54 protein-coding genes and 1 pseudogene (2 of these 55 running past the window's edge) are annotated in these 56,286 nt (G+C 63.2%); 30 read left to right on the top strand and 25 right to left on the bottom strand.

Features of this window, described 5'->3' with window-relative positions; all coding sequences use genetic code 11:
- Positions 1-751: the 3' portion of an NAD(P)-dependent oxidoreductase gene (locus MST27_RS06335; RefSeq protein WP_420864224.1), read on the top strand. 416 nt of this gene lie to the left of the window's left edge; 751 of the gene's 1,167 nt are visible here — the last part of the coding sequence; the start codon falls outside the window, past its left edge; the stop codon is at positions 749-751.
- Positions 752-1,133: 382 nt separating this feature from the next.
- Here the strand turns inward: MST27_RS06335 and MST27_RS06340 are convergent, their stop codons facing one another.
- The 3 genes from MST27_RS06340 to MST27_RS22405 all read right to left on the bottom strand — a co-directional run bounded on the left by MST27_RS06340 (position 1,134) and on the right by MST27_RS22405 (position 2,140).
- Positions 1,134-1,328 carry a hypothetical protein gene (locus MST27_RS06340; RefSeq protein WP_243605160.1) on the bottom strand — a complete coding sequence of 65 codons (195 nt, stop codon included), beginning with the start codon at positions 1,326-1,328 and terminating at the stop codon, positions 1,134-1,136.
- 259 nt (positions 1,329-1,587) lie between these two features.
- Positions 1,588-1,950 carry a YgaP family membrane protein gene (locus MST27_RS06345; RefSeq protein ID WP_243605161.1) on the bottom strand — a complete coding sequence of 121 codons (363 nt, stop codon included), beginning with the start codon at positions 1,948-1,950 and terminating at the stop codon, positions 1,588-1,590.
- A gap of 58 nt (positions 1,951-2,008) precedes the next feature.
- Positions 2,009-2,140 carry a hypothetical protein gene (locus MST27_RS22405; RefSeq protein WP_275973102.1) on the bottom strand — a complete coding sequence of 44 codons (132 nt, stop codon included), beginning with the start codon at positions 2,138-2,140 and terminating at the stop codon, positions 2,009-2,011.
- A gap of 201 nt (positions 2,141-2,341) precedes the next feature.
- On the opposite strand from MST27_RS22405, the gene maiA reads away from it, so the two are divergent.
- Together maiA and hppD are read left to right on the top strand one after the other, a co-directional pair.
- Positions 2,342-2,974 carry a maleylacetoacetate isomerase gene (maiA, locus tag MST27_RS06350; RefSeq protein ID WP_243605162.1) on the top strand — a complete coding sequence of 211 codons (633 nt, stop codon included), beginning with the start codon at positions 2,342-2,344 and terminating at the stop codon, positions 2,972-2,974.
- 144 nt (positions 2,975-3,118) lie between these two features.
- Entirely contained in the window at positions 3,119-4,198 is a 1,080-nt protein-coding gene (gene hppD / locus MST27_RS06355; protein WP_243605163.1) for a 4-hydroxyphenylpyruvate dioxygenase, read from the top strand.
- Between the two features lie 73 nt (positions 4,199-4,271).
- On the opposite strand, the gene MST27_RS06360 is transcribed toward hppD, so the two are convergent.
- Positions 4,272-5,582: an arsenic transporter gene (locus tag MST27_RS06360; protein WP_243605164.1), complete on the bottom strand. Its 1,311-nt coding sequence runs from the start codon at positions 5,580-5,582 to the stop codon at positions 4,272-4,274.
- A 306-nt stretch (positions 5,583-5,888) separates the two neighbouring features.
- Here MST27_RS06360 and MST27_RS06365 point away from each other — a divergent pair, with 306 nt between their 5' ends.
- Complete coding sequence (locus MST27_RS06365) at positions 5,889-7,493, top strand: histidine kinase famiy protein (protein ID WP_243605165.1); 1,605 nt, start codon at positions 5,889-5,891, stop codon at positions 7,491-7,493.
- A 5-nt stretch (positions 7,494-7,498) separates the two neighbouring features.
- Here the strand turns inward: MST27_RS06365 and MST27_RS06370 are convergent, their stop codons facing one another.
- Positions 7,499-7,900 (bottom strand): GFA family protein, encoded by a 402-nt coding sequence (locus MST27_RS06370; protein WP_243605166.1) that lies wholly within the window; start codon positions 7,898-7,900, stop codon positions 7,499-7,501.
- Between the two features lie 86 nt (positions 7,901-7,986).
- Positions 7,987-8,841, bottom strand: coding sequence for a LysR substrate-binding domain-containing protein (locus MST27_RS06375; protein ID WP_243605167.1), 855 nt, complete (start codon positions 8,839-8,841; stop codon positions 7,987-7,989).
- 74 nt (positions 8,842-8,915) lie between these two features.
- Between MST27_RS06375 and MST27_RS06380 the strand changes: the two genes are divergently transcribed.
- A complete protein-coding gene (locus MST27_RS06380; RefSeq protein WP_243605168.1) occupies positions 8,916-9,845 on the top strand; it encodes a DMT family transporter in 930 nt (309 codons plus the stop codon).
- A 56-nt stretch (positions 9,846-9,901) separates the two neighbouring features.
- On the opposite strand, the gene MST27_RS06385 is transcribed toward MST27_RS06380, so the two are convergent.
- A complete protein-coding gene (locus MST27_RS06385) occupies positions 9,902-10,528 on the bottom strand; it encodes a LysE family translocator (protein ID WP_243605169.1) in 627 nt (208 codons plus the stop codon).
- A gap of 430 nt (positions 10,529-10,958) precedes the next feature.
- Between MST27_RS06385 and MST27_RS06390 the strand changes: the two genes are divergently transcribed.
- From MST27_RS06390 to MST27_RS06420, 7 genes are all read left to right on the top strand, one after another.
- Entirely contained in the window at positions 10,959-11,531 is a 573-nt protein-coding gene (locus tag MST27_RS06390) for a hypothetical protein (protein ID WP_243605170.1), read from the top strand.
- Between the two features lie 276 nt (positions 11,532-11,807).
- On the top strand, positions 11,808-12,197 hold the full coding sequence (locus tag MST27_RS06395; protein ID WP_243605171.1) for a hypothetical protein: 390 nt from the start codon (positions 11,808-11,810) through the stop codon (positions 12,195-12,197).
- Between the two features lie 80 nt (positions 12,198-12,277).
- A complete protein-coding gene (locus MST27_RS06400) occupies positions 12,278-12,670 on the top strand; it encodes a DUF6228 family protein (protein WP_243605172.1) in 393 nt (130 codons plus the stop codon).
- An 83-nt stretch (positions 12,671-12,753) separates the two neighbouring features.
- Positions 12,754-13,176, top strand: coding sequence for a hypothetical protein (locus tag MST27_RS06405; protein ID WP_243605173.1), 423 nt, complete (start codon positions 12,754-12,756; stop codon positions 13,174-13,176).
- Between the two features lie 76 nt (positions 13,177-13,252).
- Positions 13,253-13,645, top strand: a complete 393-nt coding sequence (locus MST27_RS06410; RefSeq protein WP_243605174.1) for a hypothetical protein — start codon at positions 13,253-13,255, stop codon at positions 13,643-13,645.
- Positions 13,646-13,732: 87 nt separating this feature from the next.
- Complete coding sequence (locus MST27_RS06415) at positions 13,733-14,074, top strand: hypothetical protein (RefSeq protein WP_243605175.1); 342 nt, start codon at positions 13,733-13,735, stop codon at positions 14,072-14,074.
- A gap of 90 nt (positions 14,075-14,164) precedes the next feature.
- Positions 14,165-14,617 (top strand): hypothetical protein, encoded by a 453-nt coding sequence (locus MST27_RS06420; RefSeq protein WP_243605176.1) that lies wholly within the window; start codon positions 14,165-14,167, stop codon positions 14,615-14,617.
- Between the two features lie 114 nt (positions 14,618-14,731).
- On the opposite strand, the gene MST27_RS06425 is transcribed toward MST27_RS06420, so the two are convergent.
- Together MST27_RS06425 and MST27_RS06430 are read right to left on the bottom strand one after the other, a co-directional pair.
- The gene (locus tag MST27_RS06425; RefSeq protein ID WP_243605177.1) at positions 14,732-15,520 is read right to left on the bottom strand and encodes an alpha/beta fold hydrolase; all 789 of its coding nucleotides are present in this window, start codon (positions 15,518-15,520) and stop codon (positions 14,732-14,734) included.
- Positions 15,521-15,595: 75 nt separating this feature from the next.
- Positions 15,596-17,227, bottom strand: a complete 1,632-nt coding sequence (locus MST27_RS06430; RefSeq protein WP_243605178.1) for an AMP-binding protein — start codon at positions 17,225-17,227, stop codon at positions 15,596-15,598.
- A gap of 211 nt (positions 17,228-17,438) precedes the next feature.
- On the opposite strand from MST27_RS06430, the gene MST27_RS06435 reads away from it, so the two are divergent.
- Entirely contained in the window at positions 17,439-17,615 is a 177-nt protein-coding gene (locus MST27_RS06435) for a hypothetical protein (RefSeq protein WP_243605179.1), read from the top strand.
- Positions 17,616-17,624: 9 nt separating this feature from the next.
- Here MST27_RS06435 and MST27_RS06440 read toward each other — a convergent pair whose 3' ends face one another.
- The gene (locus MST27_RS06440) at positions 17,625-18,494 is read right to left on the bottom strand and encodes an AraC family transcriptional regulator (RefSeq protein ID WP_243605388.1); all 870 of its coding nucleotides are present in this window, start codon (positions 18,492-18,494) and stop codon (positions 17,625-17,627) included.
- A 261-nt stretch (positions 18,495-18,755) separates the two neighbouring features.
- Between MST27_RS06440 and MST27_RS06445 the strand changes: the two genes are divergently transcribed.
- The 4 genes from MST27_RS06445 (at position 18,756) to MST27_RS06460 (ending at position 21,498) form a co-directional block, all read left to right on the top strand.
- Entirely contained in the window at positions 18,756-19,520 is a 765-nt protein-coding gene (locus tag MST27_RS06445) for an SDR family NAD(P)-dependent oxidoreductase (protein ID WP_243605180.1), read from the top strand.
- 190 nt (positions 19,521-19,710) lie between these two features.
- Positions 19,711-19,923 (top strand): hypothetical protein, encoded by a 213-nt coding sequence (locus tag MST27_RS06450; RefSeq protein WP_243605181.1) that lies wholly within the window; start codon positions 19,711-19,713, stop codon positions 19,921-19,923.
- A gap of 25 nt (positions 19,924-19,948) precedes the next feature.
- Entirely contained in the window at positions 19,949-20,200 is a 252-nt protein-coding gene (locus MST27_RS06455; protein ID WP_243605182.1) for an Atu4866 domain-containing protein, read from the top strand.
- Positions 20,201-20,586: 386 nt separating this feature from the next.
- Positions 20,587-21,498 carry an AraC family transcriptional regulator gene (locus MST27_RS06460; RefSeq protein ID WP_243605183.1) on the top strand — a complete coding sequence of 304 codons (912 nt, stop codon included), beginning with the start codon at positions 20,587-20,589 and terminating at the stop codon, positions 21,496-21,498.
- A gap of 70 nt (positions 21,499-21,568) precedes the next feature.
- On the opposite strand, the gene dctM is transcribed toward MST27_RS06460, so the two are convergent.
- Positions 21,569-22,849, bottom strand: coding sequence for a C4-dicarboxylate TRAP transporter large permease protein DctM (gene dctM / locus MST27_RS06465; RefSeq protein WP_243605184.1), 1,281 nt, complete (start codon positions 22,847-22,849; stop codon positions 21,569-21,571).
- Positions 22,849-23,475 carry a TRAP transporter small permease gene (locus MST27_RS06470; protein WP_243605185.1) on the bottom strand — a complete coding sequence of 209 codons (627 nt, stop codon included), beginning with the start codon at positions 23,473-23,475 and terminating at the stop codon, positions 22,849-22,851. Before MST27_RS06470 ends, dctM begins: the two co-directional genes overlap by 1 nt.
- 663 nt (positions 23,476-24,138) lie before the next feature.
- On the opposite strand from MST27_RS06470, the gene MST27_RS06475 reads away from it, so the two are divergent.
- Positions 24,139-24,918 (top strand): TerC family protein, encoded by a 780-nt coding sequence (locus tag MST27_RS06475; protein WP_243605186.1) that lies wholly within the window; start codon positions 24,139-24,141, stop codon positions 24,916-24,918.
- Positions 24,919-25,042: 124 nt separating this feature from the next.
- On the opposite strand, the gene MST27_RS06480 is transcribed toward MST27_RS06475, so the two are convergent.
- The gene (locus MST27_RS06480; protein WP_243605187.1) at positions 25,043-25,816 is read right to left on the bottom strand and encodes an IclR family transcriptional regulator; all 774 of its coding nucleotides are present in this window, start codon (positions 25,814-25,816) and stop codon (positions 25,043-25,045) included.
- A gap of 116 nt (positions 25,817-25,932) precedes the next feature.
- Between MST27_RS06480 and hmgA the strand changes: the two genes are divergently transcribed.
- Together hmgA and fahA are read left to right on the top strand one after the other, a co-directional pair.
- A complete protein-coding gene (gene hmgA / locus MST27_RS06485) occupies positions 25,933-27,237 on the top strand; it encodes a homogentisate 1,2-dioxygenase (RefSeq protein ID WP_243605188.1) in 1,305 nt (434 codons plus the stop codon).
- Between the two features lies 1 nt (position 27,238).
- Positions 27,239-28,558 carry a fumarylacetoacetase gene (gene fahA, locus MST27_RS06490; protein ID WP_243605189.1) on the top strand — a complete coding sequence of 440 codons (1,320 nt, stop codon included), beginning with the start codon at positions 27,239-27,241 and terminating at the stop codon, positions 28,556-28,558.
- Between the two features lie 313 nt (positions 28,559-28,871).
- Here the strand turns inward: fahA and MST27_RS06495 are convergent, their stop codons facing one another.
- The 4 genes from MST27_RS06495 to MST27_RS06510 are packed head-to-tail and all read right to left on the bottom strand — an operon-like array spanning position 28,872 to position 33,649.
- Positions 28,872-29,924: a hypothetical protein gene (locus MST27_RS06495; RefSeq protein ID WP_243605190.1), complete on the bottom strand. Its 1,053-nt coding sequence runs from the start codon at positions 29,922-29,924 to the stop codon at positions 28,872-28,874.
- Between the two features lie 3 nt (positions 29,925-29,927).
- Positions 29,928-30,176 (bottom strand): acyl carrier protein, encoded by a 249-nt coding sequence (locus tag MST27_RS06500; protein WP_243605191.1) that lies wholly within the window; start codon positions 30,174-30,176, stop codon positions 29,928-29,930.
- Entirely contained in the window at positions 30,173-32,092 is a 1,920-nt protein-coding gene (locus MST27_RS06505) for an HAD-IIIC family phosphatase (RefSeq protein ID WP_243605192.1), read from the bottom strand. Before MST27_RS06505 ends, MST27_RS06500 begins: the two co-directional genes overlap by 4 nt.
- A gap of 18 nt (positions 32,093-32,110) precedes the next feature.
- Positions 32,111-33,649, bottom strand: coding sequence for an MBOAT family O-acyltransferase (locus MST27_RS06510; RefSeq protein WP_243605193.1), 1,539 nt, complete (start codon positions 33,647-33,649; stop codon positions 32,111-32,113).
- Between the two features lie 483 nt (positions 33,650-34,132).
- Between MST27_RS06510 and MST27_RS06515 the strand changes: the two genes are divergently transcribed.
- Both MST27_RS06515 and MST27_RS22740 read left to right on the top strand, forming a co-directional pair.
- The gene (locus MST27_RS06515) at positions 34,133-35,815 is read left to right on the top strand and encodes a methyl-accepting chemotaxis protein (RefSeq protein ID WP_243605194.1); all 1,683 of its coding nucleotides are present in this window, start codon (positions 34,133-34,135) and stop codon (positions 35,813-35,815) included.
- Positions 35,816-36,042: 227 nt separating this feature from the next.
- Positions 36,043-38,004 (top strand): HAMP domain-containing methyl-accepting chemotaxis protein, encoded by a 1,962-nt coding sequence (locus tag MST27_RS22740; RefSeq protein ID WP_243605195.1) that lies wholly within the window; start codon positions 36,043-36,045, stop codon positions 38,002-38,004.
- 113 nt (positions 38,005-38,117) lie between these two features.
- Here the strand turns inward: MST27_RS22740 and MST27_RS06525 are convergent, their stop codons facing one another.
- The 4 genes from MST27_RS06525 to MST27_RS06540 form a co-directional block, all read right to left on the bottom strand.
- A complete protein-coding gene (locus tag MST27_RS06525; RefSeq protein WP_243605196.1) occupies positions 38,118-39,458 on the bottom strand; it encodes a short-chain fatty acid transporter in 1,341 nt (446 codons plus the stop codon).
- 207 nt (positions 39,459-39,665) lie between these two features.
- A complete protein-coding gene (locus MST27_RS06530) occupies positions 39,666-40,847 on the bottom strand; it encodes an acetyl-CoA C-acetyltransferase (RefSeq protein WP_243605197.1) in 1,182 nt (393 codons plus the stop codon).
- A 147-nt stretch (positions 40,848-40,994) separates the two neighbouring features.
- Positions 40,995-41,651 (bottom strand): CoA transferase subunit B, encoded by a 657-nt coding sequence (locus MST27_RS06535; protein ID WP_243605198.1) that lies wholly within the window; start codon positions 41,649-41,651, stop codon positions 40,995-40,997.
- Positions 41,652-41,675: 24 nt separating this feature from the next.
- Positions 41,676-42,374, bottom strand: coding sequence for a CoA transferase subunit A (locus MST27_RS06540; protein ID WP_243605199.1), 699 nt, complete (start codon positions 42,372-42,374; stop codon positions 41,676-41,678).
- Between the two features lie 134 nt (positions 42,375-42,508).
- On the opposite strand from MST27_RS06540, the gene MST27_RS06545 reads away from it, so the two are divergent.
- From MST27_RS06545 to pcaD, 5 genes and pseudogenes are all read left to right on the top strand, one after another.
- Positions 42,509-43,423: a LysR family transcriptional regulator gene (locus MST27_RS06545; RefSeq protein ID WP_243605200.1), complete on the top strand. Its 915-nt coding sequence runs from the start codon at positions 42,509-42,511 to the stop codon at positions 43,421-43,423.
- A gap of 140 nt (positions 43,424-43,563) precedes the next feature.
- Complete coding sequence (locus MST27_RS06550) at positions 43,564-45,189, top strand: methyl-accepting chemotaxis protein (protein WP_243605201.1); 1,626 nt, start codon at positions 43,564-43,566, stop codon at positions 45,187-45,189.
- 191 nt (positions 45,190-45,380) lie between these two features.
- Positions 45,381-45,704, top strand: a pseudogene (locus MST27_RS06555) (CoA-transferase subunit beta); the annotation flags it as partial.
- Positions 45,701-46,906: a 3-oxoadipyl-CoA thiolase gene (pcaF, locus tag MST27_RS06560; RefSeq protein WP_243605202.1), complete on the top strand. Its 1,206-nt coding sequence runs from the start codon at positions 45,701-45,703 to the stop codon at positions 46,904-46,906. The pseudogene MST27_RS06555 and the gene pcaF, both read left to right, overlap by 4 nt.
- Before the next feature lie 110 nt (positions 46,907-47,016).
- On the top strand, positions 47,017-47,805 hold the full coding sequence (gene pcaD, locus MST27_RS06565) for a 3-oxoadipate enol-lactonase (protein ID WP_243605203.1): 789 nt from the start codon (positions 47,017-47,019) through the stop codon (positions 47,803-47,805).
- A 43-nt stretch (positions 47,806-47,848) separates the two neighbouring features.
- On the opposite strand, the gene MST27_RS06570 is transcribed toward pcaD, so the two are convergent.
- Complete coding sequence (locus MST27_RS06570) at positions 47,849-49,561, bottom strand: tannase/feruloyl esterase family alpha/beta hydrolase (RefSeq protein WP_243605204.1); 1,713 nt, start codon at positions 49,559-49,561, stop codon at positions 47,849-47,851.
- Between the two features lie 463 nt (positions 49,562-50,024).
- On the opposite strand from MST27_RS06570, the gene MST27_RS06575 reads away from it, so the two are divergent.
- The gene (locus tag MST27_RS06575) at positions 50,025-51,671 is read left to right on the top strand and encodes a Na+/H+ antiporter (RefSeq protein ID WP_243605205.1); all 1,647 of its coding nucleotides are present in this window, start codon (positions 50,025-50,027) and stop codon (positions 51,669-51,671) included.
- A 150-nt stretch (positions 51,672-51,821) separates the two neighbouring features.
- On the opposite strand, the gene MST27_RS06580 is transcribed toward MST27_RS06575, so the two are convergent.
- From MST27_RS06580 to MST27_RS06590, 3 genes are all read right to left on the bottom strand, one after another.
- On the bottom strand, positions 51,822-52,238 hold the full coding sequence (locus tag MST27_RS06580) for a hypothetical protein (protein ID WP_243605206.1): 417 nt from the start codon (positions 52,236-52,238) through the stop codon (positions 51,822-51,824).
- A gap of 148 nt (positions 52,239-52,386) precedes the next feature.
- Positions 52,387-53,322, bottom strand: a complete 936-nt coding sequence (locus tag MST27_RS06585; protein WP_243605207.1) for a DMT family transporter — start codon at positions 53,320-53,322, stop codon at positions 52,387-52,389.
- A gap of 179 nt (positions 53,323-53,501) precedes the next feature.
- Positions 53,502-53,927 (bottom strand): VOC family protein, encoded by a 426-nt coding sequence (locus MST27_RS06590; RefSeq protein ID WP_243605208.1) that lies wholly within the window; start codon positions 53,925-53,927, stop codon positions 53,502-53,504.
- 113 nt (positions 53,928-54,040) lie between these two features.
- Here MST27_RS06590 and MST27_RS06595 point away from each other — a divergent pair, with 113 nt between their 5' ends.
- Positions 54,041-54,916: a LysR family transcriptional regulator gene (locus MST27_RS06595; RefSeq protein WP_243605209.1), complete on the top strand. Its 876-nt coding sequence runs from the start codon at positions 54,041-54,043 to the stop codon at positions 54,914-54,916.
- Between the two features lie 84 nt (positions 54,917-55,000).
- On the top strand, positions 55,001-56,286 hold the beginning of the coding sequence (locus MST27_RS06600; RefSeq protein WP_243605210.1) for an EAL domain-containing protein. The gene runs 1,300 nt beyond the window's last position; 1,286 of the gene's 2,586 nt are visible here — the first part of the coding sequence; its start codon is at positions 55,001-55,003; the stop codon falls past the right edge of the window.

Consider the following 56,286-nt stretch of genomic DNA (forward strand, 5'->3'; position numbering starts at 1 on the left):
CCGAGAGGACATGGCGTACTGGTCGGCCAAACAGGGCACCAGCATTACCCAAACCACGTCATTTACGGACGGCACCAAGGTGCAGATCGAGCAGGTCGTGGTCGGCAATGGCTTCGGCGCGACCATTTCGCGGCCTGGGCTGGAAGGGTTGGCCTCGACCAACCTGGACGTGAGCGCCAACGTGCTCGGGTTGATCGCGGACGGGCTGGGCCAGCCGATCGTCGATTACGTGATCCCGAGTGGCTATTCGGCGGGCGGTGTCTTTCTCGTCTGCCGTCATGACGAGAACCAGGCACCGGCGATCGAATACTTCAAGCTTGGACGCGGCCCGTATTACGTGCTGACCCGGCCGTTCCACCTCTGCTCGCTGGAGGTTGGCAAAACCGTACGCCGCGTGCTGGCCGGAGGCGGCGTCCTGCTCAACAACTCCGTCGCACCTACGCTGGGTGTCGCCGCGATTGCCAAGCGCGAGATGAAGCCGGGCGATGTCATCGAGCGCGGCATCGGTGGGTTCGACGTGCGCGGTGAGGCGATTCGCCTGGCAGACGAGACGGATCACGTGCCGATCGGCCTGTTGCGCCATACAGCGCTAAGGCGCGCGGTCGAACCCGGCCAGATGATCACCTTCGATGACGTCGACCTGCTGCCGAGTCGTGCGCTGGACATCGTTGTCCAGCAACGCGACAAGCTGAAAGCCAAACAGGAAGCGGCGCCCGTTATCCTGCCCAACCTGCGGCAGGTCGCACAGTGAGGCGGGCCGGCGGCGAGTCAGAGATCTGGGCCGATGGCTACAGTTATCTGGAGCTTCGTCATGACGTGCTGGGGCTTGTCCCGTATCACCACGAAACGCGGCCGGCGGCTTGTACGCGACAACCGCTGGAGCCTGTGTTGCGCAAGCCCTTGAACCTTGCCAAGTCCACTCAAGCGGATTACCCGTTCACGGCTTGAGGCGAGGTGGAATAACGCGTCGTTGAGGTCCGGTGCTACCGCGCGACATGCGCGGTCGCCGGACCTCCGGCTTCGACGCATGCTGGCGCCTGGCGCGGTTTTGAACGCCGTGACCTACCGGGGATTCGCCCTCGAAGACTACGTGCCGCATTTGGATCAGAAGCGCTGTCGCAGCGGCTTGCCCGCTATTCGCCAGCGACCACGCCCGGCTCGCACAGCGCTGACCACAGGTTGCGAGCGAGCCGCACCACCGCACCTCCAAACAGAGCAGCCTCGTTCTGAGCGTCCTGCTCGGTGTCGAACATCGCCAACACGCTACCGTAGGAATAGACGACGCCCCACTGCACGACGTCCTGCCCCTCTACCGATGAAATATCCATTTGCTGACTGCCCTAAAAGATGTTGCGACGGAATCACGGCGCATTGATAGCATTCCGTCAATATCTCGGCAATTGCCGTCCGGCGGATGCCCCGCGCTGAGTGCTCTCCAAGGCCGCTGCGCCCGCATAGGGCGCCAGGAGCCTAATCAAAGAATGCCGCTCGCGCTGCATCGTGTGGATCGCGAGCGGCATGACATCACGGCCCATTGACTACTGGAAGGCTGCTGCTGGCGGCTCGTTCATATCCTTCCCTGGCCCGTCACGAGCGGGCAGGATGCGTTTCATGGCCCATTGGCGTCGCGTCGGGCAGGGTGACTCGAGGCGTTTCGAAGTCCGGGCTGTGCACTTCCGAGTCCAGCGGCATGTGGGCATATCGTTGCTTGTCCGCTGCGCCCTCGGGCGCGCGGGGGGCGTCATCGTGCTCGGTCAGGATGCGTTTCGCCTCGCAGCGGCCACTGACGCCGCGGGCGAGGGCCATGCCGCCCATGGCCAGTTGAACGATCCCGCCGAGTCCGCCGCGGCGAAGGCCTTTGCCCATCAGCATCAAACCGCCCGCGACGGACGCCGCGCGCTCCCAGCCATGGACATTCTGCGCTGCGCTCTTGCTGAACATGCGATTCATTGAGACCTCCGGTCGCTATCGAAAATGGATGATTCGGCTCGCGTTGCACTGTCGAGGATCAGCCCAGCGGGCTCTCGTCCCGGTCTTCCCGCTCGTCCGTATCTGTGGTGTCTATGGAGTCAGGTACATCGCCGTACTCGTCGAAGTCCGGCGGTGTCTGGCTGTCATCGGAGTGGGGCTTGTCGTTCATCTGGTTCACCTCGCCTTGTACCGATTGGGCAGCGTGGCGCGGCCAAACGTTCTAAGCGGCGGATGAATGGAGAGGCGCGGGACCGGTCTTACATCGTGCAGGCTTGACAGCCCCAGCACCGGTCCCTCAAATTCCACTAAACGTAATTTGATTACGCAAAACAATAACGACGCGCATCCGCGCTCAAGCCTGGCGCCCACCATGGACCTATACACCTATTACCGCTCCACATCGTCCTATCGGGTTCGCATCGCGCTGGCCCTGAAAGGCCTGGACTACCGAGCGGTGCCGGTCAACCTGATCCGCGACGGGGGCGAGCATCGGCAGGCGTCTTATCTGGCGCTGAACCCGCAGGGCCGCGTGCCGACACTGACCACGGACGAAGGCGAGCAGATCATCCAGTCCCCGGCGATTCTCGAATACATCGAGGAGCGTTACCCCGACGTGCCGCTGCTGCCCACCGATCCGCTGGCACGCGCCCGCCATCGCAGCGTTGCGGCGCTGATCGGCTGCGATATCCATCCGCTGCATAATGTCGCCGTCCTCAACCGGCTGCGCTCGCTGGATGTCGGCGAGGAGCAGGTAATGGCCTGGATCGCGCACTGGGTTGGCGAAGGGCTCAAGGCGGTCGAGGCGCTGATCGGGGACGAGGGCTACTGCTTCGGCGAGCCGGGCATGGCCGACGTCTACCTGTTGCCGCAACTCTATGCAGCGCGGCGTTTCAACGTGCCGCTGGATAGCTATTCGCGAATCCTGCGCGTCGAGCGCCTGGCTTTGGCGCATCCTGCATTCCATACCGCGCATCCCGATGCCCAGCCGGACAAACCCGAGTGAGCCCGCAGCCATGAAAACCCTGGGCTTTCGACTCATCCTTGGTGACCACCTCGGCCGTAGCGTTCGAGGCATTTCCTGTGCACCGCCAGGCTGACGACCACCCGTTTCGTCATCCCTCAAGCACAGACCGTCAAGGAGCCAATCATGGCCGATCTTTTTGAAAACCCCATGGGCCTCATGGGCTTCGAGTTCATCGAATTTGCATCACCCACCGCGAACGTCATCGAACCTGTGCTGGAAAGCATGGGCTTCTCGCATGTTGCCAATCACCGTTCGAAAGATGTGGCGCTGTATCGCCAGGGCGAGATCAACGCCATCGTCAACCGCGAGCCGAAGAGCCACGCCGCCTACTTTGCCGCCGAGCACGGCCCGTCGGTGTGCGGCATGGCCTTTCGTGTGAAGGACTCGCACCAGGCCTACGCCAAGGCGTTGGAGCTCGGCGCGCAGGCCGTCGACATGCCCACCGGGCCGATGGAGCTGCGCCTGCCGGCAATCAAGGGCATCGGCGGCGCACCGCTGTATCTGATCGACCGCTTCGGCGAAGGCAGCTCGATCTACGACATCGATTTCGTTTTCCTCGAGGGCGTCGACCGTCACCCGGCGGGCGCTGGGCTGAAACTCATCGACCACCTGACCCACAACGTCTACCGCGGCCGCATGGCCTACTGGGCGGACTTCTACGAGAAGCTGTTCAACTTCCGCGAGATCCGCTACTTCGACATCAAGGGCGAATACACGGGCCTGACGTCCAAGGCCATGACCGCGCCGGACGGCATGATCCGCATCCCGTTGAACGAGGAATCGAGCAAGGGCGCCGGGCAGATCGAAGAATTCCTCATGCAGTTCAACGGCGAGGGCATCCAGCACGTGGCCTTCCTCACCGACGACCTGATCAAGACCTGGGACGCGCTCAAGGCCCGCGGCACGAAATTCATGACCGCGCCGCCGGATACCTACTACGAGATGCTCGAAGGGCGTGTGCCGAACCACGGCGAGCCGGTGGATGAGCTGAAGTCGCGCGGCATTCTGCTCGACGGCACCTCCGAAGGCGGTGAACGTCGGCTGTTGCTGCAGATTTTCTCGGCGACGCTGCTTGGCCCGGTGTTCTTCGAGTTCATCCAGCGAAAGGGCGACAGCGGGTTCGGCGAAGGCAACTTCAAGGCGCTGTTCGAATCCATCGAGCGCGACCAGATCCAACGCGGCGTGCTCAGCACCGCGGAGTGACCCTCGCCACGGCGGCCGCTCTGGCTGCCGTGCATTCGAGCCGGGCGCGCAGGGAGCGCGCCTGGCTTGTGCGCTACGGCGCCGAAACCACCGGCAACCACAAGGCCAGGGCAATCAGCGTCGCCAGCAGCACCGGCGGGGTAATGATCAGCCCCACCTTCATGTATTGACCCCAGCTGATGCGGTAGCCCTTGCCGGCCAGCACGTGCAGCCAGAGCAGCGTCGCCAGGCTGCCGATCGGGGTGAATTTCGGCCCCAGGTCATTGCCGACGACGTTCGCGAGGACCATCAGCTCACGCACCAGCGGGGCGACCTGCACCTGGTCGACCGCCAGCGCGCCGATCAGCGTGGCGGGCAAGTTGTTCATGACTGATGCCAGGATCGCCACGGCAAAGCCGGTGCCGATGGTCGCGACGAGCTCACCTCGCGCCGCCAGCCAGGCCAGCACCTCGGCGGCCCAGGCCGTCAGCCAGGCATTGCCCAGCCCGTAGACCACCAGATACATCCCTACCGAAAACAGCACGATCTGCCAGGGTGCATTGCCGAGTACGGTGCGCATGGAGATGACATGCCCCTTGCCTGACGACAGCCAACGGCCCGCGATGGCCATCAGCACCAGGGCGGCGCTGCCCATGATCAGGGCGATGGGAATCTCCCAGCGGGCAGTCACGAAGAGTGCTACCAGCAGCAGTGTCAGCAAGGGGAACGCTGCCCGGAACACCTGGTGGTCGCGAATGGCGGTTGCGGGTGCTTCCAGCCGCTCGACAGGGTAGCGGTGGGGAATCTCACGGCGAAAATAGAGCCCGACGACGATCAGCGTGGCCAGGAGCGACACCAGGTTCACCGGCACCATGACCTGCGCGTAACGCGTGAAGGACACGCCGAAGTAGTTCGCTGTCACGATGTTGACCAGGTTGGACGTCACCAGCGGCAGGCTCGTGGTATCGGCGACGAAACCGGTGGCGATGATGAAGGCCAGGGCCGCCGGCGGGCTGAAGTCCAGGCGGATCAGGATCGCCAGCACGATGGGCGTGAGCAGCAGGGCGGCGCCATCGTTGGCGAACAGCGCACTGATCATCGCGCCCAGAACGACGATCAACGGAAACAGCAGGCGGCCGCGGCCACGCCCCCAGCGAGCGATGTGCAGCGCGGCCCAGGCGAAGAAGCCGGCCTCGTCGAGGATCAGGGAGATGATGATCAGCGCGACGAAGGTGAAGGTGGCGTCCCAGACGATGCCCCAGACCACGCCCACGTCGGCCAGGCCAACCACTCCCGTGCCCAACGCGACCGCCGCGCCGGCGAGCGCGCTCCAGCCGATGCCAAGCCCCTTGGGCTGCCAGATCACCAGGGTCAGGGTGGCGAGAAAGATCGTGAGCGCAAGCATCGGTTGTCCGTTACGAGAGAGGTTTAAAGCCAGCCTGGTGACTGCCAGACCAGGCCGAAGGAGGCAGGTTTACCCGGCGAATCGGATCCCTCGCCGAGCGAGAAACCCGCGCCAGACGCTGCGGTCGGGTGCGGGTGGCGACTATAGGTGAGGGGCGCCGTCAGGCCAAGCGGTCAAGCGGGTCGACGCCGCTGATTAGTTGTACATGAATGTGCGTGTTGTAGAACTTTTAGCCGTTTCGTTGATCGCAAATAAGGAAGGTGCTCGCACCCCGCTGGGCGCCATGCTGTCCTTTCAGGTGCGTTGATGGCGAACAAAGGCGACCACGATTTCCGCGTCGATAACAGCTCTACTGGTGACATCTCCGGCTCCGGCAAGAACATCTTCTTCGCCGCGGTGGAAACCACCCGCATGCCCATGATCGTCACGGACCCGAACCGTGACGACAACCCGATCATCTTCGCCAACCGCTCGTTTCTCGAGATGACCGGCTATACCCGAGACGAGATCGTTGGACGCAACTGCCGCTTTCTCCAGGGGCCGGAAACGGACCGCGCCGTGGTCGCGCAGGTACGAGAAGCGGTGGAGGCTCGCTGTGAGGTGTCGGTCGAGCTGATCAACTACCGCAAGGACGGTTCCACCTTCTGGAATGCGCTATTCATTTCCCCGGTCTACAACGATGCCGGTGACCTCATCTATTTCTTTGCCTCCCAATTGGATGTGAGCCGCCGCCGTGACGCCGAGGAGGGGCTTCGCCAGGCGCAGAAGATGGAAGCGCTGGGCCAGCTCACCGGGGGTATCGCGCACGACTTCAACAACCTGCTCCAGGTCATGATCGGCTACCTCGAAGTGCTGGACCGCGCCGCCATGAAGCCCACCTACGACCAGGAGCGGATCCAGCGCAGCGTTCGCCATGCACGCAGCGCTGCGGACCGGGCCGCCACGCTCACCCAGCAACTGCTGGCGTTTTCGCGCAAGCAGAAACTGGAAGGGCGGGTGCTCAACCTCAACACCCTGATCAGCGACCTGCAGGAGCTGGCCGAGCGCACCCTGGGCAGTGCGCGGATACGACACAACTTCGACGCCAACCTGTGGAACTGCCGCATCGACCCGACACAGGCTGAAGTGGCCTTCTTGAACATCCTGATCAACGCGCGGGATGCGCTGGACGGTCGCGAAAACCCGACGGTCAGCATCGAGACGAAAAACGTCCTGGTCGAGGATCAGGGCAAGCTGCCCTACGAAGGGCTGTTGCCGGGGCGTTACGTCAGCGTCGCGGTCACCGACAACGGCGTCGGCATGCCCGCCAGCATCCGGGCACGCGTGATGGATCCCTTCTTCAGCACCAAGGACGAGGGCAAGGGATCAGGGCTTGGGTTGTCGATGGTCTACGGCTTCGTCAAACAATCGGGTGGCATCGTTCGCATCTACTCCGAAGAGGGCGTCGGCTCGACACTGCGACTGTATTTCCCCGCAGACGACGGCCAGATTCTTCATCTGCGCGCCAACGAACGGCCGCAGGAACGTAGCGGATCAGAGCGCATCCTGGTGGTCGACGACCGACCCGATGTCGCGGAATTGGCGCGGACCGTTCTCGAAGACTACGGGTATGTCGCGGATGTGGCCCTGACCGCCAGCGACGCCCTGCAGATGCTGGAACAGGCCGACTACGACCTGCTCTTTACCGACCTCATCATGCCCGGCGGGATGAATGGGGTCATGCTGGCGCGGGAGGCCAAGCGCCGTCGGGCGGGCCTGAAGGTCCTGCTGACGACCGGATACGCGGAAAGCTCGCTGGAGCGTACCGATGCAGGCGGCACCGAGTTCGACGTCATTTCCAAACCCTATACACCCAGCGAGCTCGGTCGAAAGGTGCGCATCGTCATCGACGGCCCGACAGGCGTAGGCTGACGCCTTCAGCCTGGCTCGCCTGTTGTCGGTTCGTCTGCCACCCGGTCATGCGTGTACTGGCGATCGAGCGGGAAGGGCGGCAGCCACCCCTCGCGTCGAACCGTCCAGCATTCATAGGTGGGCGTCAGTTGGTCAGGCGCATCGAGCGCACCCAGGTGCACTTCCAGCTCGCCGGCCATGTACGAAAAAACGGATGAGCCGCAGCGGGGGCAGAAATGCCGACCGGCGAACTCGTGCGTTTCGCCTTCGACCTCGACCGAGGCAGGCGGAAAGATGGCGGCTGCATAGAAGAGGGCGCCGTGATGCTTGCGGCAATCCAGGCAGTGACAGATGCCAACACGATACGGCTCTCCGCTGGCCAGGATGCGCACGCGGCCACACAGGCAGCCGCCAGTGTAATGGGACATGGTGTACTCCGCCGGTCTGTCCAGGATGGCTCTGAGTATCGGCGCTCCCGAGTTGTTCAGCCCGGCGGCCGACGAGCTGCGGCGGCTTAGAGCCGGAAGTTTTGGCGCACGCTTTCACCGAGCAGGTCGACTGCTTCGTCGGCCTGGGATTTGGTCGCTCGTATGAAGACGACTTCATGCTCGGCAATTGCGGGCAGACCGTCGAGCACGCGCATCTGCGGCGTGATCCGCGCGCGGTCGATCAGGCTGATCGCCAGTCCGGCTTCGACACAGGCCCGCACGGCCTGGCTGGACGGGCTATCGATGATCACGCGCCAATTTCGACCGGCCTGCTTCAGCGAACTCATCATCGCCTCGCGGTATGGGCAATCGGCGGCATAGACGGCAAGCGGAAGCGGCTCGGCTCGTTCAGGCATGCCGGTCGCCGGACCAACCCATACGGGAGTCGTCGCCGTCAGAACCTGTGCCTCGTCGGCCTGCGCGCACTTGGCGCGGGCGACCACCGCCGCGTGCAGCTTGCCGCGTTCCACCTCGTTGCGCAGTGTATGGCTCGGCGCCGTCTTCACATCGAGGATCACATTGGGCCAGGCCGCGGTGAAGGCGGGCAGGATGTCCCTGATCACATGCTCGGCATAGTCGTCGGGCACGCCCAGCTTGACCCGTCCAGTGAGCCGTGTGCCCTGCAGATCGGCCAGGACGCGGTCATGCACGCGCAGCAAATCCTGGGTCGAGGCCAGTAGCCGCTTGCCAAGCGAGGTCAGCGAAACCGCCTGGTTATCCCGCTCCAGCAGCCGGCCGTTGGCGATTGCCTCCAGCCGTTGAATATGCACGCTGATGGCGGCCGGACTCTTGTGCAGATATTCCGCGGCCGCCTTGAACCGGCCCATCCGGGCGACCGCATGAAAGGTGCGGACAAGCTCGATATCCAGAGTGGCTGTCATGATTCACCTTTTCTGAACGAGTATTGAAATAAGTTTTGATTTATTAGATTAGAGGCTGGCTCTAGCCTGTGTCCATGAACACGATCGCTCGAGTCGCCTCATCTCGTCGCCGTGCCCTGGCGCAGTGGCTGAACTACCTTCCCTTGCCGCTGCTGGAAGCCGCGCTGGTCGTTTCGTGGAGCTCCGGCTTCATCGGGGCACGCTTCTCCATCGATCATGCGTCGCCGATGCTGGTGGTCTTCTGGCGTTGCGTCCTGGTCACCCTGATCCTGCTGCCCTTCGTGGCCCGGTCGCTACGCCGCGCATCGCCGGCCGTCCTGCTGGAAAACGCCAGCATCGGTCTGCTGGCCATGGCCGGCTATCTCTACGGGGTGGTCCAGGGCATCGCACTCGGCGTGCCGGCGGGCCTCGCCGCGCTGCTGGCGGACCTGCTGCCTATCGGCATGGCCCTGCTGACGACGCTGGTGCTGCGGCAACGGCTGGGCAGGCGTGTCTGGCTTGGATTGGCGGTGGGCTTGAGCGGGGTACTGCTCGTAACCTGGGATGCCCTGGCCTGGGGCGGTGCGCCCCCGTGGGCGTACGGATTGCCGCTGCTGGGCATGCTGTCCCTGGCGATCGCGACCCTGTGGAAGCGGCAGCGGGGCGCTGCCGCCAATGCGCTCGGTCTGCTACCCAACCTCTGGCTGCAATGCGGGATTTCCGGTATCGCCTTCGCGTTCGTCGCGGGCAGCGAGGGGAGTCTGCTTCCGGTGGTGAATTCAGGCTTCGCCTTAAGCGTCCTCTGGACCGCCGGACTGGCGACCCTCGGAGGGTACGGCCTCTACTGGGTCTGCGTGAACCGCTCCTCACCGACCCGCGTCGCCAGCGTGCTCTATCTCAGCCCGGGCGTGACACTGCTGTGGGCCTGGGTGATGTTCGACGAACCCTTGTCGGCCTGGATGGTGCTGGGAACCGCTGTGTCGGCGGTCGGCATCGGCTTGGTCGTGAGAGGCGAGTCGAGGTAACGGCACGAATCGGACGGCGCGACGCCCGACTCGGCGCGGGCCCGAGGTATGCCCTGTCAAGGCGCCGGGGACGTCGCCAGCCTGACCCCGAATGCGACGAGCACGCCCCCGGTAATGCGATCGAGCGCCTTCATCAGGCTCGGACGCCGCAGAAAACGCCCCAGCGGCACCGTAGCGGCGATCAGCACGCCAAACCAGACCAGCGTCAGTGCGACGTGGACGCACGTCAGAAAGAACGAATACCCCGCCACGCCGGCCCCCTGCGGAACGAACTGCGGTAGAAAGGTGATGTAGAAGACGCCGATCTTCGGGTTCAGCAGGTTCGTCAGCAGCCCCCGCCAGAACGCATCGAGGCTGCCAGCCGCTGCCTTGCCAGCCCCCGTCTCGAAACTCGTCCGAGGCCGCAATAGCAGCCCGATCCCAAGCCAGACGAGGTACGCCGCACCGGCCAATTTCACGACGCTATAGGCCATCTCGGACGCATGAAGCAAAGCACCCAAGCCAAGCGACACTGCCGCTCCCCAGGTCAGGCAACCCAAGGTAATACCGGCCGAAGCCATCACCGCCTGCCGTCGCCCACCCACTGCCGCGGACCGCAACACGATCGCTGTATCCACACCTGGCGTAACGGTAAGAAGCGAGGCGGCTGCGACAAAGGCGAGCAGCAAAGTCAGGTCGATCATGGGGCGCTCCGAGCAGGAGAGGGGGCAGCAGCTGACTCTACGAAGCGGCCGACACGGCAGTCAAACCGGTGGGTGCGTAAGTGATAGTCGTGGACGGCTCCCACGTTCTTTTAGTGGTGCCTGTTCCATGCCGGCTACTGTGCTGCACCGCAGCACGACGAAAGGCGATTTCCCGCAAGCGCTTTGCGTAGCACGCCATGGTTTCGCTTACCTGCATGACGTACCGTATGGCACATTCACATCGCATCGAAACACCGCCACCGGCGTGCCAAGCGAATGGTGCATAAACACCTTATCAGGTCACTGCGCCGGGTAACGCATTGAAGTTAAACGAAAATTAGGGTTGAGCCGGAATGTTATACACCAAGCCCGTTCGGCCGCTTATACACCAATTGGTGTCTAATTATAGTTAGAAGCCATAGCCAATAATATGAAAGCCGCCGAAATCATCGAGCTAAGCACCTCTGGCAACTGCTTCAAGGAAGCGCTGCTACATTCGTCGGGCATTCGCGTTGACCATGTTGAGTATCGGACGTTCGATGAAGGGCTCTGCTCGGCAAGTATCTTTTTCTGCGAGAAGAAAACAGATTCACTTACCTCCTTCGCATTTTTGGCGCTAATGAATTATGCACTTCATTTTTATGAAGAGTGGAGCATAAACGAAACTCTCAATAGCGAAATTGACTTGATCGTGGAGAAATGGCTTTTTCCGGCGATTCAGAAAGCCGAGGACATCCCGCATGAAGATGCCCGGGGAAATATCCAGGGTATAGTTGAATCAATTGAGAAATGTATAAATAAAAAAATAAATTCAGGCGCAATATATGACCCAGATAGGTGGGGCGTATTTTTGAACAAGAATCGATCTCCTAGCTATCCATCCTCCAATCTCTTTCCTTGCGATTCCAATGTGATCGCGCTGGCAAACAAATGGAATGAATTTGAATACCTGTACGAAACCCCTAATAATTTTGTCCTATTCTATTGGAGTACCGGTGCGTAATGGCTTCTAACTGCTGGTTCAAATCGTTCGCTTCGCTCACTGGGACGGGCTAAAGCCCGCCCCTTAACCAAACGTTAGCCATATGAATGCACTTACCGTCATAGACAGAAACTTTCATTGATGCTCCGGGTGGGATGAACATGCCAGTAATGAGTCAATGCTTTGATCTACAAAACCCCTTACTCCAGTCAAGCGGCTAACAATGCGCTTAAGCCGTTCGCTCCGCTCACCGGGACCGGCTAAAGCCGGCCCCTTAGCTTAATCGTTAGGTGCTTCATGAGTAAGCTTGCATGCACATGCGGCAACATAATCCGTGATCAAACGGATTCACTGCCCCACAAAGCCTCGATCATAAAAGATCAGCAGGAAGAGAATTTTATTCAAGATTTGGCGCAAGAAATGAACTCTCTATTAATTGCAGCAAAAGCTGGAAATCTAGAGGCTCATTTAGATAATCGATACGGAAATACGCCCTGGCGACCGAAAGCGGCCGAAGCCTGCTACGACATTATCGGAAGCGCATTATTGAACAGCTCTATTATGGCCTACGAGTGTCAGTCGTGCGGTAAGTTGTGGGTTCAAAAAGCGGTAAACAGCTTTGTGCCATTTAACCCCGAAAGCGGAGTGCATGAAGCAGTGTTATCGGTTAATCCAGCACCTAACTAGTGGTTCAAATCGCTCGCTTCGCTCACTGGGACCGGCTAAAGCCGGCCCCTTAACCAAACGTTAGCCTACAGAGGAAAGAGATGTTCGCTATTCACTCTACAGAGTCTGGCAACACACTCATCTTTGATGACGTGCAAGGCGACTACTTTTCTGTCTGTTTCAGTTCTTCTGCGCAAAGTGTTAAGCGTGAGGTTTGGGCGTATACCGATGCATACGGCCTGGCAAATCTTTTTGAATACCTTGCAAGCCATGAGCTGCCTTGGCAAACCTCTGAAAAGTGGGAATCAATAGAAGGTGAATTTATGCTGGAGGCAACCTGCAACTATCGCGGCATCGTAAACTTTAAGGTCTCCATTTCAAACCTCGGAATTACTGAGCCATGGAAGTTCGAAGGAAACATCTGCACAGAACTTGGTCAGCTTCCAGCGCTTGCAAAATCTGCACGGCAGTTTTTCGGTGTATCTGCAGGCTAACAAATGGTTCAAATCACTCGCTTCGCTCGTTGGGACGGGCTAAAGCCCGCCCCTTAACCAAACGTTATGCACTAAGGAAAGTAATGCGTTCAGCTAACCTAATTATCACCGGCGGAATTGCTGCATTTACCACCTTGCTGGCCGTTTATACCTCGCCGGTGGGAGGTCGCGAATTGCACTATTGGGCAATGAATCTCGGGCTTTTTTCTAGCGCAGCCCTTGTATCATGGCTTTTCTTTGCCACATTACTAGCTTTCAAAAGCAATAGACTGAAAGGTCAACTACTAATTTTGTTTGGTTATGCAGCTTCTTTAGCTTGCGGCTCGATTTCGGGAGCCAGCTTCGGGGCTATCTACTTCATAATGCAGGCAGAAAAAACGACCTTTCAAGCTGCTTTCCAACCTGTGTCAATCACCATGATTGGCGGCTACGCAATTGCTATTGGAATTCTAGCAGGCGTATACATTTACCTTTACAAGGCAAACAATCCAGCGGAAGGCGCATAACAATGCGCTCAAATCGCTCGCTTCGTTCGCTGGGACGGGCTAAAGCCCGCCCCTTAACCAAACGTTAGAGGCAACTATGCTAGAAACAGTTATCGCCGTTATTAGCGGACTAACAGCACTCGGAAGTTTATGGTTTACAGAAAAGCAATGGCGAAAAATAAACAAGAAGATAGCCATGATCACAGATGCAGGCGCCGCTATTGAGGTTTTGCCCGCTTGGTACACTGCTCGAATGATGCAAGATCAATGGTATTTCGGTTTGAGAACAGTCGATGGTCATGTAATCGCTATCAGCAACATAACCGCCATCTCCGATGACGGAAAATGGATGGACGTAAATCTACTAACCGACGATGAAATTCCTGACTGTAAGAAAACAAATTTCATAACTGCTGTCGCAGATGACAGAAGAGCTGCATCTATCCAGATAGAAAAAATTGTCTTTGCATACGACATTATTACGAGTTAGATCTGTCTCTAACAACTGGTTCAAACCGTTCGCTGCGCTCACTGGGACTGGCTAAAGCCAGCCCCTTAACCAAACGTTAGGCTGTAGATGAATCCAGAGCAGGTTGTTGTAGTCGGAAAACTAATCGGGTTGGCAGCTATCCTGCTACAAGCCATTGCCCTGTTCATTTCCTCGCGGCTAGATTTCGGTGACCTAAGTATCAAGGTGGCCGAAGAGAAGCTACCTGAAACTATTTTTTTGGACGCTTACAATACCGCAAAATCTGGTATGACCCGCTCAATAACTACTGAAGAACTCAACCTAAGGATTTTGCAGTCTAGCCGTTCAGCTGTGAATAATCGCCGACTATTAAAACTAGTCGTAGTAATCATCGGTATCAGCTTGGTTTTTCAGATACTAGCTGCGGTTGTAGATATCTACGTTACCTAGGTCGCCATGGCCTATCCAGTGGTTTAAATCGCTCGCTTCGCTCACTGGGACGGGCTAAAGCCCGCCCCTTAACCAAACGTTAGGTATCACATGGAAACCAGCTTCTCAGCCAGGGTATGGAACTGGTATGCAGATGATGAGTATGAAAAGCTACTTTCGTTCCTACAACTCTGCTACGGGCTAGAATTTCTTGCACTCGAAGCAAAACAGCAGAGCGAATCGATACCATACTGCCCCGCATGCGAAGTGTGGAGCGAAAAAATATTAAGGATTAAAGATTTTGCTGACGATTACGGAAATGACATTCCAGCTTATATAAAAAACGAGTTACTCTCAATATTTGAAAGCTGCGAAAATTTAAGCAGTGATGCATTCCACTGCGATGATCAATTTATGTTTAGCCATAATGAATGGGCGAGCATTAGAAGCGCCGCCATTAATTGTTTGTCGCGCATTGAATGGTGTACTTTACAAACATATGCGCACGAATTTGAAGGGCGAGCTAGAAATGTTCTTTATGGCGTACCGTACCAAGAAACCTAACTAGTGGTTCAAATCGTTCGCTTCGCTCACTGGGACGGGCTAAAGCCCGCCCCTTAACCAGGCGTTGGGTCACACACAGTGAAAGCCGAAAAATTCGCTGTCCCAGCACACTCACTAATCCTCCAAACACCCAACAAACCCTGCAATCGCATCGACGACCAGCTCCGGTCGCTCCCGGTGGGGGACGTGCTGGCAGCCCTTCAGCAATAACGTCTCTACACGACCGGTTGCGAGTGCGGCGATGCGGTGGGCGTGGGTGACGGTGCCGTATTCATCGTCTGTGCCTTGGATGGCGAGGAGCGGGCAGGTGAGGGTGGGGGCGCTGGTTTGGATGGTCCAGTCGGCGTAGCTGTCGGACAGCCAGGTATCGATCCAGGCGGCGAGGATCCATTCGGCTTTGTCGCCATGGTATTTGCGCAGGCGTTCCAGTTGGCCTGGTTCAGCGAAGGCGGCCTGGGTCTGGCGGATGCCGTGGCGGGTTCGGTCTTCGACGAAGGCGAGGGCGGCGATGGTGATCAACGCCTGGCAGTGGCGCGGATGATGTGCGGCGAGGCTCGAGGCCATGATGCCGCCGACGCTGTGGCCGAGGGCGATGAAGTGTTCGATATCAAGCATGTCCCGCACTGGCGGGAAGTATCGCTGGGCTTCGTCACGGATGAAGTGATTCGACCAGCCCCCGGGGTGTGGGGCTGAGCGGCCGAAGCCGAGTCGGTCGTAGGCGATGACGTCGCGCTCGCAGGCCAGGGCCAGGCGTTCGGGGAAATCGCGCCATAGCTCGACGCAACCGAGCGAGTCGTGCAGCAGGACGATCGGGGTGCGATGGGCATGGCGGGTGCGCCAGCGGCGGGAGAATACGTCGCCATGTTCGGTCGGCAGGTAGCGGTCTTCGGTCGAAACGATCATGGCGTCGAATTACCGGTGAGCGGCGTGGCCTTGCTGCAGCCCCGCGCCATGGCGGCGGGGCTGGGCGAGGTGTGTTCAGCTTGCGGCGGCGGTGGGTTGTTGGGCGGCTTTCTCGCGATCACGCAGGAGGAACCGCTGGATCTTGCCGCTTGGCGTTTTCGGTAGCTCGCTGACGAATTCGATTTCGCGTGGGTAGGCATGGGCAGACAGGCGCTGGCGGACGTGTTGCTGCAGCGCGTCGGCGAGCGCCTTGTCGCCCGTCTGGCTCGGATGCAGCACGACGAAGGCTTTTACCAGCTCGGTACGCTCCGGGTCAGGCTTGCCGATCACGGCCGCTTCGACCACGGCCGGGTGCTCGACCAGGGCGCTTTCGACGTCGAAAGGACCGACGCGGTAGCCCGAGGTGGTGATCACATCGTCCGCGCGGCCGACGAAGCTAATGCTGCCATCTTCGTTCAATTCCACGGTATCGCCGCTCAGGTAGTAGTCGCCGACGAAGGCTTTGGTGCGGGTGCCGAGGTAGCCACCGAACCAGAGCAGCGGGGAGCGTGTGCGATCCAGCGCGAGCATGCCCGGCGTGCCGGGCCCGAGTTCGCGTTGCTGTTCGTCGAGTACCACGACGCGATGCCCGGGCATCGCGTAGCCGGCGGTACCGATGCGGACGGGATGGCTGAGCGCATGGTGGTTACACAGGACCATGCCCAGTTCGGTCTGGCCGTAATGATCGTGAATGGTGCAGCCCAGGCCGCTGCTGAACCAGCGGATGACTTCAGGTGTGAGCGGCTCGCCAGCGCTGCTCACCGCGCGCAGGCGGCCCTTTATGCAGCCTTCCACCTCTTCGCGGGCGGCGAGCAACAGGCGGAAGGCCGTGGGCGAACCGGCCATGTTGGTGATGCCGTATTCATTGACGATGCGGCTGGTGCTTTCGACGGTGAAACCGCCTTCGTAGAACAAGGTGCTGTGGCCCATCGCCAGGGGACCGGTGACGGCGTAGTACAGGCCATAGGCCCAGCCAGGGTCGGCGATGTTCCAGAAGCTGTCTTCGGGTCTGAGATCGACCGCATCACGCATATAGGTGACGAAGGCGACGATGGCCTTGAGCGGAACGTGCAGCTGCTTTGCGGGGCCGGTGGTGCCAGAGGTGAACATGGCGAGGAAAGGCGCATCGTCGTGCAGCAGCACCGGCTCGAAATCGGTGGAATGACGGTTGACCTGGGTCCAGAAATCATCGGCGCCGTCGCCCACCACCAGGCGCTGGGGCGTCGCTTCGATGGCGTCGAGCTTTTCGCTGTTGGCGGTATCGGTCACGACGAGCTTCGCGCCGGACTCCTTGATTCGGTGTTCGACTGCCTTGGGGCCGAAGGCGGTAAAAAGGGGCTGGTAGATCGCGCCCGCGCGCCAGGTGCCGAGGATGGTGATCAACAGCTCCGGTGTGCGCGGTAGCAGGCCGGCGACGGTATCGCCCGGTTCGATGCCCTGGCTGTGAAGGAGATTGGCGAAGCGAGCGGCGGCGTCCTTCAGTTGTGCGAAGGTCCAGGTCGCACGTTGGCCGTCGCGGCCTTCCCAGACGAGGGCGATCTTGTCGGTATCGGCATGCCGGTCGCAGCACTCGACGCAGGCGTTCATCGCGCTCAGGTCGCCGTACAGGAGGGTGGAGACGGTCTGGTCGTAATCGAACTCGCTGGCCGCTGTGGCATGGTCGCGCATGGCTGGCTCCCGGTTTCTTGTTATTGGATGCCCGGATATTGGCGCTGGCGGGTAGCGTCAACAATGGCAAAAGCCTGCAATCTGGATGAGCGGTTTGGACAAGTCGGGCCGCCCGCGACCCGAGCCGGTTCGAACCGACGGCCGACCCGCACGAACTCGCCCGGCGCGCCTCCAAGCCAGGAGCCCATCGCATCCTTTCCAGAGGTGTTCCATGAGTATCGACCCGCTCGACAGACCGCACGACCAGCAACCGGTGCCGGGGCAGGACCAGAACCCCAGCCATGCCCCCGAACCGGATTTCGTCACCGACAACCCGGACGTGCAGCCGGATACCGCGCACGACCGCAAGCCTGGCGACCCATCCGGAGCGCCGACGGACGCGCGCTGAGAACCGGCGTCACGCCTGGCGGTAGACGCTTGGTGTGACGCCCACTTCGCGGCGGAATACCTGGGAGAAGTGGCTGGGGCTCGAGTAGCCGACCTCCATTCCGACGTCGATGATACTGCGGTCCGTTTCGCGCAGCAGTCGCCGGGCGCGTTCCATGCGCAAGCGAATGAAATACCGAGACGGGGAAAGACCCGTGGCGTGCTTGAACAGGCGGCTGAAATGGAATTCGCTCAGTTCCGCGATCTTGGCGAGGTCGGCCAGATGAAAGTCCTCGGCCAGGCCAGCCGTCATCCGCTCGATGACGCGCCGCAGTTTGTACGCCTGCAGCGCGTTGCGGCGTGGACGCTGGCCACCAGTGCCGCGGTAGCGGCGCACCAGGTGTACGGCCAGCGCCTGCGTCAGGCCCAGCACGAACATGGCGCTCGGCGGGCGTTCGTTCAACAGCTCCCGCCGTAACGGGTCGAGCAACAGGCGGACTAGCTCGTCTCGCGCCCCTGAGACGTCAGGAAATGCGACTGGCGGGGCTTCGGTGCCCAGCACTTCCCGAGCGGCGCGATCGATCAAGGGCAGGCCAAGGTACAGATGCATGACCTGGAAGGGTTCGGCTCCCTCGGTCTGCCAGCGCATTTCATAGGGCTCGCGGGTGTGGGTGAGGAAGAAGTCGCCCGCGTGGACATGAACAGCCGCCCATTCACCGCCCGGCGAACGCTCTTCGACCCTCGCCGCACCCGACATCACCCACACGAGCAATGGCTCCGCCACGACCGGCACCCACACCGGCTCGTTGATGGTCTGGTGGTCGAAGAGCAGCACCACGACATCCTTCATGGCCGGAACGAACGTCACACGCCGGGGCACGCCCGGCAAGGCGTGCAGCATCGATTCGGGGGAGCTGTGCGTCGCGTCAGGCAATGGACTCTGGCCCCATGGGTTATGTTTCCAGGCGGATAAATGGCTACAGATTAGCGCGCCGCAGCGAAGCGACCGGTAGCCGTTCGTCAACGAAGGTTTCGCAGTTCAGCGCAAAACCCCGACAGCTTTGGCAAAGCTGCGAAAGCCCGCCGCCTCCCGTTACGAGATCGTGAAGCCGTCCACGACGAGCCGCCAATGGCACGTCGACTCGCAAATGAGGAGAGCATCATGAGCAACATCAAGTATCCGATTCCCAACGAAGTCGAAGGCAAGGTTGCGCTGGTCACCGGCGCGGCCAGCGGTATCGGTAAGGCCATTGCCGAACTGCTGCACGCCCGGGGCGCCCAGGTGGTTGCCGAAGACCGGAACCCCGCCGTCGAGCAGCTGAGACGGCCGGGGCTGGAGCCGCTGGTTGCCGACATTACCGAGGACGGTGCTGCCGAACGCGCGGTCGGCCTGGCTGTGGAGCGCTTCGGCCGGCTGGACATCCTGGTCAACAACGCCGGCATCATCATCAACAAGAAGGTTGTGGACATGACTCGCGACGACTGGGAGCGCATCCAGGCGGTCAACGCCACCGCAGCCTTCCTGCACTGTCGCGAGGCGGTAAAGGCGATGATGCCTCACGGCTCGGGCGCCATCGTCAACATCGCGTCCTATGCGTCCTACTTTGCGTTCCCGACCATTGCCGCGTACACGGCGTCCAAGGGCGCGCTGGCCCAGCTGACCCGCACGCTGGCGCTCGAGGCCATCGAGCACGGCATTCGTGTCAATGCCATCGGCGTCGGTGACGTGGTGACCAACATCCTCAACGACGTAGTTGAGGACGGCCCGGGCTTCCTGGCCCAGCACGGTGAGAACGCACCGATTGGCCGGGCGGCGCAGCCGGAGGAGATCGCGGAGATCGTCGCATTCCTCGCCTCCGACCGCGCGAGCTTCATGGTCGGCTCGGTGGTCATGGCCGATGGCGGCATGACCGTCGCCGTCGGCTGACGCCCGGCCCGATCCAGCCGGCGTGGCCGGTCGAGCGGTCGGCCACGCCATACAGGATCAGGCAAGCCCACGACACCTTCGGCATAACGGTTCGTGGGCTCGTGTTCGTAGTCTGGATTTGCGAAACGGAAAGCACGAAGGGCAGGGAGCGGCCATTCCGAATCCGCTATTCGACTTGTGAGGACAGCACATGAAACGCATCACTCAATTTCTGATCGGTACCGCTTTCAGCATTGTCATGGCCAGCGCCGCCAGCTTTTCGCCAGTCGGTATCTCGATGGCCGAGGACGGCGCGGAGCGTACGCCTGGCTTTCGCGTGGTCGAAGAGGGGGCCGAGCGGACGCCTCGATTTCGCGTCGCCGAGGATGGCTCGGACAACACGGCCCTTGGCCGGATCGGCTGAACGGCGTTCACGCCCGGAGGTAGCCATGCAGACCTGTGAAACCGAGCACCATCCGTATTTTGGCCTTTGGGTCACGGCTGACGGTCACGTTCGCCACGAACTCTTGCCCAACGGCCGCTATGACGAGGCGCGCGGCACGCGAGAAAGTGCCTACCAGGGTCGCTATGAGGTGGAAGGCAACTACATTCGGTATTGGGACGATACCGGCTTCACTGCGGACGGCACCTTCCGCGACGGTGTGCTCTACCACGGCGGGATGGTGCTTTACCGCCAGTGAGTGGCACCGGGCCCGCTCCGTTGCAGCTGGCGTTAGGTCCGCGCTTGGCCAGACTGCGTTACGCTCGATTACGAGCCTCGACGCATACCTCGACACTCGCGAGAGGCATTCGAGCCGGTATCCCTGAGGGGCGTGGGCGAACAAGTTCGCCCCTACAGACAGACGCGGCCCGTTGGGGGCGATTTCGCCCCACAGCCAAACGCCAATGCCCGTAGGGGCGAATTCATTCGCCCAAAAAAATGGCGCCATCAGGCGAGCGCATCACCCTACAGGACGCCGGCTTCTTTGTCTGAACGCCGCGCGTTATGTTTCCACCTCACCTGGGTCGGGTTTCGGGTCGCGGTGGCTAGCGTCTGCTTAACTTGGCAATCGATGAGAGCTTCGACATGGATAACATTTCCACGCTTCAGGATATCGGCGCTTACCGGGCTGAACTGGCGCATCTGTTGATGCGGCGGGTCCCGGAGCCGGGCGCCTTCGAAACGGCGATAGCGCCGCTGCATGTGATTCGCTGCGATGCGCCATCGGAGCCCATCCACACGGTGCATCGCCCGGCACTCTGCCTGATCGTCCAGGGGCGCAAGGAGGTTGCGCTGTGGGATGAGCGTTACCTCTACGATCCACTCAACTACCTCGTGGTGTCGGTCACGCTCCCGGTGTCCGGTCAGGTGCTAGAGGCCAGTCCGGAAGTGCCGTATCTGTGCCTGCGGCTGGACCTCGACCCGGCCGAGATCGCCCAGTTGATTGCCGACGCGCCGCCTGCGGGTGTACCGGATGAGCCGGGTCGCGGGCTGTTTCTCGACAGCGTCGATGCACCGCTGCTCGATACGATGCTGCGCCTGGTACGCCTGCTGGAAACGCCGCGCGATATCGGCATGCTCGCACCGCTCGCGTTGCGTGAGCTGTACTACCGGCTGTTGCGCGGCCGCAGCGGGCGGCGCCTCTACGAGATCGCGCTGGGCGATTCGCAGACGCACCGGGTGACGCGCGCAATCGAGTGGTTGAACAAGCACTACACCGAACCGCTGCGGATCGACGAGCTGGCTCGAGTCGCCAACCTCGGCAATTCCACGTTGCATCACCGCTTCAAGGCGGTCACGGCGATGAGCCCGTTGCAGTACCAGAAGCAGTTGCGCCTGCAGGAGGCGCGTCGGCTGATGCTCAGCGAGGGGCTTGATGTGTCCAGCGCCTGCTATCGCGTCGGCTACGAAAGCCCGTCCCAGTTCAGCCGCGAATACAGCCGCCAGTTCGGTTGCCCGCCGTCGAAAGACATGAGCCGGATGCGCGATATCGCCTGACGCTGGTCGGGGCCGCATCGGCGGTAGTGGAAGAGGAAGCCCGGCCAGGCCGGGCTTCCTCGTGCGGTGCTTACATGCCCAGCCAGTTCGGCAAGGCGAGGGATACCGCTGGGATGTAGGTGATCACCACCAGGAAGCCGATCAGCAGCATCAGCCAGGGCATGGCGGCGCGAACCACCTGCGGCACGGACATGCCGGTTACCGCCGAGGTAACGAACAGGTTGAGCCCCACCGGCGGCGTGATCAGGCCGATCTCCATGTTTACCACCATGATGATGCCCAGGTGGATCGGGTCGATGCCCAGCTGCACGGCGATCGGGAACAGGATGGGCGCCAGGATCAGGATGATCGCCGACGGTTCCATGAAGGCACCGGCCACCAGCAGCACGATGTTCACCACCAGCAGGAACATCCAGGGCTGCAAGCCTGCTTCGAGCACCATCGCCGTGATCTGCTGCGGGATCTGTTCGGTCGTCAGCACATGCGCGAACAGCATGGCGTTGGCGATGATGAACATCAGCATGATCGACAGCTTGCCCGACTCCAGTACCACCTTCGGGCAGTCGCGCAGGGTGATGTCCTTGTAGACGAACAGTGCGACGAAAGCCGAATACACCGCAGCCACCGCCGCCGCTTCGGTCGGGGTGAACATGCCGGTGTAGATGCCGCCGAGGATGATGACCATCAACAGCAGGCCCCAGATCGCCTTGCGCGCCGCCGACAGCCATTCGGCGAAGGTCGCACGCGGAAGCGCCGGCAGGTTCTTCTTCACCGCGACCACATAGATCACCACCATCAGGATGATGCCCAGCAGAATGCCCGGCACCACGCCCGCCATGAACAGCTTGCCCACCGAGGTTTCGGTTGCGGCGGCGTAGACCACCATCACGACCGAGGGCGGAATCAGGATGCCCAGCGTGCCGGCGTTACAGACGATGCCGGCGCCGAACGCCTGCGGGTAACCCGAGCGCACCATGCCGGCGATGGCGATGGAGCCTACTGCCGCCACGGTTGCCGGGGACGAGCCGGACAGCGCGGCGAACAGCATGCACGCCAGCACGGCGCCAATCGCCAGGCCGCCGCGGATGTGGCCGACGCAGGCGTTGGCGAAGTCGATCAGGCGCTTGGCCACGCCACCGGTGGTCATGAAGGCGCCGGCCAGCAGGAAGAACGGAATCGCCAGCAGCGTGTAGTGCTCGGAGGTCTCGAACAGCTTGATCGCCAAGGACGTCACCGAGTCCGGGCTGAACAGCAGGATCGTCAGGGAGCCGGCCAGGCCGAGGGAGATGGCAACCGGCACGCCGATGAACATCAGCGCGAAGAGCGTGACGAAGAGAAAGAATATGGTCATTACTTCGGCTCCTCGGCGCCCAGTTTGACGGCTTCGGCGGCCTCGTCGGCCAGCCCCAGTCCGGTTTGCTCATTGCGTAGCAGGCGCACGAGGATCTCCGCGAAACGGATGAACACCAGGGCAAAGCCGATGGGCACGATCATCCCGATATGCCACTGCTTTACGCCGAAGTGGCCGAGGTCTTCCGCGCCGATAGCCGCGGTCAGCAGCGCCGAAATCCAATGGAAACTGGCAACGGCGAGCAGCCCGGCATACCCCAGGCAGAACAGGCAGGCGAGGATGCCGATGTAGCGCTGCACGTGGCGTGGCGCAAGCTTGACCAGCGCATCGACGCCGATGTGGCCGGCGGTGCGCACACCGTAGGCGAGGCCGAAGAAAATCAGCCAGGCGAACAGTGCCTTGGTCAGCGCGGTGCTCCAGGTCATCGACTGGGCCAGCCCGATGATGAAATCGCCGATAGCGAAGAACAGGTCATCGCCCGCCGGAAAGCGGTCTCCGAGGCTGTAAAACGCCGTATAGAGGTTGTTGAGGATGACGTAGACGAAAGTGACCAGCGTCATCGCGGCCAGCAGGAAGGCAATGAAGCCTTCCTCGAAATGATCCCAAGCGCGCCGCAGGGCGTTCATGGATGTGTCTCCAGAAATAACCAGCATGAGGGGGTGGCACGGGTGTGCCGGTCGGTCGGCCGTCCGCTAGCCGCGGCAGGTAGGCGAAACTCGTGGCTCCGTTAGACGAGCCGTAAGAACGATGACCTGTCGGTTATGCGCACGGTTGGGATCAGGATTGCCCTGACCGGGACCTCCGGTACTGACGAAAGCAGGGGCTCGAAAGCGCCATGGCAGCGATGGTGGGCATTGCATTTCCTCTTGTTGTGACGGGCCGACGCAGCGTCCCGGTGCATAGGGCTTGTTCTTGTTCGGTGATGGTTCGTCACCTGGTTGCCTCTGGAGCAAGGCGTATGCCATTCGTGCAACCGGAGCAGCGGGGTCGAGAAAGAAGGGGGACGAGGGGCAGAAAGCCGCAGCGGGCCTGTGGCCATCACATGCGGCAGCTGCTGGTTGGCCGGCCAACCGGAACAGGCAACGGCAGGGGCAACTTCCTTCAGGCGGAAAGCCGCCATTAGTGCAGCTGCGAAGAGGCGGAGTTTCGCCGTGTTCGGTGCGCAGCCGTCTTCGGCATGACTTGATACAAAAAACCGACTGCGCCGAGTCAGCGTTCGCCGGGTCAATATGGCTATGATCCTCCGCCCGCAAAGCGGGCTTACGACTGACCAAACCTAGAGACCCTTGATGGAATCGCTGATCCAGCTTTTTTCCGAACCCACGACCTGGGTGGCATTGGCCACGCTCATCGCCATGGAGGTGGTGCTCGGCATCGACAACCTCATTTTCATCTCGATACTGACGAACAAGCTCCCCGAGCAGCATCGCGAGCGGGCGAGACGCATCGGGATCGGCCTGGCGCTGATCATGCGGCTGGGCCTGCTGGGAACCGTGGCCTGGATTGTCCAGCTCACCGAACCGGTCATCGAGCTGTTCGGCCAGGCCTTCTCGTGGAAGGACATGATCCTGATCGCCGGTGGCCTGTTCCTGTTGTGGAAGGCGACGAAGGAAATCCACCACAGCATGGACCCGACCCCCGGTGGCGACATGTTCGAAGGCAAGGCCGTCGGCACCACCGTGACTATGAGCTTCGGTTCAGCCATCGCACAGATCCTGCTGCTGGATCTGGTGTTTTCCGTCGACAGCATCATCACGGCGGTCGGTATGACCGATCACGTCGCCATCATGGTGATCGCCGTGATCGTGGCGGTGACCGTCATGCTCGTCGCCGCCAACCCGCTGGCCAACTTCATCAATGAAAACCCCACGGTGGTCATGCTCGCCCTGGGCTTCCTGTTGATGATCGGTATGACGCTGATCGCCGAAGGCTTCGGCGCGCATGTGCCCAAGGGCTACGTTTACGCCGCCATGGCGTTCTCGGCGGCTATCGAGGCGTTGAACATGCTGGCGCGGCGTGCTAAGCGCAGGCAGATGGAGGCGGGGCACAAGGCGGATGGCTCCGCTTGACGCCCCACTGAGCTTGATCCGAAAGAGCCCAGCCTTTGCGCTGGGCTTTTTTATGGCCGCTGGGCGCTAACGCAGAAAGCCGGGTGCGTCGAACAGGGTAATAGAAGTGACGACGGGGCCCTTGTCAGGCCCCGAGTCGGGCGCTGATGTTGCGCGCGATTTCCAGCAGTCGCTGCGCCTGCGACCCGTCGGGCGTAGCCGTGAAACCGGGTTCGGCACCGACGATGGTGATGACCCCAGCCAGTCGCTGCTGGGCGCCGAACAGCGGGGCCGAGAGCGCATTGACGCCAGCCATCAACAGGCCATGAACGGCCTGCACATGGGTGCGTTGCAGCCTTTCCATGGCGCTGGTCATCTCTGAAGAGGAAGGCGCCGAGGGCTGGCTCATCTCCTGCTCGCGCAACAGGGCGGTCTCCGCGTTCGGCAGAAAGGCGTTGAACACCAGCCCGGTCGACGAGCCCAGCAAGGGCAGTACCGAGCCCACCTGTGTCACCAGCGTCACGGCGCGTACCGCCTGTTCCACGTGTACGACGGTCGGGCCGCGGTTCCCCCAGACGGCAAGAAAGCAGGTCTCGTTGAGCTCGTCGCGCAGCTGCGCCAGATGCGGCGTCGCGAGCTTGACCACGTCCAGCCGACCCAGCGCCGCGAGGCCGACGAACAAGGCGGCCCGGCCAAGGCCGTAATGGTTGGTCAGCGGATCCTGTTCGGCGTAGCCGCTGGCCATCAGCGCCTGCAAGTAGCGGTGAACCTTGCTCGCGGGCATGCCGACGTGCTCGGCCAGGCGCGACAGCGAGGTCGCGGGTGCCAGTTCAGCCAGCGCCGTGAGTATGTCGGTGCCTACTTCGGCGGCTTGTACCTTCTGCCGGCGAGGCGCTGTGTCCGTATTGCTGTCTGCCATGGAATCCACTGCCTGTATGGCGCCTGCTCATGAAGCCGCTGTTTATAGCTTGACGCTCATGTCGAGTTCAAATTACTTTTTGCGTAAATGCGTTACGCAAAAAGTGAGAGACGGCCATGCCATTACAAGAACAAGCCCGCGAAACCGCTCGTTACCTCTCCGGCTTCGGCAATGAATTCAGCAGCGAAGCCTTGCCGGGCGCGCTGCCGGTCGGGCAGAACTCGCCGCAGAAGGTGCCCTATGGGCTGTATACCGAGTTGCTCTCGGGCACGGCGTTCACGGTGCCGCGCAGCGAGGCGCGGCGGACTTGGATGTACCGCATCCGGCCATCGGCCAACCATGGCCATTATCAGCGGCTGGACCGGCAACTCGGCAGCGAGCTGGGGCCGATCACACCCAATCGCCTGCGCTGGAACCCCCAGCCGTTCCCTGACACCGCGACCGATTTCATCGACGGGCTGACATGCGTGGCTGCCAACGCCGAGCCCGGTCAGCCGACCGGCGCGAGCATCTACCGCTATGCCGCGAATTGCTCGATGGAGCGGGTCTTCTTCAACGCCGACGGTGAGCTGCTGATCGTGCCGCAACAGGGCGCGATGAGGCTCGTCACCGAGCTGGGCGCACTCGAGGTGGCGCCGCTGGAGATCGCCGTGATCCCTCGCGGGATGCGCTTTCGCGTCGAGCTGTTGGGCGCGACGGCGCGGGGCTACCTCTGTGAGAACCATGGCTGCGCGCTGCGCCTGCCGGATCTGGGGCCGATCGGCAGTAACGGCCTGGCCAACCCGCGCGATTTTCTTGCGCCGGTCGCCCAGTACGAGGAGCGGGACGAGCCCGTTCAGCTGGTGCAGAAATTTCTCGGCGAACTCTGGGCGACCGAACTGGACCATTCGCCTTTGGATGTGGTCGCCTGGCACGGCAACAACGTGCCGTACAAGTACGACCTGCGCCGCTTCAATACCATTGGCACGGTCAGCTTCGACCATCCCGACCCGTCGATCTTTACGGTGCTGACTTCACCCAGCGCCATCCATGGCATGGCCAATATCGACTTTGTCATCTTCCCGCCGCGCTGGATGGTGGCCGAGAACACCTTCCGTCCGCCGTGGTTCCACCGCAACCTGATGAACGAGTTCATGGGCCTCATCGACGGCGCCTACGACGCCAAGGCCGATGGCTTCTCGCCCGGCGGCGCCTCGCTGCACAACTGCATGAGCGCTCACGGGCCGGACCATGTCTCGACTGAACAGGCGATCCGAGCCGAACTCAAACCGCACAAGATCGAGAACACCATGGCCTTCATGTTCGAAACCGGCCAGGTGCTTCGCCCCACTCGCCAGGCGCTGGAAAGCCCCGAGCTGCAGCAGGACTACGACAGCTGCTGGGCCGGCCTGACGAAAACCTTCGACAAGAACAGGAAATGACATGACCGGACATCCCCAACATGCAGCCCGTAGCTGGGTCGAATCGGCCAACGACCACCCGGACTTCTCCCTCGCGAACCTGCCGCTGGGTGTGTTCAGCCGTGACGGCGACGAACCGCGTGGGGGCGTGGCGATAGGTGATCGCATCCTCGACCTGCGTGCGGCTTGCGAGGCCGGCCTGTTCCTGGGCCAGGCACTGGACGCTGCGCAGGCCGCCAGCGGCGACAGCCTCAACGCCTTCTTTGCCCTTGGCGCACCTGCACGCAAGGCGCTGCGCGATGCGCTGCAGGCGCTGCTTGGCGAAGGCAGCACGCAGCGCGAGCAGCTACAGCGCATGGGCGAGTCGTTGTTGCAGCCGATGGAGCGTTGCCGACTGCATGTCCCGGCCCGGGTGGGCGACTACACCGATTTCTACGTCGGCATCCACCACGCCAACAATGTCGGCAAGCTGTTCCGTCCGGACAACCCATTACTGCCGAACTACAAGTACGTGCCCATCGGTTATCACGGCCGGGCATCGACCATCGATGTGTCCGGCGCCACGGTGAAACGGCCGAATGGACAGACCTTGCCGCCCGGGGCGAGCGAGCCGACGTTCGGTCCGAGCAAGCGGCTCGATTATGAGTTGGAGCTGGGGATCTGGATCGGCCCGGGCAACAGTCGCGGCGAGCCGATCCCGATCGGCAGGGCGGCGGACCATGTCGCCGGGTTCTGTCTGCTCAACGACTGGTCCGCCCGGGACCTGCAGGCCTGGGAATATCAACCTCTGGGCCCGTTTCTGTCGAAGAGCTTCGCCACCAGCGTGTCGCCCTGGGTGGTGACACCCGAGGCGCTCGAGCCTTTCCGCTGCGCCCAGCCGGCCCGACCCGAAGGCGATCCGCAACCCTTGCCGTATCTCTACGACCAGGGCGACCAGCAGCAGGGCGCGCTGGATATCGAGCTGGAAGTCCTGTTGTTGACCGATGCCATGCGGAGCAAGGGGCTGGCGGCGCAACGCATCGCGCTGAGCAGCACACGGACCATGTACTGGACGGTCGCGCAGATGGTCACGCATCACAGCGTCAACGGCTGCAGCCTGCAACCGGGCGACCTGTTCGGTTCGGGAACCCTGTCCGGCAGCAGCCCCGAAAGCCTCGGCAGCCTGCTGGAGATCACCCAGGGCGGCAAGCAGCCGCTCGAGCTGGCAAACGGCGAGAAGCGCACCTTCCTGGAGGATGGCGACGAAATCATTCTCAAGGCGCGTTGCCGTCGGGATGGCTATGCCTCGATCGGCTTCGGCGAGTGCCGCGGTCGCGTGACCGCCGCGGCTGGGATGGCGTGAACGAGGTAGGTTGCCCATATGGTGCGGCGTAGGGCGAAGGCGTTCGTACAAATGCGTGCCGGTGTTGTTGTGGTTGGGCGAATAAAGTCGCCCCTACGGTGGGGCGCGAAGGGGCTTGTCGAAGGCGAGCCTGGTGGTGGGTGTTGTGGTGGTTTTGGGCGAATGAATTCGCCCCTACGGGGGGGTGAAGGGGCTTGTCGAAGGTGAGCCTGGTGGTGGGTGTGGGGTTTTGGGCGAATGAATTCGCCCCTACGGTTGATGTAGGGGCGAACTTGTTCGCCCGGCGGGGCTGCGATGAATTGGCAGCGCCCAGTTATTCGAGCCCGGCGGTTTCCAGGCCGTTCGGCGCGGCTGGGCCGGTCGCGGCGCGGCGCATCTGTTCAGCCAAGGCGAGGGTGAAATGCTGGGCGGCTGACCAGCGCAGGTGCACCGCATCGACGAAGGCGTTGTCCGGCGTGCGCCAGTCCTTGTCGGCGTTCCAATAGGTGCCGTGGTCACCCAGGCTTGCCTGGATGCGCTGGTCGAAATCGGCCATGAAGGTGCCGTCCGGATCGTACCTTTCCTTCCACTCGGGATGCAGCGGTGTGGACACGACCATCAGTTGCTGGCCGCTCTGCTCCAGCCGTTCGCGCAGTTGGCGCAGGGCCGCGAAGCAGTTGCGGTCCAGCGCTTCGGGGCGGCCATAAAGCAGTTCGCGAGTGTTGTCCGTCACCAGCGGACCGTCGCCGTGGCGGTTGAAGACCAGCGGATCCCACTCGATCTGCCCGGCGCGCTGGGCCTTGACGGTCAGGGCGTTGCGGGCGAGTGACTGGGGCGCAAAATAGCGCATGTAGTAACCCCAGGGCGAGGCATCGCCATAGACATAGGGGTCGACATGCTCGCGGTTGAAGACCGCCGTCGGCACGCGCCAGCAACCGGCGAAATCCTGCGGGTCGGCGATCATCACCACGCTGCGAATGCCGGGTTCGCGGTCGAGCAGCCATTGCCCGACGTAGGTGGACTGGTTGGCGAACAACCCGCAGAAGGCGCCGTTCATCGGGCGCAACTCTGGCATCGCCTGGGTCAGGGCGTCGCCGTCGACGTGACGCCAGGCCACCGATGAACCGATCACCAGCAGGTTGGGCGAGCGGATCGGGTTGGCGCGCAGGAAATTCAGCTTTTCGTCCACGCAGAGGTTGTTGGAAAACGCCGGCGGCGGCAGGTTGCCGGTGCGCTCCAGGGTGAACAGTGTCAGGCAGAACAGCGCCAGGGCGCCGACTAACCCGAGGAGGACCGACAGCAGGTAGCTCGCTCGTATTCCGCCCGGCGCGCTGGCCGCACGGGTTGCCTCGTCCTCGGCGCGGGGAAGCTCTGCTGCCTGGATCATGATCTATCTCCCTTCGAGCTTGGCGCTGATGACCTGGGCGAAGTGGCCGACGTTGCGCAATGATTCGAGCTCGGCCGTGCGGAACTTGATGCCGAAGCGCTGCTCGGCCGCCACGGTGAGCATGACGTGGGTCTGGCTGTCCCAGCCGTCGATGTCATTGGCGGTCATCTCCGGGGACAGGACGATGCTGTCGTCGTCGAACACGTCGTGGAAAACCGGGGTGAGTGCCTTGAGAACTTCTGCTTCGGTCATGCCTTTACCTCGATGAAAGGGTTGGAAGTGCGGGGGCGGGTCAGGTCGTAGCGCCAGAAGGTCGCGTCGACCGGGGTGTCGGCAGGCGCCGGATGCTGGACGAACCCAAGGCGCGGATAGTGCTCGGCGACCATGGCGTTGCGCTCGGTGGGTCGGTACTCGCCGATCAGCGCGCCATAGCCGACGGCGAGGGCGGCGGTGGCGAGCACATCGAGCACGGCCTCCTCGACCTGGCGGCCAAGCACGCGACAGCTCATCAGCCAGCTGTCGATCAGCAGTTCGTCTTCAGCAAGCGACTCGTCCGGGCGAGCAAGGACCACGCTGATCAGGCCGTTGTCGCCGAACTTGTCCGCCAGCCGGATCGCCAGCGCCACGGACCGCGGGTCGCTGGCGATCCGCTCTACCTCCGCCTCGCTGTAGCGGCGCGTGGTGAGGTTGAACTGATTGGTCTTGTTGATCAGCTGGGTGCTGCGCGCGAGCTCGGCGGCGCCGATGGGCGTGGCCGTCAGCACCATCTCCAGGCCACGCAGGTAGCCTTCCATGTCGGTGGCCTGGTTCATCGCGGCCTTGCGCTCGGCATTGAGCGCATAGTTGCGGCCACGGGTGGCGTCGTCTGAAGTAAAGGAGGCCGCCTCGAAGTAGCCGGCCGCGGCGACACGGGCCGGGTAATCGGCGACGTCGTCCGGCAGTTCCGGCACGGCCACCTCGGGCAGTTCCCGGCGCACGATGTCGCGCTCGGCCGGGTTGTCGTCGACGAAGACCAGGCTATCGAGGCCGATGTCGAGCATCGAGGCGATGCGCCGCAGGTTGCCGGCCTTGTCGTCCCAGTTGGCGACGAAGGCGGCGATGTCGCTGCGCTTGAGCGCCATTTCGGGATGATCGAACGCGGCTTCGGCGACGCTCAGGTCATTCTTGCTGCACACCGCGAGGATGATGCCGCGCCGCGCCAGGAGCGCCGCGTAGCGCTGGAAGGCGAGAAAGGCTTCGCCGCTGGGCGAGCCCTGGCCGAGGTGGATACCCTCGACGCCATCGTCACCGACCACGCCGCCCCAGAGCGTGTTGTCCAGATCCAGCACCAGGCATTTGCGGGACAACCCGATGCTGGCTGCCGCGATGCGTGCCAGCTGGTCGCCATACAGCGGTGCCAGGTGCGGGCTGACCAGTTGCTTGGCCTGATGCCAGCGCAGCGGCTCGGCCAGGCCGTCGCCGTAACTGCCGCGGGCCGCTTCCCAGGCGAGATCCATGAGCAGCACGCCGTCTTCACGAGCGGCCTGGCGGATGGCCGCGTTGAGTCGCTCGATCAGCGCATAGGGCGAGGCGGGCACCAGCGCCTCGAAGGACCCGAACAGCGGTGGGTCAGCCGGCACGATCGTTTGCTGCACCACCTGCGCGGCGTGCCGCTCGCGGGCACGGCGCCAGAGCAGACGCAGCTCCTCGACACGCTCGGCGACGGCGGCATCCACCTCCTCTTGCGAGGCTTCCAGCGGCAGTTGCAGCGGCGCGTCGCGGGCATCCAGCGCCAGCAGGGTCAATTGCGGCGCGAAGGCGCTGAGCTCGGCATCGTCCATCAGCAGTGCCTGGCGGTACAGGCCATAAGGGGCGACATGCGCCGACACCGCCAAGCCGCGTTGCAAACCGGCGACCCGGATCGCCGGGACCAGATGATCGACCGTATGCGAGGCGAGCAGGGCGATGCGTAGCGGGCGCAGCCCTGGCGCACTGCATTCCCCGGCGGCGACGGCGCGCAGACCTTCGCTGGCCAGACGGTCCAGGCGCGTGGTCTGGGTGAAGTCGCGGCGGAAACCGGCGAGCCGAGCCGCCTCGGCCAGGCGGACCATGGCGTCGGGTTCGCGTTTGGCCTCGCCGATGGCGGCGCCGAGATCGGGGTGTTGCGCCAACCAGAGAAGCTGATCCATGAGCAACGGACTCCTTGTCTAGAACTGAAAGTAGAGGAACTCGGTAGGGGCGACGGAGAAGGCCACCGCGAGGGCGAAGAAGCCCATCACGCCAATGGCCAGGCCGATCACCGGGCTGGGGCTCCAGACGGCGACGGGAAACCAGCGCAGCAGCCAGTGCTCGCGCGGTGGCGCATCCAGCGCGGTGCGCACGCGCGCCATCCACTGCTGCACGTTGGGCATCAACCAGACGAAGGCGAGCAGGATCGCCAGGGTCAGGTAGTCGGACTTATCGAATCGGGTCGTCAACTCGCTGAGGCCGACCATGCCGGACAGCATCGCCAGCGCAGCGCCAACGTTGTCGGCCCGGAAGAACACCATCGCCACCACGACACTGAGGAAGGTCAGCAGCACCGCGCCGCCGTGATGCAACGGCTTGTCGCTGTCGAGCGGCAGGCCCTGGCGGGCCTTGAAGGCACGAAAACCATGGGCGACGACCAGGTAGAAGCCATGCAGCAGCCCGAACGCCACGAATTGCCAGCCGGCCCCGTGCCAGACACCCGAAACGAACATCGTCAGCACCGTGGGGTAGGCGACCAGCACGACAAAGGTGCCGAGGCTCATCTTGCCGCGACGTGGCAGCGGCTTGCCTGCGGCCATCCGCGAACGGGTGATGCGCATGACGATGGGGTTGTAGAGATAGGCGGTGAGAAACCGCGTCAGCGTCATGTGCCAGCGTGACCAGTAGTCGATCACGTTGTGCGCCTTGAACGGGCTGTTGAAGTTCACCGGCAGGCGCAGGCCGAACATCAGACCCAGCCCGATGGCCATGTCGCTGTAGCCGGAAAAATCGAAGTAGATCTGCAGCGTGTAACTGAGCGCGCCGAACCAGGCATCGTAAAGGGCGGGCACCGTGCCGTCGGCGGCAACAGCGAAGATCGGCGAGGCATTGGCGCCCAGCGGGTCGGCGATGATCACCTTCTTGAACAGCCCGAGCAGAAACACCGTGAGCCCCAGCGACAGGTTGTCCAGGCGCGGTCGGAAGGTCGATTCGTCCTTGAACTGCTTGAGCATCTCGCCGTGATGGGTGATCGGCCCCGCGATCAGTTGCGGGAAGAAGCTGATGAACAGGCAGTAATTGACGAAATCGTGTTCGCTGACCTCGCCATCATGAGCGTCGACCAGGTAGGCGATCTGCTGGAAGGTGAAGAACGAGATCGCCAGCGGCAGGATGATATCGCCGACGGACCAGCCCAGCCCGAATGCGTCATCGAGCGTGCCGAACAGGAACCCCGTGTACTTGTAGTAACCCAGCAGCGCCACGTTCGCCGCCACGCCCAGCACCAGCACGGCGCGCGAGGGGCGTCGCATCAGCAGGCCACCGAGCAGGTAGTTGAAGACCATGCTGCCGACGAGCAAGGGCACGTAGGCAGGGTTCCACCAGCCGTAGAACACCAGCGAGGCGAGCGTCAGCCAGACGGCCGCGTAGCGCTGTCGGCCACTGCCGGCGAGCAGGATGAAGCCCAGCAGAACAACCGGAAGAAAACCGGCGATGAATACCATGGAGTTGAAGAGCATCGTCCCTATCCTTGCCCAGGTGTATCCCAGTGCCGTCCTTTCAGGCCGGGACGGCGGCTGCATCCATGAGCCCGCTTCGACGATTGCGGTCGACGCGTGACGGCTCACCCCCAACGAACGATTTCGCAGCCAGGCTTCGTTCCTTAGTCGCTACTTCGGAGCCAAGTCCCAGTCCCTAGATGCGACAGGGACTTGTAAGGAAAAGTTGCGCCGTTCATCTGCCGGCAAAACCTGGCGGACAGACGGGAATGTGCGGGTAAAACAGGCGAAACGGTAGTTTTCAGACCGAGTCCCGTCTTCTGCCGGCTTTACCGTGGCTGCCGTGTACGGGGCACCGAAAGGAGGTCGTCGCGGTACAGCGAGCGGTCAAAAAATGGGCCGCTCGTCACATTCCTGATGCCGACCAGCGGAGCGGGGTGAACTTTGCGGCGGGTCAGCCGATGACCCGGGAGTAATCACACTATCTATGTGGATGCTCATCCCATGCGAATCACACTGAAACTGAAAGTTCTGCTGCTGGCGTTGGTCCCGGTCACCCTGTTCGCGCTCGTGCTCAGTGGCGCGGCGGCAAAGATTCTCCACTCGCTGGCCGAGGAAGAGATCGAAACCACCCGTGAGCGGATGATCGACGACGCCCGCGCGCGGCTCGAAGACTACATGCGCATCGGGGTCAGCAGCGTTGCGCACCTCTACGAGCCGGCCGCGCAGGGCGATATGGCCAGCCGTGACCAGGCCATCGCCATTCTGAAGAAGATCAAGTTTGGCAAGGACGGCTACTTCTTCGGTCACGATTCGAACGTGGTCCGCCTGTTCCGCGGTGAGAGTCCGGTGGACGTGGGCGTCAACCTGAGCGACCGTCGCGATTCCAACGGCGTGTATATCAACCGCGAGTTGGTTGCCGTGGCGAAGAACAACACCTACTACGTGAACTATTCCTCGCCGTTGCCGAGCAACGAAAAGGTGCAGGTTCCGAAACTCGCCTACAGCTACTACCTGCCGAAGTGGGATCTGGCGCTGGGCACGGCCGTCAACCTGGACAACATCGAAGCGGCCCTGGACGAGGTGCGCAAGGACATCGACAGTCGCGTCAATTCCATCCTCAGCAGCATCCTGGCGATCGCCGGCATCATGTTGGTCGCGCTGGGCATCGCCGGCGTAGTCATCAGCAACTCCATCGTCAAGCCGATCCAGGTGATCCGTGCTCAGCTTGATGACATCGCCGCCGGCGACGGCGACTTGACCCATCGCCTGCCGGAGAACCGCAACGATGAGCTCGGTCAGCTGGCGAGCTCGTTCAACCGTTTCGTCGGCAAGATCCACACCATGGTCAGCCAGGTCGCGGAGATGACCGGCCAGCTCACCGGCATGGTAGCCGAGGTAGCGGCGCAGGCGCAGCGCTCCGAAAAGGCCATGGAAACCCAACGGCAGGAAACCGATCAGGTCGCCACGGCGATCAACGAAATGTCGGCTGCGGCCCAAGAGGTTGCACACAGTGCTCAGGGTGCCGCCGAAGCCGCGCAGCAGACCGACAAGGAAGGCCAGCAAGCCAAGGCCGTGGTCGATTCGAGCATTCGCCAGATACATGCGCTGGTCGAGGAAATCCGCAGCAGCGGCACCTCGCTCGACGAGCTGCAGCAGGATGTGCACGCCATCGTCGGCGTGCTCGATGTGATTCGCTCGATTGCCGAACAGACCAACCTGCTTGCGCTCAACGCCGCGATCGAGGCAGCGCGTGCCGGCGAGGCGGGCCGCGGTTTCGCCGTGGTCGCCGACGAGGTTCGCGCGCTGGCCAGTCGTACCCAGCAGAGCACCCAGGAAATCCAGGGCATGATTGACCGCCTGCAAACCGGCACCAAGCAGGCCGTCGCCGCGATGGGGCGTTCGAGCGAAGCGGGCGACGCCAGCAGCGCGCAGGCCAACCAGGCCGGTGCCTCGCTGGATGCGATCGCGCAGCTGATCGCCACCATCAACGGCATGAACGCGCAGATCGCCAGCGCGGCCGAAGAGCAGACCGCGGTGGCGGAAGAGATCAACCGCAGCGTTCATCAGATCGCCACGGCGGTCGAGAACGTCGCCGAGGAAACCCAGCAGGGCGCGCGCACCGCGCAAAATCTGGCCAGCGTCGGTGAGCGTCTCGGCGGCCTGGTGCGTCAGTTCCGCATCTGAGATCACGCCACGCGTTTCTCATCGCCAATAAAAAGCCGGCACCTTGTGTGCCGGCTTTTTTATGCCCGACTGCTTGTCCCTGGTTTGCTTTGGTCTCGAGCGAGGGAAGGGCGTGGTGCCCGTTCAACTGTCGGAATAGTGTCGCCTGTTTATTGACCTTACATGGCAAGAGCTGTACAAAGCGCGTCGCGGCATTAATGCTTGTACAACTTTTCTGGAAGGTACCTATGAGCGGGCTACGTAGTCTCTTGCTTGACCTGAGTGTCAGGCGCAAGTTGTTGGCAGGCTTTGGCGTGGTGTTGACGATTACGCTGATCATTGCGTGGATCAGCTACGAATCGTTGAACTCGGTCTTCGACCGATTCGGCAAGATCAATCAGGTCGCCGATATCAAAGCCCTGGTCGCGGACGCGCGGCAGGGAGAAAAGAACTACCTGCTTCGCCGTGACCCGAGGTTTCTGGACGAGGCACGCACCGCGATCGATATGACGCAGCAAATCGCGCTGACCGCTCGCGAGGCGTTTTCCAGCGCTCAGAGCATCGAGCTGATGGACCGCATTCAGCGTGACGGTGAGGCGTATCAGGCCAGGCTCGCGGAGTTTGCCGAGGCGATGCGCAAGACGCAGCTCGCCGAAGACAACATGGAAGCGGTCGCTCGGGACGCACATGCGGGCTTCAACACAGCCGAGGCGGAACTGCGCAGGCGTGTGGAGGAGCAAATTCTGGCCACGGGCGACGCCGAAAGCATTCAGACACTCGACCTGTCCACGCAAGCATCTCAGCTCGCCAAGCAGCTCTCCGATACTCGGCGACTCGAAAAGAATTTCGTCATCGGCGGTCAGGCGCGAGACGCAGAGGCGCTTGTCGCCCAGCTCGATACCTCTGCGCGGGCTGGCGCGGCGCTGGCTGCCGAGCTTCCGGTTGGGCGTAGCAAGGAGGCGCTCGAGGAGGCGCTTGCCCGTCTGGGTGAATACCGATCGGAATTTGTCGATTACCGTAACGCGCAAGCGGAGCGAATCGCCAGTGAGCAGGAGCTTACCGAGTACGCGCGGCAGATGGTTGAGGTCGCTCAGACCGCCTATGCGAGCCAGGTCGAGGAGCTTCGTGAAGAGCAGGGCCAGGTGCGCATGGTGCTTGTCGGCGCGACCGTGGTGGCGCTGGTGCTGAGCGTGCTTTGTGCCGTGCTCATTACCCAGATGATCGTCGGCCCGTTGCAGCAGGTGGTGTCGGTCGCACGCCGCATCGCCGAGGGCGATCTTTCGGCCGATCTCAAGGATGATCGGCGAGACGAGCTCGGGCAGTTGATGCAGGCGATGCAGCAGATGACGGAAAGCCTCCGCCTGCTGATTTCGCGCCTGTCAGACGGTATTGCACAGTTGGCGTCGGCGGCCGAGGAGATGTCCGCTGTAACCGAACAGACCAGTGTTGGCGTCGGGCAGCAAAAACTCGAAACCGATCAGGTCGCCACGGCGATGAACGAGATGACCGCCACCGTCCAGGACGTGGCCCGAAATGCCGAATCGGCGGCCCATTCCGCTTCGTCTGCCGACATCCAGGCGCAACAGGGCCATTCGGTCGTCAAGCAGACCATCGATCGAATCGAAGCCTTGGCTCGTTCCATCGAGGAGTCGTCGGAGGCGATCGAGCGGCTCAAGCACGACAGCGCCGGCATCGGCAATGTGCTCGATGTGATCAAGACGGTCGCCGAGCAAACGAACCTGCTCGCGCTCAATGCCGCAATCGAAGCCGCTCGTGCCGGAGAGGCCGGGCGAGGCTTCGCGGTTGTGGCTGACGAAGTGCGGGGTTTGGCGCGTCGCACCCAGCAATCCACTACCGAAATCGAACAGCTGATCGTCGCGCTTCAATCCGGTGCCGAGGGCGCCGTGGAAGTCATGGGCAAAAGCTGCGCGCTCGCGGACCAGACTGTCGAGGCCGCGCAGCTGGCCGGTGAGGCGCTGAATGCGATCAACAGTGCCGTATCGAGCATCCAGCAGATGAACCAGCAGATCGCGACTGCATCCGAGCAGCAAAGCGCGGTTGCCGAGGAGATCAACCGGAGCGTCTCGAACATCCGCGACGTGGCTGATCAGTCGGCGGCGGCCACGGCGCAGACATCCGCAGCGAGCGCCGACCTGGCTCGGCTGGGAAGTGAGTTGCAGGCGCAGGTCAGCCGGTTCCGTCTGGCCTGAGCCTGGCGGCGCACAGCGCGCTGCGATCCACGATTCGAAAAAAAGGCCGGCATCCATGGATGCCGGCCTTTTTTGTTCATGTGACGCCGACGGTTTGCAGCGACTTTCGCGCCTTAGCCGAAGAAGTAGAGGCAGCCCGAAATGACCAGACCCGAATAGACCAGCATCAGCAGGCAGTAGCCCATGATGTCGCGCGCGCCAAGGCCAACGATGCCGAGAATGGGCAGCGCCCAGAACGGCTGGATCATGTTGGTCCAGGCATCGCCCCAGGCAATCGCCATGGCGGTCACGGCGGGAGTCACGCCGAGGGCTTCGCCGGCTGGCAGCATGATCGGCCCTTGCACCGCCCATTGGCCGCCGCCGGAGGGTACGAAGACGTTCACCAGTCCGGCGCTGAGGAAGGCGAGGACGGGGAAGGTGTCCGCCGACGACCAGGCGATGAAGGTATCGGTGACCTGCTTGCCCAGCGAGAGCCCGTCGGCATTGGCGCCGACCATCATTCCCATGATCCCGGCGTAGAACGGGAACTGGATGACGATGCCGCTGATGCCGCCGATGCCATCCTGTACCGCGCGCATGTAGCGCTCGGGCGAGCCATGCAGCGCGAGGCCGATGAACAGGAACAGGCCGATCACGATGTTCAGCGTCAGCGCAAAGCCGTTCTCGGCGAAGTAGTAGCCGAAGTACACCACGCCGAGTGCGACGATCAGCCCGTTGAGGATCCGGCTGTCGTCCAGGCGCTGGGCCATGGTTGTGCGCGGCAGGGCGTCGTGTTCCGGATCGCGCAGCAGGGCCGGATCGGCAACTTTCGGGTTCTTCGGGTGCATGGCCCAGTTGAGGATCGGCAAGCCGATGACCAGCAGCGCGATGATGGTCAGGTTCATGCTGGTGAAAAGCGTATCGCCGACGCCGATCGCGGCGGTAACGACGCCGCCCGTCATGCGCTCGAGGTCGGCACCGCCAGTGGCAAGTGACAGGGGGATCGAACCGGACAACCCGCCATGCCAGATCAGGAAGCCCGAGTAGGCCGCTGCCACCAGCAGTGGATAGTCGACGCCCTTCACTTCACGGGCCAGGGCGCGGGCGAACACCGCGCCGATCACCAGGCCGAAGCCCCAGTTGATCCAGGAGCCGGCCAAGGCGACCAGGGTAACCATCACCACCGCGCGCCCCGGCGTGCGGGCAGTGCGTGCAAGCCCGGCGAGCAAGCGGTGGATGGCTGGCGCACTCGCCAGGGCATGGCCGGTGACGAGGATCAGGGCCATCTGCATGGCGAAGGTCAAGAGGTTCCAGAACCCGGACCCCCAGTGCCTGGCCATGGCCGGCAGGCCCTGGCCGGTAACGGTCATGCTGGCGACCAGCACGATAAGGCTGAGGAGGATGGCGAAGACGAACGGCGAGGGGAGGTAGCGTTGTACGAGCTTCACACTCGCCGAGGTGATGGCGTTGAGCATGGATTGGTCCTTGTTTTTATTGCTATGTGTGGTGGTTGTCGCGGTTGAACGCTGGCGCTGGCTCTGCCTGGGACATGCGCTGCGGGGCAGCGCCGTCGTGGCCCGATCCCGGCTGATAGAGCTGCTGTAGAGGGGCGGGCTCTGCCTGCGATCCGTGTTTCAGCCCCCGTCGTGGTCCGGGTCGCAGGCTGCTCCTGGAAAAGCCGGTCAGGTGCGCTCGATGGCCAGCGCCACGCCCTGGCCGCCGCCGATGCACAGCGTGGCCAGGCCCTTTTTCGCGTCGCGGCGGATCATCTCGTGCAGCAGGGTGACCAGCACGCGGCAGCCCGAGGCGCCGATGGGGTGGCCGAGCGCGATGGCGCCGCCGTTGACGTTGACCTTGTCGGCGGCCCAGCCGAGTTCCTGGCCGACCGACAGTGCCTGGGCGGCGAAGGCTTCGTTGGCTTCGATCAGGTCCAGCTCATCGAGCGTCCAGCCGGCTTTCTCCAGGCAGCGGCGCGTCGCTGAAACCGGTGCGATGCCCATGATCGCCGGATCCACGCCGGCATTGGCATAGGCTTTGATCGTCGCGAGTACGGGAAGGCCGAGCGCCTTGGCCTTGTCGGCGCTCATCAGCAACACGGCCGCCGCGCCGTCGTTGAGGCTTGAGGCATTGCCCGCGGTGACGGTGCCGTCTTTCTTGAATGCCGGTTTGAGCTTGGCCAGCGCCTCGGCGGTGGTGCCGGCACGTGGCTGTTCATCGGTGTCGAAGCGCAGTGGGTCACCCTTGCGCTGGGGAATCTCGATCGGGGTGATCTCGTCCTTGAACCGCCCGGCCTCGATCGCCGCCACGGCTTTCTGTTGCGAGCCCGCGGCAAACGTGTCCTGCGCCTCACGGCTGATTCCGTACTTGTCGACCAGATTCTCGGCGGTGATACCCATGTGGAAATCGTTGAAGGCGTCCCAGAGGCCGTCGCTGATCATCGAATCGACCAGCTCGGCGTGCCCCATGCGCAGGCCGGTGCGCGCCTTGGGCAGCACATAGGGCGCGAGGCTCATGTTCTCCTGCCCGCCGGCGATGATTGCGTCGGCATCGCCGCAGCGGATCGCCTGGGTTGCCAGGTGCAGCGCCTTGAGGCCCGAACCGCAGACTTTATTCAGCGTGAAGGAGGGCACCGCATCGGGCAGGCCGGCTTTGATCGAGGCCTGGCGCGCCGGGTTCTGCCCAGAGCCGGCGGTCAGCACCTGGCCGAGGATGACTTCATCGACCTCGGCGGGGTTCAGCCCGGTCTGTTCAAGCAGGCGCTTGATCACCGCGGCGCCCAGGTCAGGCGCGGCGATGTTCGCCAGGCTGCCCTGGAAGGCGCCAATGGCGGTGCGGGTGGCGGCGACGATGACGACGTCTTTCATGTGTAGGCTCCGGATGGATTGGATGTTGTTATTCAGCGCCAGTGAAAGGTACATGACGCGCTCTCGCCGACGGCGTGCTGGCTTATATCCAGCACGTCGCGCGTCAGGTCAACTGCCCCGGCGCTTGTACCGCATGGCGTGCGGCACTCAGAACACCATTTCCGGCACTTGATCGGGGACCACCAGTTCGCCGGCTGTCTTGGCGACGATTTCCTCGACGCTCACGCCTGGCGCGCGCTCCTTGAGGACGAACGCACCGTTTTCGATCTCCAGGTACGCCAGGTCGGTCAATACGCGCTTGATGCAACCGGCGCCGGTCAGCGGCAGGGTGCATCGGGGCAGCAACTTGGACTCGCCGTCTTTCGACGCGTGCGTCATGAGCACGATGATGTTCTCGGCACCGGCGACCAGGTCCATCGCGCCGCCCATGCCCTTGACCAGCTTGCCAGGGATCATCCAGGAGGCGATGTTGCCCTGCACATCCACCTCGAAAGCGCCGAGCACGGTGAGGTCGATGTGGCCGCCGCGGATCATCGCGAAGGATTCGGCGGAGTTGAAGATGGAAGCGCCGACGCGGGCAGTGACGGTCTGTTTGCCGGCATTGATCATGTCGGCGTCGAGTTCCTCTTCGGTCGGGAACACGCCCATGCCGAGCAGCCCGTTCTCCGACTGCAGCATCACGTCCATGCCCTCGGGCACGTAATTGGCGACCAGGGTAGGGATGCCGATACCCAGGTTTACGTAATAGCCATCCTGCAGCTCGCGGGCGACGCGCTGGGCCATTTGTTCGCGGGAAAGTGCCATGCTCGGGTCCTCTTCTCGTTCTGTTCAGCTACGGACGGTGCGTTTTTCGATGCGCTTTTCGAAGGTGCCGCAGATGATGCGGTCGACGTAGATGCCCGGCGTGTGAATCTGCGTGGGATCGAGCTCACCGGGCTCGACGATTTCCTCCACCTCCACGACCGTGATCCGGCCCGCGGCGGCGGCCAGCGGGTTGAAGTTCTGCGCGGTATGGCGGTAGATGACATTGCCGTAGCGGTCGGCCTTCCAGCCCTTGACGATGGCGAAGTCGCCGGTGATGGCGTGTTCGAGGATGAAGGGGCGCCCGTCGAATTCGCGCACGTCCTTGCCTTCGGCGATGGGCGTGCCGTAGCCGGTGGCGGTATAGAACGCCGGGATACCGGCGCCACCGGCGCGCAGCTTTTCGGCCAGGGTGCCTTGCGGCGTCAGCTCGACCTCGAGCTCGCCATCGAGCAGCTGGCGCTCGAACAGCGCGTTCTCGCCCACATAGGACGCGATCATCTTGCGGATCTGTCGATCCTCCAGCAGCAGGCCCAGCCCGAAGCCGTCCACGCCGCAGTTGTTCGAGACCACGGTCAGGTCGCGGGTACCGCGACGCTTGATCTCGGCGATCAGGTTTTCGGGGATACCGCAGAGCCCGAAGCCGCCGGCCAGGAGGGTCATGCCGTCTACGAGCCCATCGAGCGCTTCGGCATAGGAATTCACGCGTTTGTCGAAACCAGCCATGAACCTGTCCTTCTTGTTGTTGATAGCGGAGGGTTGTCGCTGGAGTGTTCCGCCGATGCCTCTATTTGTTAAGTTGATTTTTAAGCGGGATTGATTGATAAAAACAAATAAACCAACTGCCCGAAGCGAATGCCATGACCGTGAAGCAACTGCGGGCCTTTCTGGCCGTTGCCCATACCCTGAGCTTCGCCCAGGCCTGCGAACGCCTGCACCTGTCTCAGTCGGCGCTGAGCCTGACCATCAAGGCGCTGGAGGAAGGGCTCGGCGGTCGCCTGTTCAGCCGCACCACTCGTGCTGTCAGCCTCACGCCGGAGGGTGAGGCGTTGTTGCCGTTGGCGCGTCGGCTGTTGGCTGACTGGGATAACGCCGAGGATGAGCTCCGCCAGCGTTTCACCTTGCAGCAGGGCCGGGTGGCGCTGGCTTCCATGCCGTCCTTTGCCGGCAATCTCCTGCCAGCGGTGCTGCGGACCTTCAGCGATCGCTACCCCTCGATCAGCGTCACGGTGCACGACGTGATCAACGAGCAGGTCATGGAGATGGTGCGCGACGGGCAGGTCGAGATCGGCATCGCCTTCGAGCCTGAGCCGAGCATGCCGCTGAGTTTCGCGCCCCTCTACAGCGACCGCTTCGTCGCGGTGGTGCCGGCCGGCTCGCCCCTGGCGAGCGAAGCGGAGGTGGCGTGGGAGGCCTTGCTCGGCCAGCCCTTCATTACCTTGCAGCGGCCTTCGACCGTGCGCTTCATGCTTGAGGAAACTCTCCGCCAGCGGGGGCGTGCGCTGTCGGTGCAGTACGAAAGCCATCAGCTGGCGACGGTTGGGCGCATGGTTGCCAGCGGGCTGGGCGTCAGTGCGGTGCCGGCGCTGTGCCGCGCGCAAATGCTTGAACTCGGTGCGTGCTGCGTCGCGTTGCGCGACCCGGTGATCGAGCGGCCTGTGGGCATCCTCACCAAGCCGGGGCACGAGCTATCGGTCGCGGCGCAGGCGATTGCCGATACGCTGCGCGCGGCGGGTGCTTATCCAGGTGAAGGTCGCCATAGGCAAAACCATTGATCTCGATCAACAAAAGCGATTGGCGGTACTTAAGCAACGTCTGAGCTATCCGATAAGAGCAGCATGGATTGGGTTGGCTCGACCGCCTGTCCGCCAGCACCCCTCGGGTGCGTAGTTGGCTCATTCATGGATAGTGACATATGTCTCTACGAAATTTCGGTATCGCGCCCCGGGCTGCCTTGGGGTTTGGTTTGGTTGCATTCTTCCTGCTGTGCATCGGCGTCTTTTCGCTCACGCAGATGGCGCGGATGGACAGCGCTTCAGATGACATCAACAACAACTGGATGCCCTCTGTCACGACGCTCAAGGAAATGAACCAGTCGATTCTTCGGCAACGGATCTTCACCCTCCGGGCGCTGATGCATACCGACGCAGCATCGTTGTCCAAAACCACTGATACGATTCTGCAATTGAGGACCGAGGTGGCGCAGCAGTTCGAGGACTACAAGCGCTACATGACGGGCGCCGAAGAGCAAGGGCTGTTCGACAGGCTCGCAAGCGCCTATGGCGTTTACCTGAACGACCAGAAACAGGTGCTCTCGCTGGTAGATCAAGGTCGTTCCGATGAGGCGCGCGATTACCTCAACGGACCGATGGCCGCCAACGCCGATGCGCTGATGAAAACCCTCATTGCGCTTGGCGAATTCAATACCAAAGGCATCGCCGCTGCTGCGGAGATGTCCGCCGAGACCTATCACAGCGCTCGGATAGCCGTCATCACAGCCATCATCGTCGCCGCTCTGGTTACCGCGCTGCTGGCCTGGCTGTTGATCCGCAGCATCGTCCAGCCGCTGTCCGAAGCGGTGCGTGCTGCTGAGGTGATCGCTTCCGGTGACCTGACCCAGCCGATCGCCGTGGCCGGCAAGGACGAGCCGGCGCGGTTGCTCGATTCGATGAAGAAGATGCAGGCCAACCTGCGCGACACCATCCAGCGCATTTCCGATTCCTCCACCCAGCTCGCGTCCGCCGCGGAAGAGCTGCACGTGGTGACCGAGGACTCCAGCCGCGGGCTGGCCCAGCAGAACGGGGAGATCGAGCAGGCCGCGACGGCAGTCAACCAGATGACCGCTGCGGTCGACGAAGTCGCGCGCAACGCCGTGGCTACGGCCGAGGCGTCCAAGGAGTCCGAGCGTGCCGGGCGCGATGGTCAGCAGCAGGTCACCCGAACCGTGCAGTCGATCAACCAACTGGCCGAGGGCGTGACCACCACGGCTGGGCAAGTGGGTGAGCTGGCCGACAAGGTCCGCGACATCAGCAAGGTGCTTGACGTGATCCGTGCGATCGCCGAACAGACCAACCTGCTGGCACTCAATGCTGCCATCGAAGCCGCACGTGCCGGCGACGCCGGCCGAGGCTTCGCGGTGGTCGCCGATGAGGTCCGTGCGCTGGCGCATCGCACCCAGCAATCGACCCAGGAAATCGAGGAAATGATTGGTGGCATCCAGCATGGCACCGACCGCGCCGTTCAGGCGATGCAGCTGAGCAACGAGCAGGCGCGCTCGACGCTGGTAGTCGCACAGGCAGCCGGCGAGGCCCTGGAGCAGATCGCCGTAGCCATCGCCACCATCAGCGAGCGCAACATGGTCGTCGCCAGCGCTTCTGAAGAGCAGGCCCAGGTGTCGCGCGAGGTGGATCGCAACCTGATCAACATCCGTGACCTGTCGATGCAGACGTCGGCAGGGGCGAACCAGACGAGCGTTGCCAGCCAGGAACTCGCCCAGCTCGCCGTAGGCCTGCGGGGGTTAGTGGGGCGGTTTTCGGTCTGATTTCCGCTAACCGGTAACGAAGCCCCGCACGGTTCGCCGTGCGGGGCTTTTTTGTGTCAGGCGGTATGTTGGAGCGAGGCAAGATCGGCCGCCGATCTACGTGACCCATTCGCTCGGGCATCGGGCCGATGGCTCAGGTTGCTATCGCCTCGTTGGCCAGGCGTACCGGAGTGTCGGTGTTGCGCTGTCTCGGTAATAGCGATACGAAACTGATCGGCGACCATCACCAACCGAAAGTACGCTTGCCAGGCGCGGGCGGTGCACCGGAGATTGGCTATGGCGATCATCACCGACTTCTGCATCATGACGCCCGAAGCCGGGTCCAACGAGTTCGTGGTGACCTCGCTGCATCCCGGCGTGACCGCGAACAGGTGATCGAAAACACCGGCTGGGCCATTCGTTTCGCCGATCAACTGACGGAAACGGCGGCGCCGACCGATGCCGAACTGGAGGCTCTGCGCGCGCTCGAAGCGCGAACGGCCGCCGCCCATGGACAAGCTGGAGGTGACGAGTGACACGCGACGTCTTTATCTGCGATGCGGTACGCACGCCCATTGGCCGCTTTGGCGGCTCGCTGGCCGCGGTGCGTGCCGACGACCTGGCCGCCACGCCGATCAAGGCGCTGTTGGCGCGTAATCCAAACCTCGATCCGGCGGCAATCGATGAGGTGTTCCTGGGTAGCGCCAACCAGGCTGGCGAAGACAACCGCAACGTGGCGCGCATGGCCGCGCTGCTGGCGGGTTTGCCGGAAACCGTCCCAGGCGTCACCTTGAACCGCCTCTGCGCCTCGGGCATGGATGCGGTGGGCAGCGCCTTCCGCGCTATCGCCTGTGGTGAGATCGAGCTGGCGATCGCCGGCGGTGTGGAATCCATGTCGCGCGCGCCCTATGTCATGGGCAAGGCGGACACGGCCTTTGGCCGCACCCAGAAGATTGAAGACACCACCATTGGCTGGCGCTTCATCAACCCGAAGATGAAGGAGCTGTACGGCGTCGACGCCATGCCGCAGACCGCCGACAACGTCGCCGACGAGCATCGCATCAGCCGAGAGGACCAGGACGCCTTCGCTCTGCGCAGCCAGCAGCGCACCGCGGCGGCGCAGCAGGCTGGGTTCTTCATCGAGGAAATCGTCCCGGTGGTGATCAAAGGCAAGAAGGGCGAGACGGTGGTCGACACCGATGAGCATCCACGCGCCGACACCACCACCGAGGCCCTGGCTAAACTCAAGCCGGTCAACGGGCCGGACAAGACGGTCACCGCCGGCAACGCCTCGGGCGTCAACGACGGCGCCGCAGCGATGATTCTTGCCAGTGCCGAGGCGGTGCGGAAGTACGGCCTCAAGCCGCGCGCCAAGGTGCTCGGCATGGCCAGCGCCGGCGTCGCACCGCGGGTTATGGGTGTCGGACCGGTGCCGGCGGTACGCAAGCTGTGCGAGCGGCTGGGCAAGGCGGTCGCCGACTTCGATGTGATCGAGCTGAACGAAGCCTTCGCGGCCCAGGCCTTGGCGGTGACCCGCGAGCTGGGCCTGGCGGACGACAGCCCCAAGGTCAATCCGCAGGGTGGCGCCATCGCCCTCGGGCACCCGCTGGGCATGAGCGGCGCTCGCCTGGTGCTGACCACGGTGCATGCCCTGGAAAAATCCGGCGGCACGCTCGGTCTGGCGACCATGTGCGTGGGCGTCGGGCAGGGCCTGGCGCTCGCCGTCGAACGGGTCTGAACGAGGCCGGGCGGGGCTTGCGCGTCGCCCGGTTCCGACCTTTGCTTGCCTCTGATCGCCAGGCCGTCCGGTTCGCCTGGCGGCATTTTCATATTCAAGAAGGAGTGGGCATGCCCAGCGTCAAACTCGCCGACTGCGAACTCAATTACCGCCTCGACGGCCCGGTCGATGCGCCGGTCCTGGTGCTTTCCAACTCGCTGGGCACTCAGCTGGGCATGTGGGATGCCCAGCTGCCAGCCTTCACCGAACACTTTCGGGTGCTGCGCTACGACACCCGTGGCCATGGTCGCTCGTCGGTCACGCCCGGACCCTATTCGATCGAGCAGCTCGGCCGCGACGTGCTGGCGATGGTCGATGCGCTCGGGTTCGATCGCTTCGCCTTTTGCGGCCTCTCCATGGGCGGGCTGATCGGCCAATGGCTGGGCATCAACGCCGGCGCGCGGCTGACGCGGCTGGTGGTGTGCAACACCGGCGCGAAGATCGGGACCGACGAGGTCTGGAACGATCGCATCGATACCGTGCTCAAGGGCGGCCAACAGGCCATGCGCGACATGCGCGATGCGTCCATCTCGCGCTGGTTCACGCCTGGCTTCGCCGAGCGCCAGCCTGAACAGGTGACTCGAATCACCGAGATGATTGCCAGCACCTCGCCGGAGGGTTACGCGGCCAACTGCGGTGCGGTGCGCGATGCCGATTTCCGCGAACAGCTGGGTGCCGTTGCGGTGCCAACGCTGATCGTCTGCGGCAGCCATGATCCGGTCACGACCCCTGAGCACGGGCGCTTCATGCAGCAGCGCATCGCAGGCGCGCAACTGATCGAGCTGGAAGCCGCGCACCTGTCCAATGTCGAACAGGGCGACGGCTTCACCCAGCCTGTGCTGGCGTTCCTCAAGGGCTAAAAAGAGCACGCGACCGGCTCTATCCGGTCGCCTGCTTTTCTCCTCAGTGGGTGTCTCGGTAACTGTTCACGCAGATGAAGCTGCGGGCCTGGTCCACGTCGCCTTTGCCGCGATAGAGCGGCCAGCGTGGGTATTCGCACAGTGGCCGGGTGCGGCCGGGCACCGCGACGCTGTCGGTCACCACCTGGCGACGGGGTGCGATACCGCGCTCTACCCAATCTTCCAGCGCGCTGAGCGAATCCCAGGCGGCGTTGAACACCGTGCTTGCGGCATGGGCATAGCCGGGAATCTCGTAATAGCGCATGAAGCGTCGGGTCTGGCCCTCGCCCATGTCGCGTTGCACGCGCCGGTAGTAGTCGGCGGTGGCGCGGGTGCTGACGAGCTGGTCGGACGTGCCGTGCGCCATGAGGATCTTGCCGCCGTTGTCGGCAAAGGCCGAGAGATCGGTCCGGTTGACGTCCTGGCGCAGGGACAGCGCGTCGACGCGTGCTTGCCAGGGGCCCAGCCGTGTCGGGTCGAGGGTCAACGAGTTGAACGCCGGGTTGCGTGTCACGAAGTAGCGTACCCATTCGTCCCAGAAGCCGGAATGGTAGGGCGCGCCCTCGGCGAAGCCGGTGCCGTGCACGGGCATCGGGTAGTCCGGTTGCAGCGTGTTGAGGCCCAGGCGGTTGACCACCAGTTGCAGGCCCTCGCCGGGACGTCCGAGGTCGGTGCCCCAGGTATTGAAGCCGGGGTAGCCGGTTTCGCCGCTGGCCAGCGGCTGGCTGAAGCGGATCGGCGTATCGAAAACCTTCAGTGCAGCGATCTGCGCATCGGACAGGCAGGCATCGCCCATATCCGCGCCGCCGGGGCAGCGTAGCGGACGGCCGTTGAGCCTCGCCCTGGCCGGGTCGAAGCGGGCATTGCAGGCGGCCTGATGGCTGATAACCCGGTCGCGCACGCCGTCGAGTCCGTCGCATGCCTGCATCGCGGCTTCGAGCAGCGCGGCGCGCTTCTGCAGGCTGGGAAAGGCGCCGGGTTGGGCAAATGCGCGCGTGATGCGCCCGAACTGCAGATCGAGCGCGGCGGCGTTGTAGGCAGGATAGAGCACGATGGCGCCCTGGAAGTCGGTCGGCCATTGCTGGACCACCGCCAGGGCCTCGCGCCCACCGGTCGAGCCACCGGCGAAGTAGCTGCGCGTCGGCTGGCTGCCGTAGCGGCGCTGGATCAGTTGCATGGCGGTGTCGCGGGTCTTCTTCAATGCATCGTGTGCATAGTTCGCCAGCGCTTCTTCGTTCCAGGCGAAATCGCCGGGGTTGACCGGGTTGGCCGGATGCCCCGAATCGCTGCCGAACACCGCATAGCCGCGGCCCAGTGGTGTCGGTTGGTCGACCGGCCCGGCTGGGACGTTACCGGCCACGTTCGGCACCGTGCCGTTGTAACCACCGCCGCCAAACATCATGGCCTTGCCGTTCCATTGCTCGGGCAGGGCAATGCGCATCCGGATGGGTGGGGCCGACGGATCGACCGGTGCGATCTCGACGCTGACGTCGCAATAGGGGCCGGCGCTCGCGTCACCCGGAACGGCAGTTGCCGCAGTGACACGGGCACCGGAGGTGGGCAGGGCGATGGCGCTGGCGGGCACGCGGGCTCCGGTCAGCCCGCTGCAGGTCGCGGCCAGGGCGGGTTCGGCTGTCAGCAATGCCAACGCGGAGAGGGCCAGCCAGCGGCGGCAGGGCAGGGGTTTCGGGGCCTTGGACGGGCGGGGTAGGGTCATGGGGGCATCCTTCTTGTTGTTGTGGGGGTGGCGCGTGCCACTTGGCCGATAACAGCCAAAGATGTGCCAGGTGCAGGCCGTCCGAGCCCGCGACCGATGGCTGGTCGATCCAGCGAAACCCGGCGGCTCTGGCTCGCAGGCACCGCGCACGGCTCACCGCAAGTCGTGCTGCGCGCGATGTCCAGTACAGATGACAGCAGCACGCTTCGTTGTCCGCGCCGCCGCACATGATGTCTGGACGGCTGGACAGCCGACGAGCGGCAGGCCAAGAGGGGGGTATTTCGCGTCGTGACGGTGACGGGTTCGTCTGGATGCAACGTCTGTGGATCAGGCTTTTCCGGTCCGGATCACGTTAGGCCGTAGTGATCTGACGAATGAGCCGGCTATATCAAAACCTCTGGCTATACTTTTTGTTACATCGCTCATGTAACAGGCCACTCCCTCGCAGAGACGCATCCGCCTCATGGAAACGCTTTACCTGATCTTCCTGTTGTTGCTCGCCGTCGGCGCCAGCCGCATTCTCGCCAACATCGTGCCGCTGCCCCTGCCGATCCTGCAGATCATCATGGGGACGGTGCTGGCGCTTCCGCCCTTCGGCATGGGCGTCGAGCTGCGGCCGGAGATCTTCATGCTGCTGTTCATCCCGCCGCTGCTGTTCTACGACGGCTGGAAGATTCCCAAGCGTGAGTTCACCGAGCACGGCGCCGAGATGACGGCCATGTCGCTGGTGCTGGTGCTGATCATCCTGGTCGTGGTGGGCTATTTCATTCACTGGCTGCTACCGGCCATTCCGCTGGGCGCGAGCTTCGCACTGGCGGCCATCCTGTCGCCGACCGATGCGCTGGCGGTGATCGCCATCGCCCAGGGGCGCCTGCCACGGCACATGGCGCACCAGCTCGAAGGCGAGGCGATGATGAATGACGCCACGGGCCTGGTGTCCTTCAAGTTCGCGCTGGCCGCGGCGATCACCGGCAGCTTCTCGCTGCTCACGGTGACAGGCGAATTCTTCGTGATCGCGCTGGGCGGCCTGGCCATCGGCGCGGGTCTGAGCTGGGCGGTGGGCAAGGCCAAGCAATGGATGACGTCGCGCGATCTGTTCGACCCCTCGACCTACGTGGTCATGATTCTGCTGTTGCCCTTCGCGGCGTTCTTTCTCGCCGAGCATGCGGGCATGTCCGGTATTCTCTCGGCCGTCGCGGCCGGCATGGTGCAGAGCCGTATCGACATGCTGCCGGTGAAAACCACCACCCGCATCCTCAACCGCAGCATCTGGGAAATGCTCGACTTCAGCTTCAACGGCCTGGTGTTCCTGCTGCTGGGCTTGCAGTTCCCGCGCATCGTCGAGCGCGTCTGGGAGGCGGCGGGGCACGAAACCTATCGGATGCCGATGCTGATCTTCAGCGCGCTGGCAATCATGGGTTTGCTGCTGCTGGTGCGTTTCGCCTTCGTCTACGCCTATCACTGGGGCGAAGCGCGGGTAAGGCGCATGCGTGGCAAGCCGGTCGAGGACAAGCCATTACGGTTGTTTTCGGCCTTGAGTGCGGTGGCCGGCGTGCGCGGCGCGATCACGCTGGCGGGTGTGCTGTCGATCCCGCTGATGATTGGCGACACCCCGTTCCCTGGGCGCGACCTGATGATCTTTCTCGCCGCGGCGGTGATCATCCTGTCTTTGCTGGTCGGAGCGCTCGGCATTCCGTACTTCCTCAAGCAGTTGCCCAACAACGACTTCGAGCAGCATGAAGAAGAGCTGCAAAAGGCGCGGCGAATTGCAGCCCAGGCCGCTGTCGGTTGGCTGGAGAACTGGAAACAGGCCAACCCGGTGGACGATCCCGACAAGGCGTTGCTGCACAGTGAGGTGACCGCGCGGGTAACCGAGTCCTACCGGCACGACATCGAAGCGCTGATGAACCACCACGACCGGGTGAACCAGGCACGGCAGACGCGTGCGCTGGAGCGCGATATCCGGCTGCAGGCCATCGCGGTGCAGCGCAAGGAAATGTACCGGATGCGCAAGCGCCACCTGATCGACGAGCAGATGCTGCAGACGCTGTTGCGCGAACTGGATTACGAGGAGGCGGCGCTGGGTAGCCGCGAGGCAGCGGCGCACTGAGGGGATTGGCCCAGCCGCGTGCTGGGCTGTACGCCGTTGGGCGGATGAATCCGCCCCTACTGACGGGTTTGGACGGCAGCGCCCGCAGGCTTGATTTCGTTCGGCCAGACGGATGTGCCGGGTGTTGTTAGGCCAGACTCCGCAAGCCGATTAGCGGCCAGCCATGTCCTGGCGCGTTTCGGGCTCGAGGACGGCGATGGTCTGGTCGCTGTGCTTGAACGACACCAGCGCGGCGAGCCAGGCCTGCAGCATCGGCGACTTGCTCTTCTGATTGCGCATGGCGATGGTCAGGATCTCCCGGGCGATGGTGACCATCGCCGCCTTGCTGCCGAGGAAGTGCCAGTTGAACCAGCCGTCGCCATAGCTCCAGGGCGTGGACTGGCCCCCGGCGATCGGGATGTAGACCTTGACCGACAGATCGAAGAGCACCTCGGGTTTGGAGATGATCAGCAGGTTCACGTCCGTCACTTTGCTCAACCAGTAGCGGTGGTCGAAGCGGCCGCCGGTCAGCGTTGCGGACTGGCTGAGTGCATCGTTGATCAGCGCACGGTTATCGATGACTTGCACGGTGAGGGCTTCCGTTTGCAGTGGGTGGCCGCTCGAGGCTGCCACGAAACGCGGCATGCGCCTGATCGACCCGGAGTCGCGCGGTACGCTGTCTGGGAGGGCAGGTCGCGCTTGGCATGCCGGGTTATCGGTACGTCGACGGTTTTGTTTAGCGCCTGCTCGTCGAGTCGCCTCGTTTGATGATCGTGCTGATCCAGCCGTAGCCGCTGACCAGCACGATGCCGCACAAGGCCATGACGGCGCCCGTCACGAAGCCAGGCTCGATGGGCTCGGCCAATAGCCAGGCACCGAGCGCCACGCCGAACAAGGGCGTGAGAAACGACAGCACGCCGAGGCGTGACGCCAGGTAGCGGCGCAACAGGCTGAACCAGAGCAAAAAGCTGGCGAAGCTGACCACCAGTGACTGGAAGCCCAGGCTCAGCCACACCAGGGGCGTTGGATTGAAGGTGGTGTGGCCGGTCAGCAGGGCCACCGGCAACAGCAGCGCGAAGCCCGTCAGCAATTGGTACAGCAACGTCTGGGTGGCCGGTAGCGAGGACAGGCGGGTGGTGCGGATCAAAACCGTGGTCGAACCCCAGGCAGCACCGCCGAGCAGCGCCAGGAAGTCACCCCAGAGCACGCCACTGAATTCACCGCCCTTGTCGGCACCGCGCATGAAGGCGACCGCAATCCCGACGAACGCCAGGCCGACACCGAACCATTGCAACGGCGCGAGGCGCTCGTTCGGCAGTTTCCAGTGCAGGCCCAGCGCCGCGAACACCGGCGCGGTGTAGAGGAACACCACGACATGCCCGGCCGAGGTGTGCCGTACGGCTTCACCGACCAGGAGAAACTCCAGCGCGAACAGCGCGCCGGCCAAGCAGCCGACCTTCCAGACGCCCTCGGCAACGGTCAACCGCTCCCGGCGCATGGCCATGAGCGTTACGACGAGCAGGGCGCCGACACCCGAACGCAGTGCGATCTGCAGGACCGGGGAAAAATCCGCCGCGGTCGCCTTCAGCGCGATCTGCTGCATGCTCCAGATCAGGCAAAGCATGAGCATCAGGCTGACTGCGGGCAGATCGAGCGGCTTGCGAGTGTCCATGAAACGCTCCGGGACGAAGGGAGCCGCGCATTGTCCGGCATCGGGTCGCTCGAAGGCGAGTGGTGCGGGAGGAGTAGAAAAATCGGCGGCGCGCATGTGGCGCGACTGACCGGGGCGCGAGGTTGGCCGCCGGAGGCGCGTCGTGCTGCCCGCTCACGCTACCCGGCGGTCGGTGATGCTCATTTGGCGAATAGCTGGCTCATGTCCTTGAAGGCCTTGAATTCCAGCGCGTTGCCACAGGGATCGAACAGGAACATCGTCGCCTGCTCGCCGACCTGGCCCTGAAAACGTACATACGGCTCGATGACGAAGGCCGTATTCCGTGCGCGCAGGCGTTCGGCCAGGGCTTCCCACTCGGGCCAGCTGAGCACGATGCCGAAATGCGGTACGGGTACGTCGTGGCCATCCACGGCGTTGGTGTGCGCGGCCTCCTGGGATGCAGTTCGCGGGTGCTCGTGGATCACCAACTGGTGTCCGTAGAAGTCGAAGTCGACCCAATGCTCGGAGGAGCGGCCTTCAGGCAGGCCGAAGACCTCGCCATAGAAGCGGCGCGCGGCCGGCAAGTCGTAAACGGGAATCGCAAGGTGAAAGGGGGACAGGCTCATCGGGGCATCCTTCTTCAGTGGGGCCGTGCGGGCCATCTTGACGGTTTGTCGCACCCCGCAACAGCGGATATCTTTTGCCGCGAGCCTCGAAAATTTCGATCAATGAGCCGTCCATGATCCGTGAACTGAAGACCTTCCTCGTCATCGCCAGGTGTGGCAGTTTCGCCGCCGCAGGCAACAGCATCGGCCTCACCCAGTCCGCGGTCAGCGCGCAGATCAAGAACCTGGAAGCCGCACTGGGCCTTCGTCTATTCGATCGAACCGGGCGCTCGGCGCATCTGAATGCCGCCGGGCAACGGGCGGTGCCGCTGGCCGAGCAGATCATCGAGACCTTCACGTTGATGGGCCAGCCCGAGTCGCTGGATGACTACCGCGGAGAGCTGCGAATCGGTGCCATCGGCACGGTGCAGACTGGCCTGCTGCCAGCTGTCCTGCTGCGTCTGCTCGATCAGGCGCCGGGTGTCGCGCCGAAGCTGGTGCCTGGCGTTTCGCTGAACCTCCTGGCGCAGGTGGATGCCGGTGAAATCGATCTGGCGGTGATGATCCGCCCGCCGTTCGCGTTACCCAAGGAGCTGCACGCCGAGCGGGTGCAGCGCGAGCCGTTCGTACTGATCGCGCCGCTCGATACGGTCGGTGACGACCCGTTTGTGCTCCTCTCTGAGCAGCCGTTCGTGCGTTATGACCGCACTTCGTTCGGCGGGCGACAGGTGACCCAGTTCCTGCGCAAACACCGGCTCGACCCGCGCCCGGGACTGGAGCTCGACGAGCTCGATGCCATCGTCAAGATGGTCGAGAGCGGGCTCGGCGTGGCGCTGGTGCCGCGCGCAGGGCTCTGGCTGGAGGGACCGCCGCGGGTCCGCGTGCTGTCGCTCGGCAGTCACACCTTTCATCGCGAGCTGGTGCTGGTGCGTCGCCACGGCGTGCGCCAGCTACCGGTGCAGCAGCTGTTTCGTCGTTGTCTGGGCGAGGCGCTCGGCGAGCAGCGCTGAGGCGCCGGTCGCGGCTGAAACGCCGGGCTGCGGGCGGGGTCTTAGCTGAGGCCCCGATCGTTCCAGCCCCATTGGAGAACCCAGATGGCCCAACCCGATCTCCAATCCCGCCTGGCCTTTACGCTGCAATCGGCCGGCCTGCTGGAGTGGTACGTCGAGCTCGATGACTCGCTGAATGATGCACAGAGGGCGGTCGAGACCGTCACTCATGCGCTCGATGCGTGCTCGCTGGGCAGTACCTCCTTGACCGAGTTCCTGGAACACATCCATCCCGATGACCGCGACGAGGTGGCCGAGCAGGTCGCCATTGCGCTGTCGACCGGCGAGGAAGTGCGCTTCGAGTGCCGTGTACTGGTCGGTGAGCGTGGGGTGCAGCGGGTCAGCGTCGCCGGTTGGTCCACGGCGCACCCGGAGTTGCGTGCGTTGCACTTCATCAGCCAGGACATCACCGATTGCCGCCGCGCCGAGGCCATCGCTCATGGCCAGATGCGCGCGTTGGAGCTGGCCGTTGCCGGCGCTCCGCTGGGGCAGGTGCTGGCGGAACTGACCGGCTCCGCGCAGAGCCAATTTGCCGGCGTGGTGCAGGCCGCGATCATGCGCCTGGATGAGGACGGCAAGCTGCGTTTCGTCGAAGCGTCGCGCCTGCCGCCAATCTTCGTCGCCGCGCTGGACGGTCTCGACGCCAACGCCGGGGAAACCAGCTGCGGGATGGCGGTGCGCACGGGAAAGCCGTTCGCGGCGACTGACCTTGCCCGCGACCCGCATTGGGTTCGCTACCGTTCCGTCGCGCTCGAACATGGGTTGCATGCCTGCTGGTCGACGCCGATCCGGTCCGTCGAGGGCGAGGTGATGGGTACGCTGGCGTGCTACAGCCGCCTGCCGGCGGCACCATCGGCCGAGGAGCAGCAGGGCATCACGCTGCTCGCCAACACCGCTGCGCTGGTGGTGCAGCGGGATCGGGCCAATCGCGCCCGGGCCAGCGTCGAACGCCGAATGGCCGTCAACGAGCGTCGGTTCCGTGGGTTGGTCAAGGCCACCAACAGCCTGGTCTGGTCGGCCAGCCCGGACGTGGACATCATCGAGCCGCAACCTGACTGGTGCGACTTCACCGGTCAGACGTTCGAACAGGCCCGCGGCAAGGGCTGGCTGCAGGCGGTGCATCCAGACGACCTGCCCGAGGTGCAGGCCTTCGTCGACGATATGCGCAAGGTGCGGACGAACAAGCGAGCCGAATACCGGGTGCGCCGCGCCGATGGCGAGTACCGGCACATGACCGGCCACGCGGTGCCGATCTTCGACGAGCAGGGCGAGATGAAGGAATGGTCCGGTGGGCTCACCGACATCACCGATCGCAGACAGGCCGAGCAGCG

The organism is Stutzerimonas marianensis (genome assembly GCF_022810315.1).
In the GTDB taxonomy this organism is placed as follows: Bacteria; Pseudomonadota; Gammaproteobacteria; order Pseudomonadales; family Pseudomonadaceae; genus Stutzerimonas; species Stutzerimonas marianensis.

Coding starts and splice junctions, on each gene's coding strand:
- MST27_RS06340 (WP_243605160.1), bottom strand. CDS start 1,328: ATGGATATTTCATCGGTAGAGGGGCAGGACGTCGTGCAGTGGGGCGTC.
- MST27_RS06345 (WP_243605161.1), bottom strand. CDS start 1,950: ATGAATCGCATGTTCAGCAAGAGCGCAGCGCAGAATGTCCATGGCTGG.
- MST27_RS22405 (WP_275973102.1), bottom strand. CDS start 2,140: ATGAACGACAAGCCCCACTCCGATGACAGCCAGACACCGCCGGACTTC.
- maiA (WP_243605162.1), top strand. CDS start 2,342: ATGGACCTATACACCTATTACCGCTCCACATCGTCCTATCGGGTTCGC.
- hppD (WP_243605163.1), top strand. CDS start 3,119: ATGGCCGATCTTTTTGAAAACCCCATGGGCCTCATGGGCTTCGAGTTC.
- MST27_RS06360 (WP_243605164.1), bottom strand. CDS start 5,582: ATGCTTGCGCTCACGATCTTTCTCGCCACCCTGACCCTGGTGATCTGG.
- MST27_RS06365 (WP_243605165.1), top strand. CDS start 5,889: ATGGCGAACAAAGGCGACCACGATTTCCGCGTCGATAACAGCTCTACT.
- MST27_RS06370 (WP_243605166.1), bottom strand. CDS start 7,900: ATGTCCCATTACACTGGCGGCTGCCTGTGTGGCCGCGTGCGCATCCTG.
- MST27_RS06375 (WP_243605167.1), bottom strand. CDS start 8,841: ATGACAGCCACTCTGGATATCGAGCTTGTCCGCACCTTTCATGCGGTC.
- MST27_RS06380 (WP_243605168.1), top strand. CDS start 8,916: ATGAACACGATCGCTCGAGTCGCCTCATCTCGTCGCCGTGCCCTGGCG.
- MST27_RS06385 (WP_243605169.1), bottom strand. CDS start 10,528: ATGATCGACCTGACTTTGCTGCTCGCCTTTGTCGCAGCCGCCTCGCTT.
- MST27_RS06390 (WP_243605170.1), top strand. CDS start 10,959: ATGAAAGCCGCCGAAATCATCGAGCTAAGCACCTCTGGCAACTGCTTC.
- MST27_RS06395 (WP_243605171.1), top strand. CDS start 11,808: ATGAGTAAGCTTGCATGCACATGCGGCAACATAATCCGTGATCAAACG.
- MST27_RS06400 (WP_243605172.1), top strand. CDS start 12,278: ATGTTCGCTATTCACTCTACAGAGTCTGGCAACACACTCATCTTTGAT.
- MST27_RS06405 (WP_243605173.1), top strand. CDS start 12,754: ATGCGTTCAGCTAACCTAATTATCACCGGCGGAATTGCTGCATTTACC.
- MST27_RS06410 (WP_243605174.1), top strand. CDS start 13,253: ATGCTAGAAACAGTTATCGCCGTTATTAGCGGACTAACAGCACTCGGA.
- MST27_RS06415 (WP_243605175.1), top strand. CDS start 13,733: ATGAATCCAGAGCAGGTTGTTGTAGTCGGAAAACTAATCGGGTTGGCA.
- MST27_RS06420 (WP_243605176.1), top strand. CDS start 14,165: ATGGAAACCAGCTTCTCAGCCAGGGTATGGAACTGGTATGCAGATGAT.
- MST27_RS06425 (WP_243605177.1), bottom strand. CDS start 15,520: ATGATCGTTTCGACCGAAGACCGCTACCTGCCGACCGAACATGGCGAC.
- MST27_RS06430 (WP_243605178.1), bottom strand. CDS start 17,227: ATGCGCGACCATGCCACAGCGGCCAGCGAGTTCGATTACGACCAGACC.
- MST27_RS06435 (WP_243605179.1), top strand. CDS start 17,439: ATGAGTATCGACCCGCTCGACAGACCGCACGACCAGCAACCGGTGCCG.
- MST27_RS06440 (WP_243605388.1), bottom strand. CDS start 18,494: ATGCTGCACGCCTTGCCGGGCGTGCCCCGGCGTGTGACGTTCGTTCCG.
- MST27_RS06445 (WP_243605180.1), top strand. CDS start 18,756: ATGAGCAACATCAAGTATCCGATTCCCAACGAAGTCGAAGGCAAGGTT.
- MST27_RS06450 (WP_243605181.1), top strand. CDS start 19,711: ATGAAACGCATCACTCAATTTCTGATCGGTACCGCTTTCAGCATTGTC.
- MST27_RS06455 (WP_243605182.1), top strand. CDS start 19,949: ATGCAGACCTGTGAAACCGAGCACCATCCGTATTTTGGCCTTTGGGTC.
- MST27_RS06460 (WP_243605183.1), top strand. CDS start 20,587: ATGGATAACATTTCCACGCTTCAGGATATCGGCGCTTACCGGGCTGAA.
- dctM (WP_243605184.1), bottom strand. CDS start 22,849: ATGACCATATTCTTTCTCTTCGTCACGCTCTTCGCGCTGATGTTCATC.
- MST27_RS06470 (WP_243605185.1), bottom strand. CDS start 23,475: ATGAACGCCCTGCGGCGCGCTTGGGATCATTTCGAGGAAGGCTTCATT.
- MST27_RS06475 (WP_243605186.1), top strand. CDS start 24,139: ATGGAATCGCTGATCCAGCTTTTTTCCGAACCCACGACCTGGGTGGCA.
- MST27_RS06480 (WP_243605187.1), bottom strand. CDS start 25,816: ATGGCAGACAGCAATACGGACACAGCGCCTCGCCGGCAGAAGGTACAA.
- hmgA (WP_243605188.1), top strand. CDS start 25,933: ATGCCATTACAAGAACAAGCCCGCGAAACCGCTCGTTACCTCTCCGGC.
- fahA (WP_243605189.1), top strand. CDS start 27,239: ATGACCGGACATCCCCAACATGCAGCCCGTAGCTGGGTCGAATCGGCC.
- MST27_RS06495 (WP_243605190.1), bottom strand. CDS start 29,924: ATGATCCAGGCAGCAGAGCTTCCCCGCGCCGAGGACGAGGCAACCCGT.
- MST27_RS06500 (WP_243605191.1), bottom strand. CDS start 30,176: ATGACCGAAGCAGAAGTTCTCAAGGCACTCACCCCGGTTTTCCACGAC.
- MST27_RS06505 (WP_243605192.1), bottom strand. CDS start 32,092: ATGGATCAGCTTCTCTGGTTGGCGCAACACCCCGATCTCGGCGCCGCC.
- MST27_RS06510 (WP_243605193.1), bottom strand. CDS start 33,649: ATGCTCTTCAACTCCATGGTATTCATCGCCGGTTTTCTTCCGGTTGTT.
- MST27_RS06515 (WP_243605194.1), top strand. CDS start 34,133: ATGCGAATCACACTGAAACTGAAAGTTCTGCTGCTGGCGTTGGTCCCG.
- MST27_RS22740 (WP_243605195.1), top strand. CDS start 36,043: ATGAGCGGGCTACGTAGTCTCTTGCTTGACCTGAGTGTCAGGCGCAAG.
- MST27_RS06525 (WP_243605196.1), bottom strand. CDS start 39,458: ATGCTCAACGCCATCACCTCGGCGAGTGTGAAGCTCGTACAACGCTAC.
- MST27_RS06530 (WP_243605197.1), bottom strand. CDS start 40,847: ATGAAAGACGTCGTCATCGTCGCCGCCACCCGCACCGCCATTGGCGCC.
- MST27_RS06535 (WP_243605198.1), bottom strand. CDS start 41,651: ATGGCACTTTCCCGCGAACAAATGGCCCAGCGCGTCGCCCGCGAGCTG.
- MST27_RS06540 (WP_243605199.1), bottom strand. CDS start 42,374: ATGGCTGGTTTCGACAAACGCGTGAATTCCTATGCCGAAGCGCTCGAT.
- MST27_RS06545 (WP_243605200.1), top strand. CDS start 42,509: ATGACCGTGAAGCAACTGCGGGCCTTTCTGGCCGTTGCCCATACCCTG.
- MST27_RS06550 (WP_243605201.1), top strand. CDS start 43,564: ATGTCTCTACGAAATTTCGGTATCGCGCCCCGGGCTGCCTTGGGGTTT.
- pcaD (WP_243605203.1), top strand. CDS start 47,017: ATGCCCAGCGTCAAACTCGCCGACTGCGAACTCAATTACCGCCTCGAC.
- MST27_RS06570 (WP_243605204.1), bottom strand. CDS start 49,561: ATGACCCTACCCCGCCCGTCCAAGGCCCCGAAACCCCTGCCCTGCCGC.
- MST27_RS06575 (WP_243605205.1), top strand. CDS start 50,025: ATGGAAACGCTTTACCTGATCTTCCTGTTGTTGCTCGCCGTCGGCGCC.
- MST27_RS06585 (WP_243605207.1), bottom strand. CDS start 53,322: ATGGACACTCGCAAGCCGCTCGATCTGCCCGCAGTCAGCCTGATGCTC.
- MST27_RS06590 (WP_243605208.1), bottom strand. CDS start 53,927: ATGAGCCTGTCCCCCTTTCACCTTGCGATTCCCGTTTACGACTTGCCG.
- MST27_RS06595 (WP_243605209.1), top strand. CDS start 54,041: ATGATCCGTGAACTGAAGACCTTCCTCGTCATCGCCAGGTGTGGCAGT.